Annotated in this window: 68 protein-coding genes and 1 riboswitch (2 of these 69 only partly in view); of the genes, 37 read left to right on the top strand and 31 right to left on the bottom strand. The window is 62.5% G+C overall.

Annotated features, from left to right (window positions below):
• The 5 genes in view from HY30_RS11575 to HY30_RS11555 are tightly spaced (at most 46 nt apart) and all read right to left on the bottom strand, a layout consistent with a single transcriptional unit that may run on beyond the window.
• Positions 1-153 carry the 5' portion of a GNAT family N-acetyltransferase gene (locus HY30_RS11575; protein WP_034740363.1) on the bottom strand. Its footprint begins 312 nt before the window's first position, so the window shows 153 of its 465 coding nt (coding positions 1-153); its start codon is at positions 151-153; its stop codon lies off the left edge, out of view.
• 10 nt (positions 154-163) lie between these two features.
• Positions 164-1,267 (bottom strand): DUF3667 domain-containing protein, encoded by a 1,104-nt coding sequence (locus HY30_RS11570; RefSeq protein ID WP_034740361.1) that lies wholly within the window; start codon positions 1,265-1,267, stop codon positions 164-166.
• A 15-nt stretch (positions 1,268-1,282) separates the two neighbouring features.
• On the bottom strand, positions 1,283-2,176 hold the full coding sequence (locus HY30_RS11565) for a lysophospholipid acyltransferase family protein (RefSeq protein WP_051615371.1): 894 nt from the start codon (positions 2,174-2,176) through the stop codon (positions 1,283-1,285).
• Positions 2,177-3,337, bottom strand: coding sequence for an acyl-CoA dehydrogenase family protein (locus HY30_RS11560; RefSeq protein WP_034740359.1), 1,161 nt, complete (start codon positions 3,335-3,337; stop codon positions 2,177-2,179).
• A 46-nt stretch (positions 3,338-3,383) separates the two neighbouring features.
• Positions 3,384-4,304: a homoserine O-succinyltransferase gene (locus HY30_RS11555; RefSeq protein ID WP_034740357.1), complete on the bottom strand. Its 921-nt coding sequence runs from the start codon at positions 4,302-4,304 to the stop codon at positions 3,384-3,386.
• 58 nt (positions 4,305-4,362) lie between these two features.
• A riboswitch (SAM riboswitch) is annotated at positions 4,363-4,440 on the bottom strand.
• Positions 4,441-4,545: 105 nt separating this feature from the next.
• On the opposite strand from HY30_RS11555, the gene HY30_RS11550 reads away from it, so the two are divergent.
• Positions 4,546-5,823 (top strand): Y-family DNA polymerase, encoded by a 1,278-nt coding sequence (locus tag HY30_RS11550; protein WP_051615369.1) that lies wholly within the window; start codon positions 4,546-4,548, stop codon positions 5,821-5,823.
• A gap of 19 nt (positions 5,824-5,842) precedes the next feature.
• Here the strand turns inward: HY30_RS11550 and HY30_RS11545 are convergent, their stop codons facing one another.
• The 3 genes from HY30_RS11545 to HY30_RS11535 are packed head-to-tail and all read right to left on the bottom strand — an operon-like array spanning position 5,843 to position 8,143.
• Complete coding sequence (locus HY30_RS11545; protein WP_034740353.1) at positions 5,843-6,310, bottom strand: GNAT family N-acetyltransferase; 468 nt, start codon at positions 6,308-6,310, stop codon at positions 5,843-5,845.
• Between the two features lies 1 nt (position 6,311).
• A complete protein-coding gene (locus tag HY30_RS11540) occupies positions 6,312-7,124 on the bottom strand; it encodes an enoyl-CoA hydratase/isomerase family protein (protein ID WP_034740351.1) in 813 nt (270 codons plus the stop codon).
• Complete coding sequence (locus tag HY30_RS11535) at positions 7,121-8,143, bottom strand: NADP-dependent oxidoreductase (protein ID WP_206741460.1); 1,023 nt, start codon at positions 8,141-8,143, stop codon at positions 7,121-7,123. Before HY30_RS11535 ends, HY30_RS11540 begins: the two co-directional genes overlap by 4 nt.
• 117 nt (positions 8,144-8,260) lie before the next feature.
• Between HY30_RS11535 and HY30_RS11530 the strand changes: the two genes are divergently transcribed.
• From HY30_RS11530 to HY30_RS11520, 3 genes are all read left to right on the top strand, one after another.
• Complete coding sequence (locus HY30_RS11530; RefSeq protein ID WP_034740349.1) at positions 8,261-8,608, top strand: DUF3088 family protein; 348 nt, start codon at positions 8,261-8,263, stop codon at positions 8,606-8,608.
• A 65-nt stretch (positions 8,609-8,673) separates the two neighbouring features.
• Entirely contained in the window at positions 8,674-9,612 is a 939-nt protein-coding gene (locus HY30_RS11525; protein WP_034740347.1) for an NAD(P)H-dependent flavin oxidoreductase, read from the top strand.
• Between the two features lie 70 nt (positions 9,613-9,682).
• The gene (locus HY30_RS11520) at positions 9,683-11,875 is read left to right on the top strand and encodes a M3 family metallopeptidase (protein WP_034740345.1); all 2,193 of its coding nucleotides are present in this window, start codon (positions 9,683-9,685) and stop codon (positions 11,873-11,875) included.
• Positions 11,876-11,948: 73 nt separating this feature from the next.
• Here HY30_RS11520 and HY30_RS11515 read toward each other — a convergent pair whose 3' ends face one another.
• The 3 genes from HY30_RS11515 to pspF all read right to left on the bottom strand — a co-directional run bounded on the left by HY30_RS11515 (position 11,949) and on the right by pspF (position 14,206).
• Positions 11,949-12,419, bottom strand: a complete 471-nt coding sequence (locus HY30_RS11515) for a PTS sugar transporter subunit IIA (RefSeq protein WP_034740343.1) — start codon at positions 12,417-12,419, stop codon at positions 11,949-11,951.
• Positions 12,420-12,443: 24 nt separating this feature from the next.
• Positions 12,444-13,046, bottom strand: a complete 603-nt coding sequence (gene hpf / locus HY30_RS11510) for a ribosome hibernation-promoting factor, HPF/YfiA family (RefSeq protein WP_034740341.1) — start codon at positions 13,044-13,046, stop codon at positions 12,444-12,446.
• 113 nt (positions 13,047-13,159) lie between these two features.
• Entirely contained in the window at positions 13,160-14,206 is a 1,047-nt protein-coding gene (gene pspF, locus HY30_RS11505) for a phage shock protein operon transcriptional activator (RefSeq protein WP_034740338.1), read from the bottom strand.
• Positions 14,207-14,415: 209 nt separating this feature from the next.
• On the opposite strand from pspF, the gene HY30_RS20600 reads away from it, so the two are divergent.
• The 5 genes from HY30_RS20600 (at position 14,416) to HY30_RS11485 (ending at position 16,313) form a co-directional block, all read left to right on the top strand.
• Complete coding sequence (locus HY30_RS20600; RefSeq protein WP_277812974.1) at positions 14,416-14,547, top strand: hypothetical protein; 132 nt, start codon at positions 14,416-14,418, stop codon at positions 14,545-14,547.
• Between the two features lie 31 nt (positions 14,548-14,578).
• Positions 14,579-15,265, top strand: coding sequence for a phage shock protein PspA (gene pspA / locus HY30_RS11500; protein ID WP_034740336.1), 687 nt, complete (start codon positions 14,579-14,581; stop codon positions 15,263-15,265).
• 102 nt (positions 15,266-15,367) lie between these two features.
• The gene (pspB, locus tag HY30_RS11495) at positions 15,368-15,631 is read left to right on the top strand and encodes an envelope stress response membrane protein PspB (RefSeq protein WP_034740334.1); all 264 of its coding nucleotides are present in this window, start codon (positions 15,368-15,370) and stop codon (positions 15,629-15,631) included.
• A gap of 12 nt (positions 15,632-15,643) precedes the next feature.
• Entirely contained in the window at positions 15,644-16,075 is a 432-nt protein-coding gene (gene pspC / locus HY30_RS11490; RefSeq protein ID WP_034740332.1) for an envelope stress response membrane protein PspC, read from the top strand.
• Between the two features lie 49 nt (positions 16,076-16,124).
• The gene (locus HY30_RS11485) at positions 16,125-16,313 is read left to right on the top strand and encodes a hypothetical protein (RefSeq protein WP_034740331.1); all 189 of its coding nucleotides are present in this window, start codon (positions 16,125-16,127) and stop codon (positions 16,311-16,313) included.
• Here HY30_RS11485 and mnmC read toward each other — a convergent pair.
• Positions 16,310-18,184: a bifunctional tRNA (5-methylaminomethyl-2-thiouridine)(34)-methyltransferase MnmC2/FAD-dependent 5-carboxymethylaminomethyl-2-thiouridine(34) oxidoreductase MnmC1 gene (mnmC, locus tag HY30_RS11480; protein WP_034740329.1), complete on the bottom strand. Its 1,875-nt coding sequence runs from the start codon at positions 18,182-18,184 to the stop codon at positions 16,310-16,312. The genes HY30_RS11485 and mnmC overlap by 4 nt on opposite strands.
• Before the next feature lie 77 nt (positions 18,185-18,261).
• Positions 18,262-18,654 carry a hypothetical protein gene (locus HY30_RS11475; protein WP_034740327.1) on the bottom strand — a complete coding sequence of 131 codons (393 nt, stop codon included), beginning with the start codon at positions 18,652-18,654 and terminating at the stop codon, positions 18,262-18,264.
• A 131-nt stretch (positions 18,655-18,785) separates the two neighbouring features.
• Here HY30_RS11475 and HY30_RS19740 point away from each other — a divergent pair, with 131 nt between their 5' ends.
• The 4 genes from HY30_RS19740 to HY30_RS11460 all read left to right on the top strand — a co-directional run bounded on the left by HY30_RS19740 (position 18,786) and on the right by HY30_RS11460 (position 20,084).
• Positions 18,786-18,959, top strand: coding sequence for a CsbD family protein (locus HY30_RS19740; protein ID WP_081812201.1), 174 nt, complete (start codon positions 18,786-18,788; stop codon positions 18,957-18,959).
• A 116-nt stretch (positions 18,960-19,075) separates the two neighbouring features.
• Positions 19,076-19,363 (top strand): GNAT family N-acetyltransferase, encoded by a 288-nt coding sequence (locus HY30_RS11470; RefSeq protein ID WP_034740325.1) that lies wholly within the window; start codon positions 19,076-19,078, stop codon positions 19,361-19,363.
• Positions 19,360-19,641, top strand: a complete 282-nt coding sequence (locus HY30_RS11465; RefSeq protein WP_034740323.1) for a GNAT family N-acetyltransferase — start codon at positions 19,360-19,362, stop codon at positions 19,639-19,641. The genes HY30_RS11470 and HY30_RS11465 overlap by 4 nt, the downstream gene beginning before the upstream one ends.
• Positions 19,620-20,084 (top strand): YcgN family cysteine cluster protein, encoded by a 465-nt coding sequence (locus HY30_RS11460; RefSeq protein WP_241765708.1) that lies wholly within the window; start codon positions 19,620-19,622, stop codon positions 20,082-20,084. Before HY30_RS11465 ends, HY30_RS11460 begins: the two co-directional genes overlap by 22 nt.
• A 137-nt stretch (positions 20,085-20,221) precedes the next feature.
• Here HY30_RS11460 and HY30_RS11455 read toward each other — a convergent pair whose 3' ends face one another.
• Positions 20,222-20,809, bottom strand: a complete 588-nt coding sequence (locus HY30_RS11455; RefSeq protein WP_034740322.1) for a hypothetical protein — start codon at positions 20,807-20,809, stop codon at positions 20,222-20,224.
• A 248-nt stretch (positions 20,810-21,057) separates the two neighbouring features.
• Here HY30_RS11455 and HY30_RS11450 point away from each other — a divergent pair, with 248 nt between their 5' ends.
• Complete coding sequence (locus HY30_RS11450) at positions 21,058-21,957, top strand: tyrosine recombinase XerC (RefSeq protein WP_081812200.1); 900 nt, start codon at positions 21,058-21,060, stop codon at positions 21,955-21,957.
• On the opposite strand, the gene hemW is transcribed toward HY30_RS11450, so the two are convergent.
• Positions 21,958-23,130, bottom strand: a complete 1,173-nt coding sequence (hemW, locus tag HY30_RS11445) for a radical SAM family heme chaperone HemW (protein ID WP_034740318.1) — start codon at positions 23,128-23,130, stop codon at positions 21,958-21,960. It lies immediately after the preceding gene.
• A complete protein-coding gene (gene rdgB / locus HY30_RS11440; RefSeq protein WP_241765707.1) occupies positions 23,130-23,672 on the bottom strand; it encodes an RdgB/HAM1 family non-canonical purine NTP pyrophosphatase in 543 nt (180 codons plus the stop codon). The genes hemW and rdgB overlap by 1 nt, the downstream gene beginning before the upstream one ends.
• Positions 23,673-23,870: 198 nt before the next feature.
• Between rdgB and HY30_RS11435 the strand changes: the two genes are divergently transcribed.
• The 6 genes from HY30_RS11435 to HY30_RS11410 all read left to right on the top strand — a co-directional run bounded on the left by HY30_RS11435 (position 23,871) and on the right by HY30_RS11410 (position 27,082).
• On the top strand, positions 23,871-24,392 hold the full coding sequence (locus tag HY30_RS11435) for a DUF2975 domain-containing protein (RefSeq protein ID WP_241765706.1): 522 nt from the start codon (positions 23,871-23,873) through the stop codon (positions 24,390-24,392).
• A gap of 11 nt (positions 24,393-24,403) precedes the next feature.
• A complete protein-coding gene (locus tag HY30_RS11430) occupies positions 24,404-24,643 on the top strand; it encodes a helix-turn-helix domain-containing protein (protein WP_034740314.1) in 240 nt (79 codons plus the stop codon).
• A gap of 49 nt (positions 24,644-24,692) precedes the next feature.
• Positions 24,693-25,184, top strand: coding sequence for a CreA family protein (locus HY30_RS11425; RefSeq protein WP_034740312.1), 492 nt, complete (start codon positions 24,693-24,695; stop codon positions 25,182-25,184).
• Between the two features lie 70 nt (positions 25,185-25,254).
• Positions 25,255-25,680, top strand: coding sequence for a DUF2267 domain-containing protein (locus HY30_RS11420; RefSeq protein ID WP_034740309.1), 426 nt, complete (start codon positions 25,255-25,257; stop codon positions 25,678-25,680).
• A 103-nt stretch (positions 25,681-25,783) separates the two neighbouring features.
• Positions 25,784-26,572, top strand: coding sequence for a DODA-type extradiol aromatic ring-opening family dioxygenase (locus tag HY30_RS11415; RefSeq protein ID WP_034740307.1), 789 nt, complete (start codon positions 25,784-25,786; stop codon positions 26,570-26,572).
• A gap of 66 nt (positions 26,573-26,638) precedes the next feature.
• Positions 26,639-27,082 (top strand): group III truncated hemoglobin, encoded by a 444-nt coding sequence (locus tag HY30_RS11410; RefSeq protein WP_034740304.1) that lies wholly within the window; start codon positions 26,639-26,641, stop codon positions 27,080-27,082.
• On the opposite strand, the gene rph is transcribed toward HY30_RS11410, so the two are convergent.
• Positions 27,079-27,804 carry a ribonuclease PH gene (gene rph / locus HY30_RS11405; protein ID WP_034740302.1) on the bottom strand — a complete coding sequence of 242 codons (726 nt, stop codon included), beginning with the start codon at positions 27,802-27,804 and terminating at the stop codon, positions 27,079-27,081. The genes HY30_RS11410 and rph overlap by 4 nt on opposite strands.
• A gap of 91 nt (positions 27,805-27,895) precedes the next feature.
• Between rph and HY30_RS11400 the strand changes: the two genes are divergently transcribed.
• From HY30_RS11400 to HY30_RS11380, 5 genes are all read left to right on the top strand, one after another.
• Positions 27,896-29,566 (top strand): formate--tetrahydrofolate ligase, encoded by a 1,671-nt coding sequence (locus HY30_RS11400; RefSeq protein ID WP_034740300.1) that lies wholly within the window; start codon positions 27,896-27,898, stop codon positions 29,564-29,566.
• Positions 29,567-29,657: 91 nt separating this feature from the next.
• Entirely contained in the window at positions 29,658-29,942 is a 285-nt protein-coding gene (locus HY30_RS11395) for an autorepressor SdpR family transcription factor (RefSeq protein ID WP_241765705.1), read from the top strand.
• Positions 29,939-30,652 carry an SdpI family protein gene (locus HY30_RS11390; protein ID WP_034740297.1) on the top strand — a complete coding sequence of 238 codons (714 nt, stop codon included), beginning with the start codon at positions 29,939-29,941 and terminating at the stop codon, positions 30,650-30,652. Before HY30_RS11395 ends, HY30_RS11390 begins: the two co-directional genes overlap by 4 nt.
• Before the next feature lie 72 nt (positions 30,653-30,724).
• Positions 30,725-31,783, top strand: a complete 1,059-nt coding sequence (gene hrcA, locus HY30_RS11385; protein WP_241765704.1) for a heat-inducible transcriptional repressor HrcA — start codon at positions 30,725-30,727, stop codon at positions 31,781-31,783.
• A complete protein-coding gene (locus HY30_RS11380; RefSeq protein WP_034740295.1) occupies positions 31,783-32,415 on the top strand; it encodes a nucleotide exchange factor GrpE in 633 nt (210 codons plus the stop codon). Before hrcA ends, HY30_RS11380 begins: the two co-directional genes overlap by 1 nt.
• 6 nt (positions 32,416-32,421) lie before the next feature.
• Here the strand turns inward: HY30_RS11380 and HY30_RS11375 are convergent, their stop codons facing one another.
• The 3 genes from HY30_RS11375 to HY30_RS11365 all read right to left on the bottom strand — a co-directional run bounded on the left by HY30_RS11375 (position 32,422) and on the right by HY30_RS11365 (position 35,279).
• Positions 32,422-33,264 (bottom strand): NHL repeat-containing protein, encoded by an 843-nt coding sequence (locus HY30_RS11375; RefSeq protein WP_034740293.1) that lies wholly within the window; start codon positions 33,262-33,264, stop codon positions 32,422-32,424.
• 94 nt (positions 33,265-33,358) lie between these two features.
• Positions 33,359-34,183 (bottom strand): protein phosphatase 2C domain-containing protein, encoded by an 825-nt coding sequence (locus HY30_RS11370; protein ID WP_034740290.1) that lies wholly within the window; start codon positions 34,181-34,183, stop codon positions 33,359-33,361.
• Positions 34,184-34,187: 4 nt separating this feature from the next.
• Positions 34,188-35,279, bottom strand: coding sequence for an aldo/keto reductase (locus HY30_RS11365; protein WP_034740289.1), 1,092 nt, complete (start codon positions 35,277-35,279; stop codon positions 34,188-34,190).
• 346 nt (positions 35,280-35,625) lie between these two features.
• Between HY30_RS11365 and dnaK the strand changes: the two genes are divergently transcribed.
• Positions 35,626-37,530: a molecular chaperone DnaK gene (gene dnaK, locus HY30_RS11360; RefSeq protein ID WP_034740286.1), complete on the top strand. Its 1,905-nt coding sequence runs from the start codon at positions 35,626-35,628 to the stop codon at positions 37,528-37,530.
• A 78-nt stretch (positions 37,531-37,608) separates the two neighbouring features.
• Here the strand turns inward: dnaK and HY30_RS11355 are convergent, their stop codons facing one another.
• The 4 genes from HY30_RS11355 to HY30_RS11340 are packed head-to-tail and all read right to left on the bottom strand — an operon-like array spanning position 37,609 to position 39,702.
• Positions 37,609-37,908, bottom strand: coding sequence for a PilZ domain-containing protein (locus HY30_RS11355; RefSeq protein ID WP_034740283.1), 300 nt, complete (start codon positions 37,906-37,908; stop codon positions 37,609-37,611).
• 49 nt (positions 37,909-37,957) lie between these two features.
• A complete protein-coding gene (locus HY30_RS11350) occupies positions 37,958-38,251 on the bottom strand; it encodes a PilZ domain-containing protein (RefSeq protein WP_051615366.1) in 294 nt (97 codons plus the stop codon).
• A gap of 56 nt (positions 38,252-38,307) precedes the next feature.
• Complete coding sequence (locus HY30_RS11345) at positions 38,308-38,709, bottom strand: DUF1801 domain-containing protein (RefSeq protein WP_051615365.1); 402 nt, start codon at positions 38,707-38,709, stop codon at positions 38,308-38,310.
• Positions 38,710-39,702 (bottom strand): NADPH:quinone oxidoreductase family protein, encoded by a 993-nt coding sequence (locus HY30_RS11340; RefSeq protein ID WP_034740281.1) that lies wholly within the window; start codon positions 39,700-39,702, stop codon positions 38,710-38,712.
• 90 nt (positions 39,703-39,792) lie between these two features.
• On the opposite strand from HY30_RS11340, the gene HY30_RS11335 reads away from it, so the two are divergent.
• The 3 genes from HY30_RS11335 to HY30_RS11325 are packed head-to-tail and all read left to right on the top strand — an operon-like array spanning position 39,793 to position 41,496.
• Complete coding sequence (locus HY30_RS11335) at positions 39,793-40,665, top strand: isoaspartyl peptidase/L-asparaginase family protein (RefSeq protein ID WP_034740278.1); 873 nt, start codon at positions 39,793-39,795, stop codon at positions 40,663-40,665.
• On the top strand, positions 40,662-40,982 hold the full coding sequence (locus HY30_RS11330) for a hypothetical protein (protein WP_162176938.1): 321 nt from the start codon (positions 40,662-40,664) through the stop codon (positions 40,980-40,982). The genes HY30_RS11335 and HY30_RS11330 overlap by 4 nt, the downstream gene beginning before the upstream one ends.
• Before the next feature lies 1 nt (position 40,983).
• Complete coding sequence (locus HY30_RS11325; protein WP_034740273.1) at positions 40,984-41,496, top strand: RNA methyltransferase; 513 nt, start codon at positions 40,984-40,986, stop codon at positions 41,494-41,496.
• Here HY30_RS11325 and HY30_RS19340 read toward each other — a convergent pair whose 3' ends face one another.
• Positions 41,497-42,153 carry a cupin domain-containing protein gene (locus tag HY30_RS19340; RefSeq protein WP_051615364.1) on the bottom strand — a complete coding sequence of 219 codons (657 nt, stop codon included), beginning with the start codon at positions 42,151-42,153 and terminating at the stop codon, positions 41,497-41,499.
• A 30-nt stretch (positions 42,154-42,183) separates the two neighbouring features.
• Positions 42,184-42,705 carry a sigma-70 family RNA polymerase sigma factor gene (locus HY30_RS11315; protein WP_051615392.1) on the bottom strand — a complete coding sequence of 174 codons (522 nt, stop codon included), beginning with the start codon at positions 42,703-42,705 and terminating at the stop codon, positions 42,184-42,186.
• 234 nt (positions 42,706-42,939) lie between these two features.
• On the opposite strand from HY30_RS11315, the gene HY30_RS11310 reads away from it, so the two are divergent.
• Positions 42,940-43,455 (top strand): invasion associated locus B family protein, encoded by a 516-nt coding sequence (locus HY30_RS11310; RefSeq protein WP_051615363.1) that lies wholly within the window; start codon positions 42,940-42,942, stop codon positions 43,453-43,455.
• Here the strand turns inward: HY30_RS11310 and HY30_RS11305 are convergent, their stop codons facing one another.
• Positions 43,456-44,100: a 1-acyl-sn-glycerol-3-phosphate acyltransferase gene (locus tag HY30_RS11305; protein WP_155839311.1), complete on the bottom strand. Its 645-nt coding sequence runs from the start codon at positions 44,098-44,100 to the stop codon at positions 43,456-43,458.
• A gap of 112 nt (positions 44,101-44,212) precedes the next feature.
• Complete coding sequence (locus HY30_RS20595) at positions 44,213-44,848, bottom strand: YiaD family glycine zipper/OmpA-like lipoprotein (protein ID WP_164473929.1); 636 nt, start codon at positions 44,846-44,848, stop codon at positions 44,213-44,215.
• A 183-nt stretch (positions 44,849-45,031) separates the two neighbouring features.
• On the opposite strand from HY30_RS20595, the gene rlmN reads away from it, so the two are divergent.
• Positions 45,032-46,201, top strand: coding sequence for a dual-specificity RNA methyltransferase RlmN (gene rlmN / locus HY30_RS11295; protein WP_034740266.1), 1,170 nt, complete (start codon positions 45,032-45,034; stop codon positions 46,199-46,201).
• On the opposite strand, the gene HY30_RS11290 is transcribed toward rlmN, so the two are convergent.
• On the bottom strand, positions 46,202-47,473 hold the full coding sequence (locus HY30_RS11290; protein ID WP_034740519.1) for a serine hydrolase domain-containing protein: 1,272 nt from the start codon (positions 47,471-47,473) through the stop codon (positions 46,202-46,204).
• Positions 47,474-47,520: 47 nt separating this feature from the next.
• The gene (locus HY30_RS11285) at positions 47,521-47,700 is read right to left on the bottom strand and encodes a hypothetical protein (protein ID WP_034740517.1); all 180 of its coding nucleotides are present in this window, start codon (positions 47,698-47,700) and stop codon (positions 47,521-47,523) included.
• Positions 47,701-47,859: 159 nt separating this feature from the next.
• On the opposite strand from HY30_RS11285, the gene HY30_RS11280 reads away from it, so the two are divergent.
• The 6 genes from HY30_RS11280 to HY30_RS11255 all read left to right on the top strand — a co-directional run bounded on the left by HY30_RS11280 (position 47,860) and on the right by HY30_RS11255 (position 51,918).
• Positions 47,860-48,636 (top strand): phosphodiester glycosidase family protein, encoded by a 777-nt coding sequence (locus tag HY30_RS11280; protein WP_051615357.1) that lies wholly within the window; start codon positions 47,860-47,862, stop codon positions 48,634-48,636.
• Between the two features lie 59 nt (positions 48,637-48,695).
• Positions 48,696-49,076 carry a DUF2065 family protein gene (locus HY30_RS11275; protein WP_034740265.1) on the top strand — a complete coding sequence of 127 codons (381 nt, stop codon included), beginning with the start codon at positions 48,696-48,698 and terminating at the stop codon, positions 49,074-49,076.
• A gap of 6 nt (positions 49,077-49,082) precedes the next feature.
• Positions 49,083-49,484, top strand: coding sequence for a hypothetical protein (locus HY30_RS11270; protein ID WP_034740264.1), 402 nt, complete (start codon positions 49,083-49,085; stop codon positions 49,482-49,484).
• Between the two features lie 100 nt (positions 49,485-49,584).
• Positions 49,585-49,941: an ArsC/Spx/MgsR family protein gene (locus HY30_RS11265; RefSeq protein ID WP_034740513.1), complete on the top strand. Its 357-nt coding sequence runs from the start codon at positions 49,585-49,587 to the stop codon at positions 49,939-49,941.
• An 86-nt stretch (positions 49,942-50,027) separates the two neighbouring features.
• Positions 50,028-50,888, top strand: a complete 861-nt coding sequence (locus tag HY30_RS11260; protein WP_034740263.1) for a hypothetical protein — start codon at positions 50,028-50,030, stop codon at positions 50,886-50,888.
• Positions 50,878-51,918 carry a hypothetical protein gene (locus tag HY30_RS11255; protein ID WP_034740262.1) on the top strand — a complete coding sequence of 347 codons (1,041 nt, stop codon included), beginning with the start codon at positions 50,878-50,880 and terminating at the stop codon, positions 51,916-51,918. Before HY30_RS11260 ends, HY30_RS11255 begins: the two co-directional genes overlap by 11 nt.
• Positions 51,919-51,927: 9 nt before the next feature.
• Here the strand turns inward: HY30_RS11255 and HY30_RS11250 are convergent, their stop codons facing one another.
• Positions 51,928-51,954 carry the 3' portion of a winged helix-turn-helix transcriptional regulator gene (locus HY30_RS11250; RefSeq protein WP_034740261.1) on the bottom strand. 399 nt of this gene lie beyond the right edge of the window, so only the last 27 of its 426 coding nucleotides appear in the window; its start codon lies off the right edge, out of view; it ends in the stop codon at positions 51,928-51,930.

Here is a 51,954-nt window from a genome sequence, read left to right as displayed (position 1 = left end):
AATAACGTCTTGCCGGAAATACTGAAAAACTTCGTTAGGCGTATGCACCACGGCAAGCCATGGCATCGCTGCCGCCCGTGCCTCCATGTGTATTTCCGCCAATGCCGCCGCATCGTCTATCGTCGCCCGGCGCATGACCAGATCCCGGATCATGCGGGCTGCCTCATAATGACAGCGCGCCCAGAATGACGGCCATCAGCAGGGCAGACAGCAGGACAAAAATGTAAAGGTTGTCGAGCATCAGCGTTCTCAAAATCGAACTGAACGGGCCCCGTCCGTACACCACCCGGTTCAGGCGGTAGAGGTAGAAGTTAGAATAGACAATCAGCGCGAGGCTGACCCAGCCAAGCCCGATGAATGGCACAAGGAGAAGACCGATTGCCATGGCGAAGAAGAGCGCCGAATGGAAGTGAAGCGAGACGATGAGGTGGTCGAAGAACAGGAACTGGCGCCGCCAGAAATAGACCAGGGCGAGCAGGCAGGCATAGACCGGAAGCAGCACGAACATCATCCGCGGTATCCAGCGCTGTGTCTGCTCGGCCAACCGTCCCGGATCGTCCATGACTTCGGCAAAACGGGCCGCATCCGTGTCACCGTTCGCGCCAGCCTCCCGCACCGCGTCAAGCGCCTCACGGGGCATGAATCCGGCCCATTCCGTGTCCGGCGCGTCCGGCGCCGCGACCTCGCCTTCGGGGGCAGGCGCCGCTGGCGTCACGAGTCCGGGAATGCCGCCCCGCCAGACTTGTTCAGCCTGGTCCAGGCTGCGGATCGTCGCTTGATATTCCTCGTCACTCATTTCGCCGTCGGCATGCGACTGTTCAATTTCGGCGCGGGCGTCCTCGAAATTCTGGGCGCCCTTCGGCATGAACGCGAAGCCCTGGCCCATGACCAGCGGCATGAGAACGAAGAAGATCAGCGAGGCGAGCACATAGAGACGGAAAGGCGGAAGGAAGCGGGCGCGCTGGCCATCAAGATAGCGGCGCGTCATGCGTCCCGGACGCATGATCAGGTCGGGAACTGTTTGCGCAAAGCGGCTGTCGATGGAGAAGAGCGTTTCCACGCTCTCGCCGAGAAGCGACCAGAACGGGCGGCGCAGGCTATGTGCGCCCTGCCCGCATTCCGGACAGTAATTGGCCTTGAGCGGTTCGCCGCAATTGAGGCAACGCGTGTCATTCGCCTCGCGCCGACCCCCGGCAAGGCCTGCGACCGCATCGGCACCCGCATGCTCAATCGCCGAATCGACGGCACCTCCCAGCGGATCACTCATCTGATTCCTCCACCCCTAGCGGAATACCAACGGCTTTTTCGCCATGAAACGGCGGGTCGCGGCATCATATCGCAAGGTCTGGTTCACTGGGGCAAGCCCATATGTTTGCGCGCGCAGGAATTCCATCAGGCCCTTGCGCTTGCCGGCATCCTTCAGAGCATCTGGCGTCAGCGTTTCGCCGATGACGACCGGCAGGGCCGTTCCCATGCGGCGTTTCACTTCGCGGAAGACGAGGGCGAGGCGCAACTCCAGCGAAAAGTGGCTTGCGAGCTGGAAGAGGCGCGAATTCTGGCCCTCGAAATAAACCGGCGTCACATGGGCGCCTGAATGCGAGATGAGCTTGGCCGTGAAGGGTTTCCATTCGTCATCCACGGCCGTGCGGTCGAACGGGCGCGGCGTCGTGGCAACGCCGCCGCCGGGGAAGACGATGACACAGCCGCCGGCCTTCACATGGTCCAGCGCTTCCCTGCGCATGGCGACATTGGCTGCGAGGGCTTCCTTCGTGCCGGAGAAGTCGACAGGCAGGATATAGGGCCGCGCCTCAGGCACACCATCGAGGGCGGAATTGGTGAGAACCTTGAAATCCATGCGGCGGAGGCTGACCAGCCAGCAGATGACGAGGCCATCAAGCACGCCGAAGGGATGGTTCGCGACGATGACCAGCGGGCCCGTGCGCGGGATTTCTGCCAGGCGCGACGCCGAGAACTGCACGTCGAGATCAAGGAGGCGCATCGCGGCCTCGAAGAAGGGCACGTCATGGGCGAGATGGTCGCGGTAATGCTCGTAGAGCTGCTTGATCTTCGGCTGGCCGGACATGCGCTCGACCGTGCGGATGAGGCGCCGCTTCAGCGGATCGTCGAAATAGGACGCGTAGGAAAGCTCGGGGGACTCCAGCGTCTCGGTTGTCATCTAAAGCCTCAACATCCGCGCCAGATTGTTCTTCTGGATGTCCGATGAACCGCCGACAATGGGCATGCCGAGCAGGTCGCGGACATTGCGTTCGATGTCATACGCATCCGAGAGGCCATAGGCGCCGATGACCTGCTGGCAGGCGAGGCCGATCTCGACGCCGGTGTCGGCGACATAGAGCTTGGCCATGGCGGTCTCGACGCTGCAGGGCATGTGCTCGCTGGCGAGCCAGGCGGCGTGGTAGAGCATGTGGCGGCAGGCGGCGAGCTTTGTACGCGCGGTGACGAGCTTGTGCGCGATGGCCTGATGCCTGGAGATCGGCTTGCCGAACTGGGTGCGCTCCTGCGCATAGGTCCAGGCCTCTTCCAGCGCGGCGCGGGCGATGCCGTAGGCGACAGCGGTAATCTCGATCTTCTCGACATCGAGCGCGCGCCCGGCAAGCGCTTCCCAGCCCTTGTTCCATTTCTCGGGGCCGCCAACGATGGCACTAGCCGGCAGGCGGACGTCATCAAGGAAGACGTCCATCGAGTCCGTGTAGCGCAGGTTGGCATGTTCGAGCGGCTGCATCGAGACGCCGGGCGCATCGGTCGGCACAAGGACGAAGGTGAGGTTGCCGTGGCGGTCTTCCGGCCCGCCGGAGCGGCAGAGGCAGTAGATATAATCCGACCAGTCCGCGCCCGTGCACCAGCGCTTGGCGCCATTGATGACGATCTCGTCGCCGTCGCGGGTGACACGCGTCTCGACGCTAGGCAGGTCGCCGCCCACATTGGGTTCGGACAGGCCATAGCAGAGGAACATTTCGCCGCGTGCCAGTTTGGGGAGCAGGGCTTCCTTCTGCTCCTTCGAGCCGTTCTCGGAAATATTGAGGCCGCCATAGAAGGCCGCATGGATGAAGGGCCCGGCCATGCTGGGGCCGCCCTGACAGAGTTCCTCGATCACGGCGGCGGCGGCGTAGATATCCTCGCCCTGCCCGCCATATTCTTCCGGGATGGTGAGGCCGATCAGGCCCATCTCTGCGAGTTCCTTGAACAGCGCGCGGTCCCACGTATGGGCCTTGTCCCACTCGCGGCGTTTCTCGCGGGGCATCCTGTCAGCCACCCAGCGCGACAGCTGGCGGCGGAGTTCGGTGACATGGGCGGGTTCGGGGGCAAAACTGGTCATGTGCGATACCTAGTGCGATTGCCCCAAACGGGAAAGCGGGATGTCGCTAGTCCTCCCCTATCCGCGCCGCATCGAACGGCGTCGTCTGGTAAACCTGGTTTATCCAGTTGCCGAAGAGAAGGTGCGCGTGGCTGCGCCAGCGGTTGAGCGGCTGGGCGGTCGTGTCGTCCTTCGGGAAATAGCCATAGGGCGGCTTGATGGCCTTTCCGGCGGCCACATCGCGCTCATACTCTTCCTTCAGCGATGTCGAATCATATTCGATATGGTTGAAACAGTAGAGATTGCGCTGGGCCGGCTCCGACAGAAGGCATGGACCGGTCACGTCTGATTCCATGAGGATCTGCAGGCCGGGCGCCTTGGCAATGTCATCAGCGCGCACTTCGGTCCAGCGGCTGACCGGGATCTGGAAATCATCGGAAAAGCCGGAGAGGAAGGGCGATGTCGGCACCAGATTGCGGTGACGGTAAACGCCGAACGCCTTCTCCGCCAGCGTATGCTTGGGCACGCCGTGCAGGTGCCAGGCGGCGGCCATGGCGCCCCAGCAGATGAAGAAGCTGGAATGGACGTTGGTGCGTGTCCAGTCGAGAATTTCGGTGAGTTCCTGCCAGTAGCCGACGTCTTCGTATTCCAGCGTCTCGACCGGCGCACCGGTAATGATGAAGCCATCGAACTTGCGGTCCCGCACATCCGCCCAGTTCTGGTAGAAACTGATCAGGTGCTCCTCCGGCGTATTCTTGGGCGTATGCCCACCCACCATGATCAGCGTCAGCTCGACCTGCAGGGGCGAAGCACCGATCAGGCGCGCGATCTGCGCCTCGGTGCGGATTTTGTTGGGCATCAGGTTCAGGAGGCCGATCTGCAGCGGGCGGATATCCTGACGGATCGCGTCCGTCTCGCTCATCACGGAAACGCCTTCGCGCACGAGCACATCGCGGGCGGGCAGCGTATCTGGGATCCTGATTGGCATAGCCATGACTCCAATTCTTCAGCATCGCGAGAAAGGGAGGCGGATTGCAGGCGTCTGCTGGCAGTTCCGCGCGGCCTTTTAGCGACTTGTTTAACGTGGCTGCAAGCCGACCGGCCAAATCACCACGAAAACGCAGATAGCGCCGACACGCCCCGGCGTCAAATTCCTGTTGCTGTTTACCCCGCTGAAACCGCTCGACTCGGATAAAATGTTCTGCTTATGTTCTTTTACAGGAGCCCCCATGCGCCAGCCGACAGAGATCGAGTCCCTCTATATCGACTTCGACGCGTTCTTTGCCAACGCGGAGAAGCAATTGCGCCCGGAACTACGCGATCGCCCGGTCGGGGTCATCCCGCTCCAGTCGGACCATACGAGCCTGATAGCCCGCTGTTATCTCGCCAAAGAGGCGGGCATCAAGCGGGGCACATCCGTGCGAGAGGCGCTGGCCCTCTGCCCGGATATCGCCCTGCCCGTGGCGCGCCATGATGTCTATGTGAAGCTGCATCATGAGATCCTGGCGGAAATCGACCGCCACACGCCCGTGCACCGGGTCTGGTCGGTGGACGAAATGGAGTGCGCCCTGAGCGGCTCGGAGCGCCAGCGCTGCGAGACCCTCGCTGCGGACATCCGCGAAGGCCTGCGCCAGAATATCGGGCCCTGGCTGACACCCTCCATCGGCCTTGCCCCCAACCAGTTCCTCGCCAAGGTCGCCGCCGAAATGGACAAGCCGAACGGCTTCGTCATCCTGCGCCCGGAAGACCTGCCGGGACGCCTGTTCGATCTGGAGCTGAAGGACCTGCCCGGCATTTCGAGCGGCATGTATGCGCGCCTTGGACGGGCCGGTGTCTACACGGTCGAGGCGCTGTGGAATCTCTCGCCGAAACAGGCACGCCAGATCTGGAACAGTGTCGAGGGGGAACGCATGTGGGCGCAGCTGCATGGCTATGCGGTCTCTCGCCCTGAAACCGTGCGGCGCATGTTCGGGCATGGCCGCATCCTGTCGAATGACTGGCGCCAGCCTGAAAAGGCCCGCGAATGCCTGCGTCTGCTGACTGCCAAGGCGGCGCGGCGCCTGCGCCGGGAGAATTATACGGCCAGCATGCTCGCCGTTTCCATGTCATGCACGGACGGGCGGCGCTGGAGCGGGGAGCGCAGCTTTTTCCCGGCGCGCGACGATCACACATTCCTGCACGAGGCCAGCCTGCTCTATGATATGGGGATGGCCGCCCTGCGAAGCGGCCGGCTGAAGAAGGTCTCTGTCATCCTGCACGGGCTGAACCAGACCGGCGAGGCCAGCGCGGACCTGTTCGACCATGAGGACAGCCGCTCGGAGCGCCACCGCTGGGAGCGGGTGACGGACGCGATGGATGCCTTGAACGCCCGCCATGGCACCTGCGTTGTGTCGCTCGGCACCCATAATGAGCCGCCCGGCGGCTATGCCGGGGCAAAGATCGCCTTTGGCCGCGTGCCCGACCTCAATGATTTCGATACGGTGCCTGACAAGTCCAGAACCGCCTGACGCGCATCTTGCGCAAGATTCAGCGTGATCGCATCGGATGAAGCCGGTGCACAAGGCGCGGCAGCATGCGGCCGGAGATGGACGGAGACTCCGCCTCGCCATCCCGCTCGGCCCCCATACGCAGGTAGAACTTCATCGCATCAGGATCGCAGTCGATCACAAGGTCCCTCGCTCCGGAATCCTGCGCCACGCGGCAGGCCCAGACATACATCATCTGGCCGGTGCCCTCGCCGAGGCGCGTGGGTTCGACAAAGAGTTTCTCGAGCCATGCCGTGTCACCGTCCAGCGCAACCTGCGCGACGCCGGCAATGCCGCGAATATCGTCGGCCACGATAACGATGCTGGATTCCACATCTTCTTCGGCGATGGTCAGTTCCGCGCGGAACTCCTCCAGTATGTCATCCGGATAGCCCCAAACCGCCTTCGACCGCATACAGAGGTCTGTCAGGGTGGCGTACTCGTAGTGGCTGGGTGAGCGAAGGCGCATCCTATTCGCCCGTCAGCTTGGGTGCGCGTTTTTCCTTGAAGGCCGCGACAGCTTCGCGGCGATCCCCCAGATAGTTCGACACGCTCTCCCAGCCGATACTGGCATCCATGAGCTGCGCCGCCAATGCACGCAGTGGAATGTTCGCCGTGGTCTTGGTCCAGCGCACGGCCCATTTCGGATTGGCCTGCAGTTTGGCCACGAGTTCGGCAACCTTGGCATCCAGCTCTGCGGCAGGTACGGCATAGTTGATCAAGCCGATGCGTTCAGCCTCCTTCGCAGTCAAGAGATCACCGGTCATCAGCAATTCCTTGGCCTTGGCAAAGCCGATCAGCTGGGGCCAGATCAGCGCGCCGCCATCACCGGCAACCAGGCCGACCTTCACATGCGGGTCGCCGATCTTGGCGGTCTCGTCGGCAATGATGATGTCGCAGAGCAGCGCGATGGTCGCCCCGAGACCGGCGGCTGCACCGTTCATGCGGCAGAGGATCGGCTTTTCCATGTTGAGCAGGGTCGTGACGATCTGCTTGGCGTCCCAGCCAATGGCGCGGAAGCGTTCGGGATGATTGATCTGCTCCTCGAACCAGTCGAAATCCCCGCCTGCACAAAAGGCGCGGCCCTTGGCGGTAAGGATGATGATGTCGCTCTCGCTGTCGCGCTGCAGGCAGTTGAACACGAGCGCGAGTTCAGTGTGCATCTGCTCGTCGACGCCATTGACCGGATGGTCTGACGTGATCGCGGCGGTGAGGACACGCCCCTCACGGGAGAAGGTGAAGCGCTCCCATTTGTCCTGCGTGATGTCGTAACTGGTGCTCATGCCTCTTCTCCCACTTTCACGACACGCCGCCCGAAATTCTCGCCACGGAACAGGCCGCAGAAGGCTTTGGGCATGGCTGCGATGCCGTCGAAGCGTTCTTCATTGCTCTTCAGCTTTCCGCTCGCCAGGAGGCTGGCCATGGTCTGCAGGGCCTCAGGAAACTCGCGGGCGAAATCGAACACGACGAGGCCCTGTATGTTCACGCGGTGCGTGATGAAGGGTTTTGTGTTGATGATGCCGGGCGTCTCTTCAGGCGTGAGATTATAGTCGGCCACCTGTCCTGAAATGCAGATGCGCCCGTTGAGCGCCATCAGTGGCAGGACGCGGTTGACCATCTCGTTGCCGACATTGTCGAAGAGGACATCGACGCCCTTCGGAAAGTGTTCGGCGATGTCGGCTGTCAGGTCAGACGCTGTCTTGTAATTGATGGCCGCATCGAAGCCTGCCTCGCCCGTCAGAAATTCGCACTTGGAATCCGCGCCGGCAATGCCGACCACTTTTGATGCGCCCCAGGCTTTCGCGAGTTGGCCCGCCGTCGCGCCGACCGGACCGGCGGCGGACGTGACCAGCACGGCGTCGCCTTCCTTGAACTTCGCGACTGTCTTCATCCCGAACCAGGCCGTCAGGCCCGGCACGCCGAGCACACCGATCCAGGCGCTGAGCGGCACGGGCGCTTCAGGCACCTTGCCGATAAAGCCCCTGCCCGACTGGATCGAATGCGTCTTCCAGCCACCGGCGCAGAATACTTTGGTGCCGACCGGAAAAGCCTCGTTCTGGCTGGCATCCACGACGCCGACGCTAAAGCCGTCAATCGGCTTGCCGAGCGGAAGGGCCATCGCATAGGAATCGCCGCCTGACAGGCGGGAGCGCGTACCGGGATCGACCGAGCACCAGACATGGGCCACCCGGAACTGCCCCTCTTTCGGCTCAGGCAGGGCCGCAGTCTCCAGCGCAAAGTCTTCCGGCACGGGCGGTCCCTCGCAATAGCGCTTGAGCACGATCTGCTGCATCTCGGCCATCAATGATATCTCCCGGAGCTTTTCAGACAGCATAGGGGGCAAGTGGTTCGTGTCACGCCATGACTTCGGGGCACGCTCATACTATGAACGCCGGATCATAGACGTGAGGAGTTATCGATGCCGAAGGATGTCCTGTTCCTGTTGCCCCCGGGATTTGAGGATAAGGGCCGCCGCGAGTTCTGCCCGGAATGCGCCGAGATCTGGGGCGTGCTCAGCTATTTTCCCGCCATACGGGATGCGCTCGACATCGTGCATGTGGGCCTTGAGCATCCCCGTGCCGAAATCGTCGCGCTGATTGGCGAGGGGCGTCACAATGCGCCGACGCTGGTCCTGCATCCCGACACGCAGGTGCATCCGGACCTTGATGTGCAGGAGGCCAATGGCCTGCGCTACCTGCCAAGTGCCCGCAGCATCGCGCGCCATTTTGCCCATCGCTACGGCACGCCGGTGCCGCGCGGCAGCTAAGCGACTTGCGCTGCCCTTGGGGCAGCACCGCACCAAACAGGAAAACACAAAGGCAGGAGACGTTCATGACAGCCAAACCCGTAAAGACGCGCATCACCGAAATGCTGGGCATCGAAAAGCCGATCATCCAGGCCGCCATGGGCTGGATCGCCCGCTCACATCTCTCCTCAGCCGTCTCCAATGCGGGCGGCATGGGCATTATCGAAACCTCGTCCGGCGAACTGGATGCCGTGCGCGAGGAAATCCTCAAGATGCGCGACCTGACGGACAAGCCCTTCGGCGTGAACGTGGCGCAGGCCTTTGTGCGCGACCCGAACATTGTCGACTTCATCATCAATCAGGGCATCAAGTTCGTCACGACATCGGCCGGGGATCCGATGAAATATACGAGCATGCTCAAAGAGGCCGGGCTGACCGTATTTCACGTCGTGCCGAGTCTCCAGGGCGCGCTGCGCGCCATCGAGGCGGGCGTTGACGGGCTGATCGTCGAGGGCGGCGAAGGCGGCGGTTTCAAGAACCCGAAGGATGTGGCCTCCATGGTGCTGATCCCGCTCGTCTGCGAACATGTGAATGTGCCGGTTGTTGCAGCGGGCGGCATTACGGACGGCCGCACAATGGCAGCAGCCTTTGCGCTCGGCGCCGAAGGCGTGCTGATGGGCACGCGCATTCTTTCGTCTGCCGAGAGCCCTGTGCACCAGAACTGGAAGGACGCGATCGTGAACGCGGAGGCGACCGATACGGTCTTCCTCAACCGCGCCGGCCCCGGCCCTGCCCTGCGCGCGCTACGCACCGAGCGGACAACACGGCTCGAAACCGAAGGCAGCCCGAACATCTTCGGCGAATTCGCAGATACGCAGGCCGTCTATTTCGGCGGCGATCTCGAAGCAGGGATCGCGCTGACCGGGCAAGTGGCGGGGCGGATCCGGGACATCAAACCTGTTGCCCAGCTGTTTGAGGAGACCATCGCGGAATATCACGCGACAATCGCGCGCCTTGCTGGCTGAACCGTTCCAGACAGCTGGTTTTTGCCATGGTTTGACGATAGACCAGACCTAACCAGTCTGAGGACACTTGATGACCCCAAAGCATATCATGCTCGGCACAGCGGCCGCGTTGACCCTGACCGTGCCCGCCTGCGAGAAGACATCCAGCGACGAGCGCGAGGCTGCAACAGCGCCTGCGCCTGCCGCCGCCGCCCTGCCGGAAATCACCGTCACGGAAGCCGAATTGCGTGACAATCCGTTCCGGCGCGAATGGACCGCCGATTTCGGCGTGCCGCCTTTCAACGACATCCGCGACACGCATTACCTGCCAGCCGTGAAGAAGGGCATTCTGGAACAGCGCGCGGAAATTGCCGCCATCGTCGACAATCCGGATGCGCCAACTTTTGAGAACACGATCGTGGCGCTGGACCAGACCGGCGCGTCCCTCGACAAGGTGATGAAGACATTCGGCAACATCACGAATACGGACACGAACGATACGCTAAGCGCGCTTGAATCGGAAATCTACCCGATGCTGACGCGCGAATCCGATGCGATCAGTTTCAACCCTGCCCTCTTCGAAAGGGTGCAGGCCGTTTACGCAAAGCGCGACCGTCTCGGGCTGGATGAACAGGACGCCCGCCTGCTGGAACTGACCCATCGCAGTTTCGTGCGCCAGGGCGCCGCGCTCAGCCCGGAGGCGAAGGCAGAAGTCGCCGCGATAAATGCAGCACTCTCCAGCCTGACGACCGAATTCGGCAAGAATCTGCTGCTCGCAACGAAATCCTTCCAGATCGAGGTGACCGACGAGGCAGACCTTGCTGGCCTCTCGGACGATTTCAAGAAAGCCATCAAGGTCGAGGGCGAAGACAAATGGATCCTCACGGTCGACCGGTCCGTCTACGAGACCTTCATGACCGAAGGCGAGAACCGTGACCTGCGCAAGCAGATGTTCGACGGCTACCGGCTGCGCGCCTCATCCGGCGCGCATGACAATGGCCCCATCCTGATACGGATTGCGCAGCTGCGCGCCAAGCGGGCCGAGCTGATGGGGTATCCGTCCCACGCCGCCTACCAGCTGGCGCCGCGTATGGCGAAAACGCCCGAACAGGCCGAGGCCTTCCTCGTGCGCGTTCTGGAACCCGCCCTTGCCCGCGCGAAGGAAGAACGCGCCGACATGCAGGCCCTGATCGGCGATGACTTCCAGCTGGAAGGCCAGGACTGGTGGTTCTACGCCGACAAGGTGCGCCAGGCGAAATACGCCTTCGACGGCAATGCGCTGAAGCCCTATTTCGAGATCGGCGCCGTGCGGCAGGGCGTTTTCGATGTTGCCAGCCATCTGTTCAATATCAGCTTCACGCCCGTTGCCACCGATACATGGAACCCGCAGGTCCAGTCATGGGACGTGAAGGATAATGCCACCGGCGCGCATCTCGGCCTGTTCATGGCCGACATGTATTCACGCGGCTCCAAGCGCGGCGGCGCGTGGATGAGCTCGTTCCGCAACGCCTCGGACGTGGACGAGAACATCCGCCCCATCGTGGTCAACAATTTGAACATCACGCCCCCGGCCAAGGGGGAGCCGACCTTGCTGTCCTATGATGAGGTGGAGACCGTATTCCACGAATTCGGCCACGGCCTGCACGGCCTGCTGACCCAGGTGAAGTATTCGACCTTTTCAGGTGTCGACGGTCCGAAGGACTATACCGAATTTCCGTCCCAGCTCCTCGAGCACTGGGCCGACGATCCGGAAGTGCTGGCCAAATATGCGAAGCATTACAAGACCGGCGAGGTCATCCCGCTTGAACTTGTCGACAAGATGAATGCCGCCGCGGCCTTCAATCAGGGTTTCAAGACGACCGAGTATATTGCGGCCTCCCTGCTGGACCTGCGCTGGCATTCGCTGTCCTCTGAAGAGGCCGCAAAGATCACCGACGCGCGCGCCTTCGAGAAACAGGTGCTGGATGACTATGGTATCCCGCCGGAAATCGAGCCGCGCTACCGCTCGCAATATTTCAGCCATATCTTTTCCGGCGGCTATTCGGCCGGATACTATGGTTATCTCTGGGCGGAAATTCTCGATGCCGACGGGTTCGCCGCCTTCAAGGAGACAGGCGACATCTACAATCCTGAACTGGCAGGCAAATTGAAGAAGTGGATCTACGAGGCGGGCGGCATGCGTGAGGCCGATGAGCTCTATCGCAATTTCCGCGGGTCGGACCCGACGATTGAGCCCCTGCTCAGGAATCGCGGTTTTGTCGACGACAAGCCGAGCGAAGGCTGAAGCGCCGAGACTGAGACAAACAAAAAGCCCGCCGGCATGAACCAGCGGGCTTTTTTATTGAATGGAGCTGCAATCAGATCGAGGTCTCGACCGCTTCCTTGCAGATGATGGCTTTGACATCATCCACCGTGTTGGCCTCACGCAGCGCATCGCGCACCGCTGGCTGACGGAAAACCCGGCTGACCTGCGCGAGCGCCCGCAAGTGGTCCGCGCCGGCCGACAAAGGCGCCAGCAGCATGAAGATCAGGTCGCAGGGCCGGTCGTCGATGGCTTCAAAGTCGACGCCTGTCGCAAGACGCATGAAACCGCCAATCGGCGCATCGATGCCGTCCACACGCGCATGGGGAATGGCAACGCCCTCGCCGACCCCTGTCGAGCCGAGACGCTCCCGCTCCATGACGGAATCCTCGATTTCCCGCGCGGAAATCCCGGTCACACGCCCAAGCTCTTCAGACAGGGCATGCAAGGCCTGTTTCCGGCTTGACGCCTCGAAACAAGGAAGAATGATCCCGCCTTTTAGCAGGGAGCTCAGATCGGTTGCCATAAACGCTGCTTCCGTGTGCGGGCTTCAGTTCCTGGGAGTGTTAGCCGGGTCAACCCAGCCGATATGTCCATCCGGGCGGCGGTAGACCATATTCAGGCCGTCATGGCCAGCATTCCTGAACATGAGCGCTGGAACCTCCTGCAGTTCCAGCTGCATGACGGCTTCGGAAACGCTCATTTTGCGAATGCTGACTGAGGTTTCAGCCACGGTCAGCGGCACATCGGAAATGTCCTCGATCTCATCGTCGAGATCCTCGGTATCGGCTCCGTTTCCATTGACCTTGAACACGGCGCCTGTTGCCATTTCAGCCGGAAGTGGCGCGGACGGGTTGGCATGATGGTCCTTCAGGCGGCGCTTGTAGCGGCGCACCCGCTTTTCCATTTTTCCGAGGCTGTCTTCCAGGGCGGCGTAGGGATCGCCTGCCTTGCCGGTCGATTGCAGCACGATGCCCGAGGGTAGGTGAACGTTGCAATCCACCTCGACGAGATGGCCTTGCTGCGAGACGTAAACGCTCGCCTCTCCCGTGCGATTGAAATACTTACTGACTGCCGCCTCCAGGCCGTCTTCGATGCGGCTCCTGAGAGCCTCGCCGAGATCCATATGCTTGCCAGTAATCTGTATCTGCATGGGCGGTCTCCTTTGCTATTCGAGACTTGGAAGTATGGCGCAGATTTGAGTCCGACGCGAATCGATTTGGCGAAAACCCTTGCTTATCCAAGGTTAATCTTTCTCCAGCCCGTCTAAACGCCCCCGGACGTGCTCGTTTTCTTGCCATATCCATGCTTCTTCAGAAGGCCGCGAAACTGGTGATAGGTGAGGCCCAGTGCGTCGGCCGCCCTGCCCTGATGGCCTTGTGCACCTGCCATCGCTTCATCAATCAGGCGAAGTTCCACCTGGGCAATCTCTGCATTGAAATCGACCGGCCCATGCCGCGCGCTGAGCGCCGGTTCAGCCGGGGAGGCAGCACGCACGGGTTCCGCTTTGGATACCGCGCCCGGGCGCCAGGGAGAGGCAAAAGGGTCCAGCGCCGCCGGATCAAACCGCACGGGCTCGTCCGGCGCCTGAAGCATGGAGCGATGGGCCAGGCGTTGGGCGAAGTTGCGCAATTCACGCACATTGCCCGGCCAGTCATGATTTTCGATGGCAGCCACGGCTGAGGGGGCGAATCCCGGGAAATCCTGCGCCATCTCGATGGCCATGCGGCGGGCGAAGAAATCCGCCAGCAGGCTTGCATCGCCCGGCCTAGCGCGCAGCGGCGGCAGCGTGATGACATCAAAGGCGAGGCGATCCAGCAGGTCGGCGCGAAATTCATTGCGCTCGGCCATGGCCGGCAAGTCTGCATTTGTCGCCGCCACGATGCGCACATTGGTGCTGAGCACGCGCGAGCCACCGAGGCGCTGGAATTCGCCATATTCCACGATGCGCAGCAATTTTTCCTGCACCTGCTGGCTGGCCGTCGCGATCTCGTCGAGGAAGATCGTGCCGCCATCGGCCAGTTCAAACCGTCCCTTGCGCTGTTCGGTGGCGCCGGTGAAAGCCCCGCGCTCATGCCCGAACAATTCGGAATCCAGCAATTGCTCAGACAGGGCGGCGCAATTGACCTTGATGAACGGCCCTTCCCAGCGTTTTGACAGGAAGTGGAGCCGCTCCCCGATAAGCTCCTTGCCGGTGCCACGCTCGCCAATGACGAGGATGGGCCGTTCCAGCGGAGCAACGCGGGAAACATGTTCCTGTGCGCTGAGCCAGGCCGGAGCTTCGCCAATAAGCTGGGTCGTATCGCCAATCATGAGGCCTATTTAGCCACTAAGATATGTAAATACGACCAATTTTTTAGCTTATTTAGCCAAATAAACCTTAACGATATCGTGCCTAAATCTTTTTTTCATATATATTTCAATGTATTATGAAATTAATTCTCACTTGGCACGGTCCTTGAAATGAGATTGGCACTCAGAGCGACGGGGCGTCGCATTCAACAAGAAGGACCAAGCCCAAGATGGACGACCGCAATTACCGAACAGAAGCTCGCAGCGACGCTGGCCGATTTGGCCGCTGGCTGTCGACCCGCCCTGCCGAAAGCTGGATGTTTTTCGGCATCGGCGTCTTCCTCGGCGGCCTCTTCTTCTAATCCCCCCAGTCAAATACGAAAGGATACCCACATGGGTCTGTTCTCCCGCCTCGGTGACATCATCAACTCCAACATCAACGCGATGCTGGACGGTGCTGAAAACCCCGAAAAAATCGCCCGCCTCATCATCCAGGAAATGGAAGACACGCTGGTCGAAGTCCGCACGGCGGCTGCCCGCGCCATGGCCGACAAGAAGGAAATGGAACGCGAAATCGTCCACTTCACATCGGCCCGCGACGAATGGGCCGCCAAGGCCGAACTCGCCATCGACAAGGGTCGCGAAGACCTTGCCCGCGGCGCCCTGATCGCCAAGCAAAAGGCTGAAGGCGAAATTGCCCAACGCAAGGCGGCCATGAATGCTGCCGAAGAAGCTTTCGAAAAGCGTCAGGACGATCTCGCCAAACTGCAGGCCAAGCTTGATGAAGCCAAGGCCAAGCATCGCTCGCTGATGATGCGCCGCGAAGCCGCCGAGCAACGCATCCGCGTCCGCAGCCAGGTCTATGACGGCCGGGTTGACGATGCCCTGGCCCGCTACAGCACGATCGAGCGCAAGGTCGACGAAATGGAAGCCTATGCCGACACGATCAAGGGCCGCGAGCCGAGCCTCGAAGCCGAGTTCGCAGCCCTCGAGCAGAACGAGAGCGTCGAGAAGGAACTCGAAGCCCTTAAAGCCAAGCGCTCGAAGGCTTCGTCGAAGTCCTCGAAATCGGAGGCCTGATCCATGGTATTCTCACTTGTCTGCCTTTTCGGCTTCCTGACGGTGGTCTGCACGCCGGGCCTTGTGGCCCAATACCGTGCCGAACGCCGGGAGGGCTAAGCCATGGATGAAGGCCTGATAGCCCTCGTTGCCATCCTCAGCATCTTCGTCTTCCTGCCTGGAATGGTGCTCCACTATGTTTCCCAGTGGCGCCGGCAGAAGACACTGCAGCCGGACGACGAGCGGATGCTGGAAGATCTCTGGCGCTCGGCCAAGGCGATGGAACGCCGACTCGAGACGCTGGAAGCCCTTCTGGCCAATGATGATGACGACACAAGGGAGCGCGGCCGCCCCGTGCGCCGCCCCCGCTCAACCCTCGACGACTAAAGGAACACGCCCATGACCCGCCCCTATTCCGACCCCGACTCCGCTTCGGAGTACCGGTCGCCCAACCCGAAGCGCTTCTATCGCTCGCGCAATGACAAGGTGATTGCCGGTGTCTGCGGCGGCCTGGCCGAACGGTTCGGCTGGGAACCCATCCTGATCCGCGTCCTCTTCGTGCTGGCCACGCTCTTCATGTTCGGCCCGCTCTCGATCATCATCTACATGACGATCTGGATCATCACGCCGCGCACACCGCTTGGCCGCATGATCACGCCTGAGGAAGATGCCTTCTGGCGGGGCGTGTCAGACCGCCCGCGGGCCACGTTCGGTCACCTGAAGTATACCTTCATGGACCTCGACGAGCGCCTGCAGTCCATGGAGCGCAAGGTGACGTCCGACGAATGGCGCCTGCGCAAGGAATTCCGCGACCTTGAACGCGGCAACTAGAAACCACCCCAACCCGACTTAACCCCAAACCCGACAAAGGACCGGAACAATGAGCAAGGGGACACTGCTTTACAATAATTGGCTGCTCGGAGGCGTAGCCGTACTGATCGTCCTGGCCATCGCGGCCGTGGCCAGCCTGCATGGCGGCGTGGCGGTCGAGATGGGCGGACTGGAGATGACGCTGGCGCCGCACGAGAATGGCGGATTGCTGCACCTCTCCTTCGTTCGCGCGGCCTAGGCCTCGCCCCGCTTCAGGGCGCGCAGGATGAGGCGCACCGGGCTGACCGCCGCCAGCGCGTCAGCCGGCGCCGGGGCCGGGCCACCGAGGATCATGGCGGCCAGAATGCCGCCAGCCCACGGCCCCCAGGTAAACCCACGCGCGCCGAAGCCGTTCACGATAAAAATACCCGGTAAAACAGGGGCGTCCGCATTCACCGGGCGCCCTTTTTTCATGCCGTCGAACAGGTCGAGCGTCGCCGCATGGTCCGGCACCGGGCCGACCAGAGGCAGGCGGTCGACTGTAGTGGCCCGCAGCGCCGCGCGCGAGACAGGCGTGTGATCGCGGGCATCGCGGATCCACCAGGGTGAGAGGGCTTCGAGGCCTTGCGCATTCTCGGCGCGGGCCGTTTCGGAGACTTCAATTACGCCTGCAGGCGCCGGTTCGAACGTGGCGCCCCAGAGGCGGTCGGTTCCCTCGGCGAGGGCATAGGTGCCGCTGGTGACGGCGTCGGGCGGCGCGTCGGCGGCATCGCCCACCCATTCGACCTGGCCGAGGCGGGCTGTGAGGTTCAGCCATGGTAGCTGATCTGTTGTATCCATTGCAGTTGCAAGGATGATCGCGTCGAAGGCCTCGCCGTTCACGGTGCGATTGGACATATCCAGACTGGCCTTTTCACCAAGGCGCAAGGTCGCTCCGTCGAGGAGTGCAGGGATGAGCCGGGCGGGGCGGAGGATCATGGCGCGTTTGTGCAGCAGCCCGCCATTCTGAGTGGATTCAAGGTCTTCCAGCGGCAAGGGCGGGTCGGCAAGCAGTTTGGTGAAGCGTGTACGGTCCGTCTCGTCCTTGGGAATCTGGCGCACATCGGTTTCGGTGACGCCGGGCAAGGTTTCATAGGCGCTGCGGGCGGCGAGATAGGCGTCGATCAGCAGGCGGGCCTGCACCGTATCGCCCGCATCCAGGCGTGGCATCAACAGGGCCAGCTTGTTGCCGCTGGCGCCGGTGGCGACTTCGGGGGCCTTGTCGAACACCGTGACCTCAGCGCCAGCATCAAGGAGCGCGCGGGCGGCAGATGCGCCCGCTATGCCGCCGCCGATGACGGCAATACGGGTATTTGCCTGACCATTCCCGGACCATTCCCGGACCGTTCCCGGGACAATGCGGGGATCTGGCGGGGATTGTGCGGGTGTTTCCAGGGTCGCTTCGAGCCGTTCGCGCTTGCGGCCATGGCCCGGCTGGCGCGACACCTTAAATCCGGCCCCTGCGAGCCCCCGGCGGACGGCGCCCGCGACAGTGAACGTGCCGAGGCGCGCGCCGGGCGCCGAATGGAGGGAAAGCTCGGGGTAGATCCACTCGCCCCACATGTCTTCATTCTTGGCCGGACTGAAACCATCGAGGAACCAGGCGTCGGCGCGGAAGCGGGCGGCGGGCAATGCCTCGCGGATGTCGCCGAGATGGAGCGTGAGGCTGATGCCGGCCTCGGGCCAGACCATATGGCGCACGCCCTTGACGGGGCCCGGCCATCTGGAAATCAGGAGCGCGGCCAGCTCTTCGAGTTCCGGCCAGCTGTCGAGGGCGCGGGCGGCGTCTTCGGCGTGGAGGGGGAAGGCTTCGAAACTGACAAAGTGGAGCCGGGCCGTGGGAGACGGCCGGTGCCTTTCCCAGAGCTGCCAGAGGGCGAGGAAATTGAGGCCGGTGCCGAAACCGGTCTCGGCGACGGTGTAGACTTCCCTTCCCGCCCAGGCCTCCGGCAGGCCGCACCCTTGCAGGAAAACGGCGCGCGTTTCCGCCAGCCCGTCACCGGCGGTGAAATAGACATCATCATGCGCGCGGGCGACGGGCGTGCCGTCGTCGCGCCAGTCGATCTGAGGGGGTGAGAGCAGGCGGGCCATTCAGGGTGAACTAGCGGATGCGCGACGAGTTGCACAGCCACTGCCGCACCCGCGCCCGTCCTTCGCCTTCGCTCAGGTCAGCGGTACTTGCGGGAATTCCCGATCAGGTCGCCGAGGGCCATGAGCGATGCGCGGCCGACCTGCGTGATGGTGGGTTTGCGCCGGTGAACGTGGCCGACAAAGTCGCCGCAATTGGAACCGGCCAGGCGATAGGATGCGCCGAGCGCGCGGCGGGCGCGGGCCTCGACATGGAGCGGGTCGGCGCCGCCGGCCTGGCCATGACGCCTGATGCGGCGACCGGCCGCAAAGTCTTCCAGCGACTGTTCGGTGACGCCGTCATGCTTGCGCGAATTGGAGATGACCGTGCCGCGCGCCGTGACGACGCCATAATGTGTGAGCACGCCGCCAAAGGGGATGGAGACGACGTCGCCGGGCTGGAAATGCCCGAATGTTTTCAGGTCTTTGCTCATGGGCGGACCCTAGCTGATTTGCGTGCATCTGGCCAGAACACTGCAGCTCTCCGAGATTTAATCCAACGATTTTGCAAGTCGTGCGTTGATTGAATGACCGCAATGAAGCGGCCGCAAGAAAGGACACCACAATGGACAAGGAACACATCAAAGGCGCTGCCAAGAAAGCCGAAGGTTCGGTCAAGGAAGCAGCCGGCAAAGCCACGGGCGACAAGTCGCTCGAAATGAAAGGCAAAGCCGACAAGGTTGAAGGCGAAGCCCGCAAGACGGCTGGCGACATGAAAGACGCCTTCAAGAAAAAGTAAGCCCGCACGGCGGGTTTTTAAACACCTTCCCAGGGCCGCCCTTATTGGGCGGCTTTTTCTTGCGACATGGAACGCCGGAACCCCTATATTCGCTCCATTCGCTGAACGGAGTTTGCATGACCGACATTACCATCACACTCGAAGACGGCCCCACCGGCGGGCGCTATGTGGCCGTGGTCGATGGCCATGAAGCCGAGATGACCTTTTCCAAGGCCGGCACGAGCCGCATCATCATCGACCATACCGCAGTGCCGAAGGAACTGGCCGGCAAGGGCGTCGGCATCGCCCTCGTCAAGCGCGGCGTGGAAGACGCGCGCAAGAATGGCGTCAAGATCATCCCGCTCTGCCCCTATGCCAAGGCGCAGATCGGCAAGCATCCGGAGTGGCAGGACGTGCTGGCATGAGCGAACCGGAAATCAAGCACGACACCAATGCGCACCGCTACAGTCTCGTCGTCGACGGCACCGAGGCCTACCTGACCTATGAGCGCCCGGCCAAGGGCCGCATTCACATCACGCACACGATCGTGCCGGACAAGATTGGCGGGCGCGGCCTCGGCAAGCGCCTTGTGACGCGGGCGATGGAAGACGCGATTGCGGCGGGCGACAAGGTGTCGTCTTCCTGCTGGTATGCCACCGGCCTGATCGAGAAGACGCCTGAATGGTCCGCGCAGCAGGCATGACCGCGCCGTTCTGGAAAACCAAGACGCTGCACGAGATGAACCCGCAGGAATGGGAATCGCTCTGCGACGGCTGTGGCAAATGCTGCCTGCTGAAGCTGGAAGACGAGGACACGGGCGAGATTGCCTATACGAAACTGCACTGCAAGCTGCTGGACGGCACGACCTGCCAGTGCACGAACTATGTGAACCGCAAGTCCATTGTGGAAGACTGCGTGAAGCTGACCCCGGCCGGCATCGAGGAAATCAACTGGATGCCGAAGACCTGCGCCTACCGGCTGGTCATGGACGGCAAGGATTTACCCGACTGGCACCACCTGGTCTGCGGGGACCGCGAGCGCGTGCACACGACTGGCAATTCCGTGCGTGGAAAGACGGTCTCGGAAGACACGGTCTTCGAAGACGACATGGAAGACTGGATCGTGGAGTGGGACGAGGAAGAGTGAGCCGCTGAATTCGGCGCACAACTAGACAAGCGATCAAACCCGGTCCGACGTCTGGAAATGGGTCCATGCTGGCACCTGATGACCCGCGACGAATGTCCGCCCCCCCATAACGGACGTTAATCCTCCCGAAGATGATCCTATTTACCAGCAGCTCTTTCGGAAAAGATGAGAGGCAGTCTTGCTCCGACGATAAATCCCAGCGCGACGGGCAAGGCGAACGCGAACGCTCCTGTCGCGCTTTGTTGCGTACAAAGAGCGATGTTAGCCTCGCACCAATTATTACCGGGTGAGATGTATGTGAGGAGCCCGACGAGCCCGACAAAAATCATGACAATCAGAAAGAAACCAAAAACTGAAACCAACCGCAACCGCGATAAGATGGCCAAGATCGGCAATAACAAAAACGCCATACCGGCCAACAAGAAGGGCGCGAACAGAATGAACAGATAGATTGACCACCCCAAGGCGAGTGACAATGCGCCTTGTTCGCGTAGACTTTCGTATTCTGAAACGCGTTCTACCGCCATCAAGTAGGAACTAATCGCCGAATAGACATAGAGACCGGCAAGAGCGCCTAGCGTTCCTGAAAGTACGGCACCCCATCGCAAATCAAACACATTCTCGTTTAGCCACGCTCTCTTCGCGAATATCAGAAAGAGCATGAGAACCGCGATTAGAAAAAGCACGGGGACAAATGCCGCTGAGAAAAAATAATCGGTGCCCACGGCTTCCCCTTTCCGATTGCAAGTATGTCATTCAGGTTGAATTTGCCTAGCCCCTATCGATAGGCCCATTTCGGTCGCCAGTATATCGGCAGCCTCGTGGCAAAGGCCGTGAGGTACTCGTTATATGCCTGTTGTCTCCGCTTGCAGGATGAAGTGGTCAAATCGCTTCCTTCACGATATCGTCGGCTTTTTGCAGACCCACCCGCCCGCGAAACCCATCCTTAATGCGCCGCTGCCACTCTGGGGCGATGGACACCTTACCGGCCTTTCTTTCGCATCTGGAGCATGAGCGCCGGCTGGCGGGGAATACGGTTGAGGCCTATGGCAGCGACCTTGCGGACTTCTTCAACTTCCTGCGCGTGCATCTTGGCGAGGAGCCGACGCCGAAGGCGTTAGGCCGGCTGAAGGCGAGGGATATTCGGGCGCACCTGGCGCAGCGGCGGCGCGACGGCCTGTCGGATGCCTCGATTGCGCGGCTGATGTCGTCGATCAAGGCGCTGTACCGCTGGCTCGGCCGGGCGCACGATATCGAGAATGCCGAGATCGCCTATCTGCAGGGGCCGAAACGCAAGGCCCGCCTGCCCCGCCCCGTGTCCATCGAGGCGGCCAGGGACATGATCTTCGAGGCCGAGACGGACCCGGACTCCGCCACATGGATCGGCGCGCGCGACGCCGCCGTGCTGAGCCTGCTCTATGGCGGCGGCCTGCGGATATCCGAGGCGCTGGCGCTGACGGGAGCGGACCTTCCGGCGCCGGAGCGCCTGCGCATCAGTGGCAAGGGCGGCAAGGTGCGCATCGTGCCGCTGATACCGGCGGTGCGTGAGGCGATGGATGCCTATGCAGCGGTGTGCCCCTATGCGCTGACCAAGGCGGGCCCCCTCTTCCGGGGCGCCAAGGGCGGCGCGCTGAACCCGCGCCTGATACAGGGCCTGGTGCAGAAACTGCGCGGCGTGCTGGGCCTGCCGGATACGGCGACACCACATGCCCTGCGCCATGCCTTTGCGACGCACCTGCTGGCTGCCGGGGCGGACCTGCGGGCGATCCAGACGCTGCTGGGGCATGCGTCCCTCTCGACGACGCAGGTGTATACGGGCGTGGACGCGAGCCGGCTGCGCGAAGTGCACGCGGCGGCGCATCCACGGGCTTAATCAGGGCGCGAGTTGCGCCGTGATGGCATCGGCCAGCAGCCAGCCGGAGGGCGTGAGCGACAGGATCGCGCCATCGAAACGGGCCCAGCCCTGCTCGACGAAGACGTCGATCTTCTCGCGCGGGACGCTTGTGTTCGACAGCATCTCGATGCGGTCGAGATTGATGCCGCCGGCCGGGCGCAGGCCCATGGCCATCAGTTCACGGGCAATATCGAGCGACGGCAGCGCGCCGGCCTCGCTCCAGCCGGACCCGAGGGCCTGGACATTGGCGATATAGGTATTGGGCTGGCGCTGCGCCTCGCTGGCATAGCGCTTGCCGCCAACCGTGACGCGGCCATGCGCGCCGGGGCCAACGCCGATCCAGTCGCCGCCATTCCAGTAGATCATGTTGTGGCGCGAGCGGTATTTGGGCGCGGAGGCGTGGTTGGAGACTTCATAGGCCTCAAGGCCTGCGCTGGTCGTGATGGTCTGCGTCAGGTCGTAAAGGTCTGCCTGCGCGTCCGGGTCCATGGGCACCAGCTCGCCGCGCTCGACCGATTTGCCGAAGGCGGTGCGCTGTTCGATGGTGAGCTCGTAAAGCGAGAGGTGGGGCGCGCCGAGGGCAAGGGCATCCGACAGCTCCTCACCCCATTCATCGAGCGACTGGCTGGGCCGGGCATAGATGAAATCGACCGAGACATTGCGGAAGACCTTCAGCGCGCGGTCGACAGCGGCAAGGGCGGAGGCGGCATCATGGTCGCGGCCGAGGAAGGCCAGCGCATTGTCGCGCAGGGACTGCACCCCGATGGAGAGGCGGTTGATGCCGGCGGCCTTGAGGCCGCGCAGGTCGGCCCGCATGATGTCGTTGGGGTTGGCTTCGAGTGTGATCTCGGCATCGAGCTTCACGCCGAACGTGGCATCCGCCGTGGCGAGGAGTGTCTCGACCTCTGCGGGCGTGAGCAGTGAGGGCGTGCCGCCGCCGAAATAGACCGTGTCGAGCGCGCCGTGTTCGGGCATGCGCGGGCGGTGGATGCGGATATCGTCATTGATGGCCTGCAGGAGCGGGCCATTGTCGCGGGACTTGGCTGCGTACACATTGAAGTCGCAGTAGGGGCATATCTTCGAACAGTACGGCCAGTGGACGTAGAGCCCGAATCCATAATGTGGACCGAACGGGGCGACATTGCCGGCCATTACAGTAATGCCGCCTTGAGCTTGGCCACGGCAACGGCGCGGTGGCTCATGTAATGCTTGCGGGCCGGGTCCATCTCGCCAAAGGTCAGCGTCTCGCCATCGGCAATGAAAACAGGATCATAGCCGAAACCGCGCTCGCCGCGCGGCGGCCAGACAAGCTGGCCATGCACTTCGCCCTCAAAGACTTCCTCATGTCCATCCGGCCAGACAAGGCCGAGGGCACAGACGAATTTGGCGGAACGGTCGGTGGCGCCGATCTCTTTCAGCTCCTCCTCGACCTTCTCCATGGCGCGGTAAAAATCGCGCGGTTCGCCCGCCCAGCGTGCGGAATAAATACCCGGCGCGCCGCCCAGCGCAGTGACGGCGAGCCCGGAATCGTCAGACAGGGCGGGTGAACCGGTCGCAAGCATGGCTGCCCGGGCCTTGAGCAAAGCATTGCCGGCAAAGGTGGATTCGGTTTCCTCGGGTTCCGCAAGATTCAGTTCCAGTGCAGAAACCACTGTGAATCCAAGCGGTTCGAACAGGTCTTTCAGTTCTGCCACCTTGCCCTTGTTATGGGTTGCAGCGATGAGACGACCGGGCGTGAGGGTACGAGGTATAATTTTTTCACCTGTATATGAAATGGTTCCATTCTTGCTTTACCTGCAAATACCTATATCGTTAAACGGTAAAGGTGTGCGGTTTTGCGATAAGCATGACTGAGCCATAGACCATGAGTGCAGGACGGTGAAGAGACTGGGATGAGCAAACAGGCAAGAAACTCGATGGCTGCCATCATGACGGTCCTCGTCACGATCGTGATGTGGATGACGGCGATTATCGGCCTGATCTTCCTCGCCAGCGTGGGCGCGGCCATCATTGCCCACCAGAATGGCGGATCGCTGGATGCGCTGAACATATCCGTTACCGATGGCACAGACAGCCTTCCGGCCCTGATTGCGGGCCTGATCGGCGGCTTCGTCGTCATTCCCGCCATCATCTATGTCTGCATCCAGCTGCGCCGCATCCTGGCGACGCTGGCAGAGGGCGACCCGTTCGTGCCTGAAAACGCCGTGCGCCTCACCCGTGTGGCCGCCACGATTGCTGTCACACAATTGCTGCGCATTGCCGTGGCGCTCGTTATACGTTTCAGCTTCGACCATACGAAGGTCGGCCTGAACTTTGATCTTATCGCCTGGGCCTCGGTTGCGGCCCTCTTCATCCTGTCCCAGGTCTTCCGTGAAGGCACCCGCCTTCGCGACGAAGAAAAAATGACCATATAGGAGGGTAGAAGATGTCTATTCGTGTAACCCTCGACCGCGTTTTGCTGGACCGTCGCATGTCCCTGACCGAACTGTCGGAACGGGTCGGCGTGACGCTCGCCAACCTGTCCATCCTGAAAACCGGCAAGGCCAAGGCCGTGCGCTTCTCGACGCTGGAAGCGCTGTGCCGTGAACTCGACTGCCAGCCGGGCGACCTGCTGGTGTTCGACGAGGAAGGCGAGGAAGACCGAAAACGGGTGGCCGCTGAATAGGCGGCGATCCCTTGACGGAACAAGCGGCCCTTCGCCACGTAGAGGCCACATGAAAACTGCATCCATTGCCGTCGCCGCCCTCTGCCTGCTTGCCGCCTGTGGAGGCAAGGACAATGAAGTCGGCGAATTCAAGAATGACTGGGTCGGCAACGAGATCAAGATCAAGTCGCTGACAGACCCCAAGGTGGATGGCGTGATCTGCCACCTCTCCTATTTCGACCGCGGATTCTGGGACCGGGTCGGCAAGGGCAACTGGTTTGAGAACCCGTCCAATTCCTCGATCTCCTGCCTGCAGACCGGGCCTGTCACGGTGCGCAATATCGATCTCGACAAGTCGGGCGAGGAAGTGTTCGACCAGAACCAGAGCCTGATCTTCAAGCAGCTCGCCGTGCGCCGCATCTATGATGTCGACAGCGACAGCCTGATGTATGTGTCGTTCAGCCGGAAGATCACCAATGGCTCGGCCAAGATGAGCCTCTCGACCGTGCCGCTCTATGGCCGCGAAGTGACCTGGGAACGCGGAAAGCCGACCAGCAACTAGCGGCATTTTGGCGGATTGCAGCCTGACCGGATCAAGCGCAGATTTGGGCTGTCAGCCTGCGGAGGTAAAAGTGACTGTCCCGCGCGAGTACAAGCATTCTGCGGAAGATTTCTACGCCTTCCTGAAGGATGCCCAGCAGGCCGCCATGCTGCAGACAAGCCACCAGACTTACACAATGGTTGATTCCGTGCTGCAGGTTTTCCGGCGGCGATTGACCCCCGCACAGGTTCTCGAATTTGCAGGCGTGCTGCCGCCCTGCCTGCGCGCCCTGTTCGTCGAGAACTGGCGCCCGGAACCGGTTCTTCCCTTTGGCCCGCGGGCAGACCTGACCCGTGAAGTGCAGTCGGTGCGATCGCAGCACAATCTCTCTCCCGACGATGCCATCACAGCCGTCGCGAACGCCCTGCACCTGAATGTCGACCGCACTGCCTTTGCCGATGTGCTGACGAAAATGCCCGAAGGCAGCGCCGCCTATTGGGCCGAGAGCCAGCCCTGACGGCCCCTGTTTTCACATGGCATAAGTGCTATTCACGGACCGGGGATTGTGAGGCCAGCCGGTGTCTCCCCATCTTGAGGGCTTAATCGAGAAGGCCCTTTTCATGCCCCCCTTCCCCGCTCTTTTCATATCCCATGGTGCCCCGAGCATCGGCCTGGACCCCAGCCCCGCACGGGATTTCCTCGCAGGCCTCGGCGAAGCCTATGAGCGCCCGCACGCCATTCTGGTGATTTCGGCTCACTACGATGCCAGACGCCCGACGCTGACCTCCGGTGCGCGGCCAGAGACGATCCATGATTTCGGCGGCTTTCCGGACGAACTTTACCGCATGACCTATCCGGCGCCGGGCGACCCGGTACGCGCAGCCGAGATAGCCTCCCTGCTGCGGGCTGCCGGCTTTGAGGCTGGCGGCGATCCCGCACGCGGGTTCGACCATGGCGCATGGGTGCCATTGCGGCTGATGTACCCTGAGGCAGATATCCCGGTGATCCAGCTGTCCATCAACATGGCGGAGACACCCGAATGGCACTTCAGGCTGGGCGAGGCGCTGGCGCCCTTGCGCGAGCGCGGCGTGCTGATCATAGGATCAGGCAGCCTGACGCATAACCTGCGCGCCGTCTTTTCTGGTGGTTTCCGGATCGACAGTCCGCCGCCAGCCTGGGTGACAGCCTTTGCCGACTGGATGGATGCGCATCTTGAAGCGGGCGATACAGAAAGCGTGTTAAAGGCCGTGGAGCAGGCGCCGCATGGAAGCGACAACCACCCGACAATGGATCATATCCTGCCGCTCTTCGTGGCCATGGGCGCCGGTGGCGGAACCGCGCGCCGCATCCACCACAGCTCGACCTATGGCGCGCTGATGATGGATGCCTATGCCTTCGGGGACATATAGGGCATCCCCCTTATTCCGGTGGTCGTTCACTCCGGCTATAGGCTGGCGCGCCATGGAAGAGACAGCATGAACCATATCTTGCGTACCGCCGAAGAACGCCGCCGCGAAATCCAGCGCAATGCGGATCGAATGGGTATCGATGACGCCTATATTTCAGACCTCGTTGAGACCTTCTATGCCCGCGTGCGGGCTGACGCGGATCTTGGTCCGATCTTCGAGAAGGAGATCGGCGACAATTGGGGACCGCATCTCGCCCGGATGAAAGACTTCTGGGCCTCGGTTGCCATGAATGCCGGGCGCTATACCGGCAAGCCGGTGCCCGCACATGCAAAGCTGACCGGCGTGGATGCCGCGCACTTCCAGACATGGCTTGGCCTGTTTCGGGAAACGCTGGAAGATACGGCACCCAGCCCCGAAGCAATCCCCTATTTCATGGAACGGGCAGAGCGCATCGCCAAGAGCCTTCAGCTGGCCATGTTTGGCCTGCCGAACATGGAACCACGCAACTAGGCGAGCGCCGCCTTCTGCGCTTCGAACAGGTTGTTGCAGCCCATTTCGGCAAGGCGGAGCATCTCGTCGAGCTCCTTGCGGGTCAGCGGGCGTTCCTCGCCTGTACCCTGCACTTCGATGAAGCCGCCGTCGGAGCTCATCACGACATTCATGTCGGCTTCGCCCTGGCTGTCTTCGGGATAGTCGACGTCGAGCACGGGATGGTTCTGGTAGACGCCGACGGAAATGGCGGCGGCCTGTTTCAGGATCGGGTCCATCTTGATGACGCCTTCGGACTTCAGGTAGCGGCAGGCGAGCGCCAGCGCCACGAAGCCGCCGGTGATGGAAGCGGTGCGCGTGCCGCCATCGGCCTGCAGGACGTCACAGTCGATCGTGACCTGGTTTTCGCCGAGGGCAGCGAGGTCAACGACGGAACGAAGCGAACGGCCGATCAGGCGCTGGATTTCCTGCGTGCGGCCGGACTGTTTGCCGGCAGCGGCTTCGCGGCGGCCACGTGTGTGCGTGGCGCGCGGCAGCATGCCGTATTCAGCCGTTACCCAGCCTGCCCCCTTGCCTTTCATCCAGCCCGGAACACCCTTTTCCCAGCTTGCGGTGCAGAGGACATGCGTGTTGCCGAACTTCGCAAGGCACGATCCCTCGGCATACCTTGTCACACTGGTCTCGAGCGTTATCTCGCGCAACTGATCGAAGGCGCGGCCCGAAGGGCGGATAAGGTCTGTCATGGCGAGGTCCTCTTTTCTGTGCCGCCTGATTGCGGGTTTTCCCGCGCCTGTCTACACCGGACCGGCACCAGAGATGACAAGAGGGGGCCACATGGCCAGTGATATCGAGATCGCCCGGGCGGCGACAAAGCAGCCTGTCACCGAAATCGGCGCCCGGCTCGGCATCCCGCTAGAAGACCTGATCCCGTATGGCCATGACAAGGCGAAGATCGCCGCGCATTACCTCTCGGGCCTCGGCGCAAAGCCTGACGGCAAGCTGATCCTCGTGACTGCGATCAACCCGACACCGGCCGGCGAAGGCAAGACGACGACCAGCGTCGGCCTCGCCGATGCGATGAACCGGATCGGCGCCAACACCCTCCTCTGCCTGCGCGAGCCCTCGCTTGGCCCCTGTTTCGGCATGAAGGGCGGCGCGGCGGGCGGCGGCCATGCGCAGGTCGTGCCGATGGAGGACATCAACCTCCACTTCACGGGCGATTTCCACGCCATCACGTCGGCGCACAACCTGCTGGCCGCCATGGTGGACAATCATATCCATTGGGGCGCCGCCAGCGGCCTTGAAGCCAGCCGTGTGACCTGGCGCCGCGTGCTGGACATGAATGACCGCAACCTGCGCAGTGTGGTCACCGGCCTTGGCGGCCCGGCCAATGGCGCAACCATGGAGAGCGGCTTCGACATCACCGTCGCCTCCGAGATCATGGCAATCCTCTGCCTCGCGACGGATGCCGCTGACCTGGAGCAACGCCTCGACCGCATCATCGTCGGCTATCGGCGCGACCGCACGGCCGTCACCTGCGCCGACATCAAGGCGACGGGCGCGCTGATGGCCCTGCTGAAGGATGCGATCCTGCCCAACCTCGTGCAGACGCTGGAGAACAATCCCTGCCTCATCCATGGCGGGCCGTTCGCCAATATCGCCCATGGCTGCAATTCCGTGATCGCGACGCAGACGGCGCTGAAAATGGCGGACTATGTCGTGACCGAGGCCGGCTTTGGCGCAGACCTCGGCGCCGAGAAATTCTTCGACATCAAGTGCCGCCAGGCGGGCCTGAAACCGGATGCCGCTGTGCTGGTCGCCACGGTGAAGGCGCTGAAAATGCATGGCGGACTCGCCAAGAGTGAGCTGGCCAGTGTTAGCTATGAAGCCTTGAATGACGGGCTCAGCAATCTCGGGCGGCATATCGAGAACCTGCAGCAATATGGCCTGCCAGTCGTGGTGGCGATCAACCGGTTCACCAGCGATACCGAAGGCGAGATTGATGCCGTGGAAGCCTATTGCGCCAAGGTTGGCGTGCCCGTGGCGCTCTGCACGCACTGGGCAGAGGGTGGCCGGGGCGCCGAAGCGCTCGCGCGTATCGTGACAGAGACGCTGGCGACAAAACCGGCTGAGTTCCGCACGCTCTATCCGGATGACATGCCCCTGTTCGACAAGATCGAGACCGTAGCCAAGCGCATTTACCGGGCCGACCATGTCGAAGCGCCCCGCGCGGTGCGCGACCAGCTCGCCCGCTGGGAAGCAGATGGTTTCGGCCACCTGCCGGTCTGCATCGCCAAGACGCAGTATAGTTTCTCGACCGACCCTGCACGCGTCGGCGCGCCGGAAGGCCACACGGTGCGCCTCCGCGAGGTGCGGCTTTCGGCAGGCGCTGGCTTCATTGTCGCCATTTGCGGGGACATCATGACCATGCCCGGCCTGCCCCGCCACCCGGCCGCCGAGAACATTCACCTGAACGATCAGGGGCTGATCGAGGGGCTTTTCTAGCACACTGCCTCAAAGGCGCTCAGGATGAGCGTTTTGCACGGCTATTGACTCATATTAGCAAAAAAGCTAATTAGTATTCATGCAAAACAGCGTGTTCAAAGCCCTTGCACATCCTGCCCGCCGGCAGATCCTTGCCCTGCTGCGCAAGGGCCCGCGTCTGGCGGGGGATCTTGCCGCCGAGTTCGACTCCAGTTGGCCCACCATGAGCCGCCATCTGGCCGTGCTGAAGGATGCCGACCTGATCACCGCCGAGCGTCAGGGAAACCAGATCCTCTACCGCGTGAACACGAGCGTGCTGGAAGATGCCGCGACCGCCCTGCTGGGCCTGATCGGCAGTGACAATGGCGACGACGACCTGAAGGAGGCCGCAGAATGAAACCCTACATCCGCACCGGACTGATCTGGTCTGCGCTCATGATCGCCGTCATGGTGGCGTCGACGGTCTGGACGCTGAGTGCGCTGCCAGCAGAAGGGCCCATCCCGGTTCACTTCAGTCTGGATGGCACGCCGAACCGCTACGGCACGCGGCTGGAAGTCATGCTGGTGTTCTCGTTTGTGCCTGTCATCGCCGCCATTGTTTCGGCAATTCTGGCTGTTGCGCCCTCGCTGGACCCGCGCGGTGCAAACATAGATGTCGGCAGCAAGGCCTATATTGCGGTCTGGATTGGCGTGATGATCGTGCTGACGCTAGCACATATTGGCGCCTGCATGGTTTTGATCAACGCCATCAATGGCACGCCAGCCGGGCCGGGTATTGTACGCGGGATCATTGCCGGCTGCGCGCTCCTGTTCGTCGCCATGGGCAATTACCTGCCCAAGACGCGCCCGAGCTTCATGTTCGGCGTGCGCACGCCCTGGACCCTGTCGTCGGATATGGCGTGGGAAAAGACGCATCGGCTGGCCGGGCGCCTGTTCATGATTGCGGGTGGGCTCGGCTTCATCGGCGCCTTCGTCATGAACGGCATCTGGCTCGCGCTGCAACTGTCGGCGCTTGTCTTCGCGGCGGCGATCATCAGCGTGGTCTATTCCTATTTCGCGTGGCGCGGGGCGGATGATCATGACGAAGGCACGAGCCTCACTGTCTAACCCCCTATTGTACACGGGGCCCCGGCCCCCTAATCAATAGACATGGTCCTGACCCCGGAAAGCCAATCCCTTATGCAGCGCCTTGACCAGCGCTCGCGCGACATCTTCAAGGAGATTGTCGAGGGCTACCTGTCGACCGGCGAACCGGTCGGCTCACGCACGCTTTCCAAGGGCGGCATTGCCCTTTCCCCGGCCTCGATCCGCAATGTCATGGCCGACCTGACGGACCTTGGCCTGCTCGATGCGCCTCATATTTCCGCCGGGCGCGCGCCCACCCACAGGGGCCTGCGCCTCTTCGTCGATGGCTTTCTCGAGATCGGCGAACCCTCCGGCGCCGACAAGCGCGAGATCGAGGACCGACTGCGCAGCGCAGGCAGCGACCTTGAAGCCGTTCTGGGCGAGGCCTCGGGCATTCTTTCCGGCCTCACCGGCGGGGCGGGCCTCGTCGCCTCCCCCACCCGCGATACGCCTGTGCGCCATGTTGAATTCGTGCCGCTGGCGGGCCGCGATGCGCTCTGCGTGCTGGTGACCGAGGATGGCGATGTTGAAAACCGGCTCGTGCGCGTGCCCGAAGGCCTGCCCGCGACGACGCTGATCGAGGCCGGAAACTATCTCTCGACGCGCCTCAAGGGCCGCACACTGGCCGAGGCGGCCGTGGATGTGCGCGCGGAAATCCGCTCGCACCGCGCCGCGCTCGATGCGGCTGCGTCATCGCTCGTGGAGGAAGGCCTCGCCCAATGGAGCGGGGACTCGCCGGGCCGTGGCCGGTCGCTGATCATACGCGGACGCGCCAACCTGCTGGAGGATGCCAAGGCTGCAGGGGACCTCGACCGTGTGCGCCAGCTGTTCAACGAGCTTGAACGGCAGCAGTCCCTGCTCGATATCCTCGATACGACACGCGAGGCCGACGGGGTTCGCCTGTTTATTGGCGCAGAGAACCAGCTTTTTCCGCTTTCGGGTTCAAGTGTCATCGTTGCCCCCTATATGGGAGGCGCAAAACATGTCATCGGCGCGCTGGGCGTCATCGGCCCCACAAGGCTGAATTATGCCCGCGTGATACCGATGGTGGATTATACCGCGAAGGTGATCGGCGAAATCCTCGCCGCCCGGCGCACGAAGGATGGGAAGTGATGAGCGACGAGACCAAGAACGGCGAGACCGCCGACATCGATCCAAACGCATCAAAGGCTGACCTCAAGGCGGCCGCCGATGCGATGCTGAAAAATGCGCGCGCGCAGGCCGCCGAGACAATGGAAGCCGAAGCCGATTCCGAAATGTCCCCGGAACAGGAAGCCATGCGCCTGAAAATCGAGAAGGACGAGCTGCGCGAACAGCTGCTGCGCACGCTCGCCGACCTCGACAATACGCGCAAGCGCGCCGAGCGCCAGATTTCTGAAGCCCGCGTCTATGCCATCGAGCGTTTCGCCGGTGACCTGCTCAGCGTGTCGGACAATCTCGCGCGTGCCCTTGCCGCCCTGCCCGATGAAGACCGCGCGAACCTTTCCGATGCCGGCAATAACCTGCTCAGCGGCATCGAGATGACCGCCAAGGAACTGGAGACCGCGCTCGGCCGCCATGGCGTGAAGCCCATCGACGCCGCCCCCGGCGCCGTGTTCGACCCGAACCTGCACCAGGCCGTGGCGCAAATCCCGTCAGACCAGCCGTCCGGCACGATCGCGTCGGTCTTCCAGCCCGGCTGGAAAATCGGTGAGCGCACTCTGCGGGCTGCGATGGTGGCCGTCAGCGCCGGCGGGGCTAACTAGGCCCTACTAGCGCACCACTTTCCACGCAGTCACCGTACCCGGCGTCCAGTTCGGGACGATGACCACGTCACCGAATTCGGTGAGGTCGCTCTGCTGGATGCCTTCTTCGCTCGTGTCGAGCAGCTTGGAGACGGCACCGTCCTCACCGACATAGTGGATCTGTCCGCTCCATGATGAGACGAGATAGCCGCCGCCCGGCACGATGCCGATGCCGTCGCCATTGATCATGCCACTGGCGATCTCGGTGATTGCGCCTTCAGGCGTCACGCTTAGCAGCGACCCCGTTTTCATGGTCGATACAAGCATCCGGTCGCCATCGCCCAGCACGCCATTGACGCCGGCCAGGCGCTCATCTTCCAGCCAGAGCGAGGCGGCGCCATCGCTAATGCGATAGATGCGGGCCGTACCGGAATCGGAAACATAGATGTCGCCCTGCCATGACGTGATGTCGTTCAGGAAAGCGGCGCCTTCGACCCGTATCTTTTCGCCAAGCCCGCCCTTGTCCACGTCGAACACCATCACCGCGTCAATGTCAGAGACGTACAGCTTGCCATCCGCGATCACGATCCCTTTGGGCCCGTTGAGCTTTGCGCCCCAGTAGCGCTCGATCAATTGACCATCGGGCGAGATTTTCGAAATGAACCCGTCACCATCCTTGGCGCCGCCTTCACCCATGCCGACATTCGACACGAGATAATTGCCATCCGGCGCGAGCGCGACGCTCTCGGGCGCCGCGAAATTCTCGGCGACCCAGAGTTTTTCCAGCGTCGGCACGGCGGCGACTTCGGCGGTCGGCGTGGCGCAAGCAGCGAGAAGCGCGAAAGCGGGCAATGTCAGATAGCGCATCATGTGGAATGTCCCCCGGGGTTTTATGGCCTGCCATCTTGCGGACAGTCAGCTCACTATGCCGGTGTCATGCGCTGGAGACCAGCCCCGTCGGGTCTTACGCCTTGATCTCAACATAGACACCGCTGGAATCATCGCGCGCCTTCAGGCGGGGCATGTCGCGGTCCGGCGTGCTCTCGAATGCCCGAAGGGTCGTGATCGCCGCGCCGAGCCCATCCTCTGCGACAAGCGCCATGAATGTGTCCGGCGTATGCGTGGCGTAAGGCGAGACAAGCCGGTAGAGGCCATCACTCATCAGGCAAATCCGGTCGCCCGCCTGCAGCGTCATCACCTGCGTCTGCAGGTTCGCCGCCGCGCGCGGATCAAGGCCGAAGCCCGTGGCCTGTTCATTCGATTGGCGCCGGGCCGCCTGCAAATGGGCCATCTTCGCCTCAGGCGTGCCCGCCAGCAGCGTTCGCGCCACATCCGTCTCGTCATCTGCCTTGTCCGGCGAGCCGATCACGGTGACCACAGCGCCCCGCTGATGGAAGCCCATGCAGTCACCCAGCCAGGCGAACGTGGCTGTGTCGCCCTCAAGGCGCATCCACATGCCGGAAGCGATGGGCAGTGCCTCGCCCGGCAGGCTGTCGAGCGGCAGGCGCGTTTCCTTCACGGCGCGTTGGCGCACATCCGACAGGACATGTTCGAAATAGGCCTCAACCGTCTCGCCGTCGTGCGGCGCGATGATCAGCCGGTCACTCAGGGCTTGCGCGACCCAGGCGGCGCCGCTTTCGGCCCGGTTGAACGGCCGGAGATCCGTCACATCGGTGGCCCCGTCCAATACCCAGGCGGTGCCAGCCGATGCATCGAACCCGACCCGGTCGTCACCGGTCTTGCCCGACGTGCCGGGGTCGTTGACGGTGTCGAGGATTGTAAGCTGCATACCGCTAAGAAACCTGGCTGCGGCGGTCATTGCCCTGCCGGTCGACCATCCAGCCCGGATATTCCGGTGTCAGGGCCGATATCTCGTCGAGCTTCGCCAGTTCTTCTGCCGTAAATTTCACATCGATACTCGCAAGATTGTCTGTCAGCTGCTCGGCCGTGCGTGCGCCGATGATGACACTGGTAACGTGTTTCTGGTGCAAGAGCCATGCGAGCGAGACCTGCGCCACGCTGACGCCGCGCGACTCCGCCATGGGGCGCATCACGTCGATAATGTCAAAGCCCTTGTCCTTGTCGACGGGCGGGAAGTCGAACACCGTGCGGCGGGCATCGTTCGGACCGCCGCCATCGCGGCTGAACTTGCCGGAGAGAAAACCACCGGCCAGCGGGCTCCACGGCAGAATGGCGAGATCCTGATCCTTCGCCAGCGGCACGACTTCGCGCTCCAGGTCGCGCCCGGCGATGGAATAATACATCTGGCAGCTCTCGAACCGGTGCAGCCCCTTCTCGCGGGCATAGGCAATCGCCTTCATGATCAGCCAGGCTGGCATGTTGCAGAGGCCGACATAGCGCACCTTGTTGTGGCGCACGAGCAGGTCCAGCGCTTCGACCGTCTCTTCGATGGGTGTCAGCGGATCGGTGCCGTGGACCTGATAGAGATCGATATAGTCGAGCCCGAGCCGCTCAAGGCTCGCATCCACGCTGTCCATGATATGCTTGCGCGACAGGCCGGAAATATTGCGCGCCTTGTTTTCGCGGCGCTCGGCCTCGGCCTTTTCAGCCTCCGAGGCGTCTTCCGGCACCACCATGGACACCCGGCCGAACACTTTCGTGGCGACGACAATCTCGTCGCGCGGCAGGTTATTGTTGCGGATCGCCTGGCCGAGCATGCGTTCGGAGACGCCGGCGGAATAGACATTCGCCGTATCGAAGAAATTCACACCGGCATCAAACGCCGTGCGCACCAGCGCGTCGGCCTCGTCCTGCTGCTGCTTGCCAATGAACTTCCAGATGCCGCCTTCGCCGCCGAATGTCATTGTGCCGAGGCAAATGCGCGAGACGACAAGTCCCGTACGTCCGAGTTTCGAATAGATCATGGCGGCGTCTTTCCTGCTGATTTTACATGCAGGAGATGGGTTCCCCGGACCATTCAGACAACCATATAGGCCCTCAGAGTTTCCTACCCGCGCGTGTCAAATCGGTAATCCCCGCCCACGGCGCCTGCCCGGGGGTGTTGATACAGGTTAAACCGCGTGTAAAAGCGCCGCATTACCCCTTGAGCGTGGATCGTTGCTCACCATATCGCACCTGAACAGGCGAACGGCTTTAAACTCCGCGCTCGCCACCTCATATGAACCCTTGAGAGCCACTGGCTTCCGGGGCTGCTGAGCAGACCGAACCCAAACACGGCCCGTGGCGGCTAACTGAAGAGAGACCTGAACTATGAGCAAGATTATCGGTATTGACCTTGGGACCACGAACTCCTGCGTCGCCGTCATGGAAGGTGGCACCGCGAAAGTCATCGAAAACGCTGAAGGCGCGCGTACCACGCCCTCCGTTGTCGCCTTTACGGAAAGCGGCGAGCGCCTGATCGGCCAGCCCGCCAAACGCCAGGCCGTCACCAACCCCGACTTCACCTATTACGCCATCAAGCGCCTGATCGGCCGCACCTATAACGACCCGACCGCCCAGAAGGACAAGGCCATGTCCCCCTTCGGCATCGTCGAGGGCAAGGCAGGTGACGCGTGGGTCAAAGGCCGCGACCAGGACTATTCCCCGCAAGAAATCTCTGCCTTCATTCTCACCAAGATGAAGGAAACGGCTGAGGACTATCTCGGCACGCCTGTCACGCAGGCCGTGATCACGGTGCCTGCCTACTTCAACGACGCCCAGCGCCAGGCCACGAAAGACGCAGGCAAGATTGCCGGCCTCGAAGTGCTGCGCATCATCAACGAGCCAACCGCTGCTGCGCTGGCCTACGGCCTCGACAAGGGCGACAACAAGACCATCGCCGTCTACGACCTTGGTGGTGGTACGTTCGACGTCTCGATCCTCGAAATCGGTGATGGCGTGTTTGAAGTGCTGTCGACCAATGGCGACACGTTCCTTGGCGGTGAAGACTTCGACCTTCGCATCGTCGACTTCCTCGCCACCGAGTTCAAGAAAGAGCAGGGCATCGACCTCAAGGCCGACAAGCTGGCCCTTCAGCGTCTCAAGGAAGAAGCCGAGAAGGCCAAGAAGGAACTTTCGTCTGCCAGCCAGTACGAAGTGAACCTTCCCTTCATCACGGCCGATGCCACAGGCCCGAAACACCTCAACATCAAGCTGACACGCGCCAAGCTCGAAAGCCTTGTCGAAGACCTCGTCAAGCGCACGATCGACCCGTGCCAGAAAGCCCTGAAAGACGCTGGCAAGACTGCAGCCGACATTGACGAAGTCGTTCTCGTTGGCGGCATGACGCGTATGCCGGCCGTGCAGGAAGCGGTGAAGAAGTTCTTCAACCGCGAGCCGCACAAGGGCGTGAACCCGGATGAAGTCGTGGCGCTCGGCGCGGCGATCCAGGGCGGCGTGCTGCAAGGCGACGTGAAAGACGTGGTCCTGCTCGACGTGACCCCGCTTTCGCTCGGCATCGAAACGCTGGGCGGCGTGTTCACCCGTCTTATCGACCGCAACACGACGATCCCGACCAAGAAAAGCCAGGTCTTCTCGACCGCTGACGACAACCAGTCGGCCGTGACCATCAAGGTTGCCCAGGGTGAACGCGAAATGGCCGCTGACAACAAGCAGCTCGGCCAGTTCAACCTCGAAGGCATCCCGCCTGCCCCGCGCGGCCTGCCGCAGATCGAGGTGACGTTCGACATCGACGCCAACGGCATCGTGTCCGTGTCCGCCAAGGACAAGGCCACCGGCAAGGAACAGCAGATCACCATCCAGGCGGATGGCGGCCTGACGGACGAGGACATCAAGAAAATGATGGCCGACGCCGAAGCCAATGCCGGCGCTGACAAGGCCCGCCGCGAACTGGTCGAAGCCAAGAACAATTCCGAAGCCCTGATCCACCAGACTGAAAAGCAGGTGGCCGAGCATGCGGACAAGGTCTCGGCTGACGTCAAAGCCGAGATCGAGAAAGCTGTCGAAGAGCTGAAAACCGCCCGTGAAGGCGACAATGTCGGCGATATCCAGGCCAAGCATCAGGCCCTGATGACGGCAGCCATGAAGCTCGGCGAAGCGATCTATGCCAACCAGCAGGAAAGCGAAGCTCACGCCGATGCGGCTGCTGACTCGGCTGGCGATAGCGACGACGTGGTCGATGCCGACTTCGAAGAAGTTGACGGCAAGAACAGCTAAACCAGACATTCCTCCCAGAATGACGAAACCCGCCGGAGCGATCCGGCGGGTTTTTTATGTGGGCTCGTCAGGCTCGGTTCAGGCCGCTACCTCACCGCGGACGAATTTCACGCCAACGATCAGGGCCTTCTGCCAAACCAGCTCACACGGCGTATGCGATGGTCGCCCCGTATTCGGGTTGAGGACGATAAGCTCGAAATGTTTCGGCAAAAGGTAGACATCCGACATGACCAGCCGCGCGCCAGTGTCCGACATATCGCGGATCAGCACTTCGAACGTGCTGGTCATCTCGTTGATGGCAATACGTCCGGATTTCAGCGTCCTCTGACGAGGTGCGCGCGGTTTCACATCATCGTTGGAGACGCTTTTTTGTATCATAATTAATATACGACACTAAATTCGAACCGGATCAAGCGCGATACGCACCTCAGTCCGTAAAGCGGACTCCGATAAGTGTGCCCTTCTGCCAGGCCCTCCGACAAGCATGGCGGTCACTCTTGCCCGTGTTCGGGTTCAGCACCAGCAGGTCGAATTGTTCAGGCGCAATCCAGACAGCCTTTAGAATGAGGCGTGCGCCTTTCTCTGACATGTCGCGGATGGTGACATCGAACGTGCTTGCGTGTCCATTCACCTCGATGCGGCCCGCTTTTAGCGTCCGCTGGCGGTCTGTGGCACGCTTGTTGTCGTTTGTATCTGGCGGAGGTGGTGAGGACTGAATCATATATGGACTATGCGGGCCACACCCATCCGTTCCAAATCTCCAGCAGTCGCCAGGTTCTAGCCCGCCCGTGAGGCCGTGATCCACTCGCCGATAAGGCCGGGCAGCAGGGGCCCGGCATGCACCAGGTCGTCCGCATTGCGGAAAGTGGCTATGGCGCGAATGTCAGACGCCCATTCCAGAAGGTCTGTCGTATCCTCCATGAAGGGCGGCGCGCCGACGGTCTCCTTGCGGCGCGTGCCGCAATGGAAGATCAGCCGCACGCTTTTCTTGTCGGCGAAATTGAAGGTCAGGAGATGGTCAGCGCCGAGTGCATAGCTCGGCGCATTCCATTTCAGCGATTCGACGAGGTGGGGGCCTGAAGCCCTGACGATATCGCGCAAAGCCTGCGCCTCCGCCTTCCGTGGGTGGTCCAATGCTTCCATGAACCCGTCAGGCGTCTGCGCAGGAGATTTGGCCATTTACATGGTTACCACGACCTTGCCCATCGCCTTGCGGTCCATCAGCTCGCGGATCGCGTCAGCCGATTTTTCGAGCGGATAGGTGTTCGAGACGTGCGGGCGGATCTTGCCGTCGGCATAAAGCTTGAACATCTCGGCGCAGTTCTGCGCATGGGCTTTCGGATCGCGGGCCACGGCAGCACCCCAGAACACGCCGCGAATGTCGCAGCTTTTCAGCAGGGTCAGGTTCAGCGGGATTTTCGGGATACCGGCCGGGAAGCCGATCACGAGATAACGCCCTTCCCAGTTCATCGCCCGCACGCTTGGCTCGGCATAGTCGCCGCCGACCGCGTCATAGATGATGTCCACGCCGCCGCCGCCCGCTTCCTTGATATCGTCGGAGAGCTGTTTCTGCTGCGCGCGGTCAAGATCGCCGGTGGGATAGACGATGCCCTTGTCGGCGCCCTTGGAGAGGCAGAAATCCACCTTTTCCTGCGTCGAGCAGGCGGCGATCACGGTCAGGCCCATGGCCTTGCCAAGCTCGACCGCTGCAATGCCGACGCCGCCAGCCGCGCCCAGCACAAGCAGGCTCTCGCCCTTTTTCGGGTCGGCCCGGTCCTTCAGGGCATAATAGCTGGTGCCATAGGTCATCAGGAAAGCAGCCGCTTCCTCGAACGGCATGCCGTCCGGAATGGCCATCGTACCGTGCGCCGAGGCGACGACATATTCGGCCATGCCGCCATTTCCGCATGAAGCCAGCACGCGGTCACCCGCTTTCACATGGGTCACGCCCTCGCCGACCGCCTTGACCACGCCGGCAATCTCGCCGCCGGGGCTGAACGGGCGCGGTGGCTTGAACTGGTACATGTCCTGGATGATCAGCACATCGGGAAAGTTCACGCCGCAGGCCTTCACCTCGATCAGGACCTGGTTCTTGCCAGCTTCCGGCATTGCCACATCCTCGATCACGAGTTTTTCGGGGCCACCCACTTCTTTCGACAGTACAGCCTTCATGTTCTGGCTTCCTTACCTTGTTGTTTCTGTTGCCAGACGGTAGCGGTGTGGCTGGCATAATCCAAGTGTGACGTAAGGGAGATGTCCGACATGACGACCAAATGGGCGCTCGTCCTGCATGGCGGTGCCGGGCCGATTTTCGGCCAGGATTACTCTGCGCAGGAAAAACACCTTGCCTCCCTGCTGAAGGATGGCGGCAAGCGTCTCGCCGATGGCGAGGCCGCCGTGGACGTGGTTGAGGCCATGGTCGCTGCGATGGAGGCCTCCGGCCTCTACCTTGCCGGCAAGGGCGCCGCGCCAAACCTGAACGGCGATTATGAACTCGACGCCGCCATCATGGACGGCCGCACGCGCAATGCCGGCGCTGTCGGCGCGCTGCAGGGCGTGCGCAGCCCCATCGCTGCCGCCCGCATGGTCATGGACCGGACACCGAATGTCCTCATCGTGGGCGAAAGTGCCCGCCACCTTGCCGATGCCGCCGGTCTTGCCGCGGTCAAGGATCCCGGCGCCTATTATGCCCCCGTGGATGAGCGCACCCGTCAGGTCGGTGCCCCTGAAATCGGCACCGTCGGCGCCGTCGCGCTTGATAGCTACGGCGACATGGCCGCCGCCACATCCACCGCCGGTGTCATGAACAAGACGCCCGGCCGCCTCGGCGATACGCCGGTCATCGGCGCCGGCACCTGGGCCGACGAGCGCTGCGCAATTTCCTGCACGGGCCTCGGCGAATATTTCATCCGCGCCAATGCCGCCGCAGACGTCTCGGCCCGCATCCGCTATGGCGGCGACACGCTTGTGCCTGCCGTGCAGGGCGCGCTGGACGACGTCAAACGCCTCGGCGGCGAAGGCGGCATGATCGGCGTCTCGGCCGATGGCGAGATGGCGGCCTTCTTCAATTCCGGCGGCATGAAGCGCGCCATGGCCGATTCCAATGGCCGGTTCGAGGTCGCGACTTTCCTGTGATGATTGTTTTCTGGATATTGTTGGGACTGGCCGTTTTCGCCTTTGCCCTGGCCGCACAGATGCGGATGATCATTTCGGTCGCGCTGCGCCGCGCACTCGCCGCAAAGTTTGGTGGCCTGCCAACGGCCGTCGAATACCGCCTCGCCGTGGTCGAGGCGGCGAGCCCTGCCCAGGCCAGCGAGGCCGCCATCCACCTGGCCAAGACCTACCCCAATCCCCTCTCCCACCTGCGCCTTGCCCGGCGCGCATCCCTCATTGCCCCCGTCCTGATCCTGCTGCTCCTGATCATCGGACGGGTTGCCCTTGGAGTGATCTGACATGCGCGGTTATTTCTCGATCGGCTCGGAACGCATCTCGAAACCGATGAATCTCGGCGCCCTGATGCGCACGGCCAATGCCTTCGGCGCGAGCTACGTGTTCTCGATCGATGCCGAGCATCGCCTGCGCGACGCCTATCAGGCCGACACATCGAAATCGGCGGGCCAGATCCCCTATTACCAATGGGACTCGGTCGACGAGATGCAGATGCCCCGCGGCTGCCAGCTCGTCGGCATTGAACTGACCGATGACGCCGTCATGCTGCCGACCTTCCGCCACCCGCCGCAGGCCGCCTACATTCTCGGCCCCGAAAAGGGCAACCTGTCGGACGAAATCCTCGCCCGCTGCGCCCATGTCGTGAAAATCCCGACCAAGTTCTGCATCAATGTCAGCCTGGCAGGCGCGCTTGTCATGTATGACCGCCACCTCTCGATGGGCGGTTACGCACCCCGGCCGATTATGCCGGGAGGCCTTGGCGGCGACGGCAGGCCCGCCGATCACGGGCGCGGCTGATCAGAGCCCCAGCAGGCGCTGCACGATTCCCATTGCACCCGTCAGGCGCAGGCCGCCATGGATGATCAGCGCATAGCAGACCTCTCCCTCGTCGCCGACGGGCAGGTGCGTGTCCTCGGGGCCCTTCACGGCGAGGTCGCCAGGCCCATAGCTGCCCGTGGCATCGCTGTAGCCGCCAGCCAGGACAAGCGTGTATTCCTTCGCGCCATGCGTGTGCCGGGGCACAGCGGCGCCGGGCTGGATGCGGTAGAGTTCCACCTGCGCGTCGCTGCCAATATTTAGGTCCAGCCGGCTGATGCCCCGCGCCGGCCGTTTCCAGCCGCTCCGCGCATGGGCCTCGCGCGCAAGCTTCGCCACCGGCTCCGGCAAGCGCTCTATTTCATTGATCTCTGTTGTCGCAGCGTCGGCGCGCGAAATGTCGGCCGTCCCGGCCGCATCAATGGCCGCAAAGACACGGTCCAGCGCGCCCGCCGCCATCGGCACGCCCTCTTCCGCTTCCAGAAATACACCAGCGGCCGCTTCGCTGATCGCCACGGCATCGCGCACATCCCGGCGCAACGCGCCTTGCGTCTCGACCAGCAGCGCGAAGCCTGGATCAAGCGTGCCGGCCGCATAGGCCGCATAGAGTTCGCTATAGTGGGACCCTGTCTCGGTCATCAGGCAGCTCCGTGCGCCAGGAGGGACAATCTATTCGGCGTCATCAAGGCCCCCCCGCATCTTGGCAAAGGCAAGACGTATACGGCTTTTGACTGTGCCCAGTGGAATGCCATAGGCCTCTGCGATCTCTGAATGTGAGAGACCATCATAAAAGGCTGCCTGCAACAAGACCAGCTGTTCCTCGGGCAGGTTGGCCATGGCGGCACGCACCTTTTCCTCCATCTGGCCACGGGCCACGGCGGCATCGGGCTGTTCGGCGGCAGCGGGCTGAAGCATCGGCTCGTCCGGCTCCAGCTCCGGCCGGGTCGTGCGGCGTTGCGCGTCGATGCGGCGATTGCGGGCCACGCGAAAGATCCATGTCGAGACGGAGGCCTGCTGGCGATCATACAGGCCTGCCTTGCGCCAGACAGTGACCATCACTTCCTGCACCAGTTCCTCGGCTTCCGATTCCGCGGCCCCGAGGCGCTGCATGTAGCTTTTCAGGCGGGGCGCATAGAAGGCAAACAGCTCGGCAAATGACTCCCGGCATTGGTCAGACGCAATCTTGACCATGCAATCAGCATGACGCTCGCGCTGCTCCAGGTCGACCTTTCGGTCAGAGGCATCATTCACTTTGAGTCTCTTTGTTCCAACAGCCGGATAGTATCGACTCGTGCCCGATTGCACGCAACCTTGCAAACCCGAAACAGGCCCTGTGGGAAGCAGCTCGAAACCGTCGTAGTTTGGCCTTAACTCTGATGCCATAAGAATAAACCTTAAGTGTGCCAGAAGGGTTATGTATACAACATGCAATATTTTATTAGGCGACGCAAACTGATTGCGATTTTCACGCTCCTGGCAGGTACAATGATCCCGAACGCCTGGGCCCAGCCGACGGCCATCGGCCGGTACAATGACTGGTCCGTTTTCAGCGACACAAATGGTGGCGAAACAGTGTGTTATGCCGCGACGCCCGCCACGGACAAGGCGCCCGCCTCGGCCGATCATGGTGAAGTCTGGTACTATGTCACGAACTGGAAGTCCGGCCGTGCGCGCAACCAGCCAAGCCTCAAGGTCGGCTTCAAACTGCGCGAAAGTTCCGGCGGGAAAGCCAGCGTGGGACGTTCCTCATGGTCGCTTTTCTCTGTCGGGCAGGAGGCTTTCGCCAGCGATGCCGACGACAAGCGCATCGTCGACGCCCTCAAGAAGGGCTCCGAATTGCGAGTCGAAGCCGTGTCCGAGCGCAATACGCAGGTCGCCTATCACTTCTCGCTGAAGGGCTCGGCTGCCGCCATCGACAAGGCCGCCGCCATGTGCCGCTAGTCACGCATCCGGCAGGGCGAACTGGTCGGCATTGAGGCCCTTTGCAGTGCTGTAGGGCGCGAGGATAGCCGGCAGGTCTGCCGCAAAGTCGCCGCTCGTCTGCAGCGGCCCGGCCAGGCGTACCGTGCGCGTGCCATAATCCAGCACCGACATCAGCAGCGGAACGCCGGCCGAATGCGCGATATGGTAATAGCCGCTCTTCCATTCGGTATTGCGCTTGCGCGTGCCTTCCGGCGCGACGGCCAGGAACAGGCTGTCGGCTGAGGCAAAGGCCGCCCGCATCTGGCCGACAATGTCGGTCGACTGGCCCCGCTCGATGGGAATGCAACCCGTCCGCTTCACCAGCCAGCCAAACGGCCCCGTCGTCAGCGATTTCTTGCCCATATAGCTGAGCTTCACGCGATACCAGCCCGCCACCGCCAGCATGTTGACGCCATCCCAGTTGGATGTGTGCGGCGCGGCCAGGATCACCATTTTCGGGTCCACAGGCCAGTCATCCAGCAATCGCCAGCCCGCAAGGCGCAGGTAGAGCCCGCACAAATGATGGACGATTTCGGAGCCGAAACCGCGATAGGCCGAGGGCCGCCCCAGCCGAGGGCCGGGTTCCGGAGGGGTGGCAGGTGCCAGCATCGCGCCACGTTTCATGTTTCGCCCTGCCTTGGCCAGCGCGAATTTGGGCTCATGGGCCAAAAAAGAAAACGCCCGCCAGCGCGAAGCTGACGGGCGTTCTGCATGGCTGGCCTGTTCAGGCCGCCAATCAGCTTTCGGTGATCGGCGTCAGGATGATCTCGACGCGACGGTTGGCACGGCGGCCAGCTTCGGTCGAGTTGTCGGCGATCGGCTGGGTTTCACCCATGCCATAGGCCTGAAGGCGAACCGGGGTCACGCCCTTGTTGATCAGGTAGGATTTCACCGAATTGGCGCGGCGCTCGGACAGGGCCTGGTTATAGGCATCGTCACCATCGGAGCTGGCATGGCCAACAATGTCGACAGCCGTCGAAGGATAGTTGACGATCGTGTTCGAAACGTCGTTGAGCGACTGGTAGAAGCCCGGCAGGATTTCTGCGCTGTTCACGTTGAACGTCACGTTCGATGGCATGGTCAGGGCAATCTGGTCGCCATTACGGGCCACTTCGATGCCGGTACCGGCCGTTGCAGCGCGCAGTTCGCGCTCCTGCTTGTCCATGTACGCGCCAGCTGCGCCGCCAGCGATCGCGCCGACAACAGCGCCGATGGCGGCGTTGCGGCCGTCATCACCGCCTGCCAGCGTGCCAAGGCCTGCACCTGCAATGGCGCCAGCGCCGGAACCTATAAGCACGCGGTTGCTTGGGCCGGTTTCACAGGCTGTAGGGATAAGGGCGAGCGCGACTGCGCCAAGAATGAGATGTCTCATGGAGATCCTCCAAATTGCGGGCAGGGTTTTTTAACTCAGCCCCGTTGATAAGCGTTCAATACGCGTGGACCGGGCTTTCGGTTGCGCGTGTGGCAAATTAAAGGCTGCCACATTAACTTCCGTCCATAATGCCCTGCCGCCGACGGTTTCTGCGCCGGTCAGCCCATGCTATAGCGCGATTTCATGACAATCACACTCGATCTCTCTCGCAAGCCTGACCAACCTCAGGGTTCCCGTTCCCTGGCCGGAATGCCCCTGCCTGCGCTGAAGGCAGAGCTTGAGGCCATGGGGCTCGACCCCAAGAAGGCCTCCATGCGGGCCAAGCAGATCTCCCGCTGGAGCCAGTATTTCGGCGCCACCAGCTTCGAGGGCATGACCGATATCGGCAAGGAGCTGCGCGCTGAACTCGCCGCGCGCTTCACGCTGGACCGGCCCGAGATCGCCGATCATCAGGTCTCGAAGGATGGCACCCAAAAATGGCTGGCGCGCTTTGCCCCGGGCGTCGAAGGCGAGAGCGTCTACATTCCCAGCGTCGGCATGGATGGCGGAGCGCTCTGCGTCTCCTCACAGGTCGGGTGCACGCTGAACTGCACCTTCTGCCATACCGGCACGCAAGCCCTCGTGCGCAATCTCACCGCGCAGGAAATCACCGCGCAGGTCATGATTGCCCGCGACGCCCTCAATGAATGGCCCTCCTCCATCGAGGCGCGCAACCTGACCAATATCGTCTTCATGGGCATGGGCGAGCCGCTCTATAATCTGGATAACGTCGCTGCCGCCATCGACACGATCTCTGACGGCGACGGCATTTCCATCGGCCGGCGCCGCATTACGGTCTCCACCGCCGGCGTTGCCCCGAAGATTCCCGAGCTGGGCGAACGCACCAATGCCATGCTCGCCATCTCGCTGCACGCCACCAATGACGCCCTGCGCAACGAGCTCGTGCCGATCAACCGCAAGTACGACCTGCAAATGCTGTTCGAGGCGATCCGCGCCTATCCGGGCAGCGGCAACTCGCGCCGCGTCACGTTCGAATATGTCATGCTGAAAGGCATCAACGACACGCAGGCCGAAGCGCGCGACCTTGTCCGTCTGCTGAAGGGCGTGCCCGCCAAGATCAACCTGATCCCGTTCAACCCCTGGCCGGGCAGCCCCTATGAATGCTCCGACTGGGAAACCATCGAGGCCTTCGCCGAGATCGTGAACCGGGCCGGCTACGCCTCCCCCATCCGCACCCCGCGCGGCCGCGACATCGACGCCGCCTGCGGCCAGCTCCGCTCCGAAAGCGTCAAGAAATCCGCCGCCGAAAAACGCCGCGAAGCCCTGGAAGCCGCCGCCTCGCCAGAGGCTTGATCACGCCCTCACGCGCCGCCGCCCGAACCATACGAACGCAACACCGCCCGCGATAATCACCAGCGCCCCTGACGCAAACACGATCAGGATACGGCGCAGGTCAAACAGCACGATCGTATCAAGCCCCACCTTGCCCGTCTGCCAGTGAAGCCATTCGCCGCCGATCTCGCTGGCCAGCGTGGCATTGCCCGACGACAGCACGATCAGGCCATTGCCCGTTGCCGGGACGAGGCGCGCGGTCGTGTTGATGGCCGGGAAGTTGCTGCCATCATGGCCGATGACAAAGCCCCCCGCCCCGTTCGGCGCATAGAGGGATTCGCCAAGGCCCCAGACGGGCAGGCCATAGACATAGGCTTCAGGCGCACGCATCGCTTCGAGCGTCTCCGCGCTCAGCACGCCGCGCCCCGGCGCCGCGCCGGGCGCGGCCACCTGCGCCTCCAGAAAGCGCGTCATGTCTGCCGCCGATGTATAGAGCGACGCCGCCCCCGTGGCGGTGAACCTGTAATGCACCGCCTCTGATCCATCCGCCGCAAATATCTCCGCAAGATGCTCCGTATCGGGATCAACAAATGTTGACGCACTCATCCCCAGCGGCGCAAACACGGCGCGGCGCATGTAATCATTGAACGCCTCGCCCGACACCTCTTCGATGACCAGCTGCAGGATGAGATACCCGCCGCCCGAATAGCGCCATGTCCCGTCCGCGCGCGCCCCGACGCGCACCACCCCGCTCCGGCCGGGATAGGCGTCCAGCGGGTCGCTCAGTTCATCCACAATCGACGGCAAGTCCGCCTCCGGCCCGAAGCCGAGAAAGCCGAGCCCGTCCGTCAGGCCCGCGCTGTGGCTGAGCAGGCGCCGCACCGTCACCTGATCATTGTCGAACGCGCCCTCCGGCAATTGCCAGCGTGTCAGATAGCGCGAGACCGGCGCATCAAGGTCAACGCGCCCGTCCTCAACCAGCGTCATCACGCCCCACGCCGTCAGCCATTTGCTCAGCGACGCGACCTGAAACAGGGACTCCGCGTCCACCGGCCGCCCATGCGAGGCAAACCAGCTGTCCGACGCCTGCCCGCCCTCAAGCAAGGCGATAGCGATATTTCCCTCGGACTCCGCCGCATACCGGCCCTCGGCCCAAGCGAGGAAGGCAACCGCATCTCCCCGCGCCGCCACACTCGGCCGCCACCAGCCCTCCCGCGCCCCCACAGCCACCAGTGCGGCCCAAAGCCCTAGCGCAACCACGACAGCAACAATGACTCCGAGGATCCGTCTCATGCGATCATTGCGACCATTTCCGAAGGTCGCCGTCAATCCGCCCCCGCCTAGCGCAGTTTCGCAATCTTCAGCTTGTCGAGCTTCGCCCGCGTGTGGATCGATTCCTCGCTGCGCGTCATCGCCTTGCTGATGGCTTTGAGCCCCATGCCCTTCTTGGCCAGCGTGTGCAGTTTCTGCACCTCGTCCGGTGTCCATGGCTGGCGGTGGCGTTCGAATTTCTCGGTCATGGCGGCCTCCTTCTGGCAGGGCCGCACCATTGGGGCGGGGCTGGCCGCAGCCTAGCCCACCCCGCCCGCCAGCGCGACCCTTCCCCGTAACCAGGTGCCCCACAGATTCTGCGCTTTGCCTGTCTGGAATTTGCCATGAACGCCCGCTAGCGTCCCGGAATGGTCCATGAATACCCCCGCAATCCCCTCGGAATCCTCCTTGGCGCCCTCGCGCTGACCCTGCTTGCCGCCTGCAAGCCACCGCCCGCGCATGCCTGCAACCCGGTCACGTTCGATGCCGCGCCCTATACGGTCTGCGCCTATGACGTCGCCACAACCGACATCCGCCTCTTCCTCACCCATCCGGACGGCGCGCCCTATGCCCAGTTCGACCGGCTGCGCGATGCCCTCCAGTCAGATGGATACGCCCTCGCCTTCGCCATGAATGGCGGCATGTATCATGAAGACCGCCGCGCCGTCGGCCTCTATGTCGAGGACGGCGTCCAGCAGGCACCGCTGGTCAAATCCGCCGGGCCCGGCAATTTCGGCATGCTGCCGAATGGCGTCTTCTGGATCGACGACGGCGCCGCAGGCGTTACAGAAACCACTGCCTATGCCGCGCAATTCGCCGAGGCCCCGCCGCGCTATGCCTCCCAGTCCGGGCCGATGCTGGTGCTGGGTGGCAAGCTGCATCCGGACTTCAACGAGAACGGCCCCAGCCGGAAGCGCCGCAATGGCGTCGGCCTCAGCGCCGATGGAAAGACGCTCTACTTTGCCATCAGCGACACGCCCGTGAACTTCCACAGCTTCGCCCGCCTCTTCCGCGACCAGCTCGGCACGCCCAATGCGCTCTACCTCGACGGCGTCGTCTCGCGCCTCTACGCGGCCGACCTCCAGCGCGACGAACCCGGCCTCGACCTCGGCCCCATCGTCGCCGTCGTCACCGACGCGCCCTGACACAATTCGGCCCTGCGCCAGACCTATGCTACGCTGGCGCCATAGCAGGAGCCTGCGCCATGATTGCCGACACGGTTTGCGTCATCTTTGGAATCTATGCCCTCGCCGCCGGGGCCGGCATGGTGATTGAGCCTGCCCGCGCGGGCCGCCTCCTCGCCGCCTTCGAGAACAGCCCGGAAGTGGCTTACGTCACCGGCGCCTTCATGTTCTTCCTCGGCGCGGGCGTGCTCGCCTTCACCGACGGTTTCAGCACCGTGACGCAGGGCATCAGCACGTTCATCGCCGCCATCATGGTGGTGGAAAGCCTGCTCCTCCTCGCCTGGCCAAAGCTGATCTTCGCGCTGGGCCGCTGGATGATGCCGGAGGACGACCATGTGCGCGGCTTCGGCCTCGTCACCATGGCCTTTGGTTTGGTGATCACCGTCCTCGGCACCATATAGGGCCCCATGACGATCACACACTTCACGAAAAACATGGCGCTGCTGCTTGGCGTCCTTGCCATGTCGCTTCAGGCGGCGGGCGAAGCTCCATGCAGCGACCGGAACGCATCAACGATCAAAAGCGCGCTGGAATCCCGGCTTGAGGCGGAATCGAGCGCCGTCGTCTGGATGAAAAGCAACAAGCAATTCGAGCTGAACACATGTTTCGCCGCCGATGACGGCCATCAAGGCGAGGGCACGCTTTCCTTTACCGGATCGGATGGCGCCGCGTATTGGGTCAAGGGGCGCGTCAGGCTCAACCCCGACGGAAAAATCGTCTCGAACGAATTCACTGATGCCAGCAGCAGTTTCAAGACCCTGGCCATCATGAAAGCGGGCGCCATGGCTGCGGCTGCCGGCGGGCGCTGATCGCAGCGGGCGCCGCATGATGCCCCACGCCCTCACCCTTGCATTGCTTCCGGAATTCACCTCTTTTCGTCCCTCAAATATGCACAGAAAGACGCGCCACATGTCCAATCCGCCCCTGACGCTTTACGGCCTGAAGAATTGCGACACGTGCAAGAAGGCCATGCAGGCGCTGACCGCCGCTGACCATGAGGTCGCCTTCGTCGATATCCGCGCCGAGGCAGACCTGCCCGACCGCGTGCCCGCCTGGCTGAAAGCCGTGGGCGCCGAGGCCCTCGTCAACCGCCGCTCCACCACATGGCGCAGCCTTACCACCGACCAGCAGGCGCAGGCGCTCGGCGACGGCGCCGCCGCGCTCCTCATCGAGCACCCCACCCTGATCAAGCGCCCCGTCATCGACACCGGCGCCGACATCCTCGTCGGCTGGACCAGCGGCACGGAGCAGGCCCTGAAGAACTAAGGCTGCGCACGGCGCGCCATCCCCTCCAGGGGTCATGACGTAGCCCTGCCCCTTCGCTAGGAAGGCGACAAGGAGAGCCATGACCCATGCTTCGTTTCGCCCTTGCTGCCGCCCTGTTCGCACTTGTCACACATGCCCCGGCCAGCGCCGAAGAAGGCGCCGCCTGCCCGCCCCGGACCGAGCAGAACCTCTATAATCTCGGCTACCAGGTTAAGAGCGGCCTCGAACACGATACGGTCAAAGTATTTCAGTACGCCGCGGCAGCGGTCGACCGCTGCGCCGACCGGACTGACGTGAATGGCCTCGCCGTTCCGCTGCTTGATGCGGTGGCAAAAGCATTCCCGCCAGGTGAATCCCAGCTGGTTGCCCTCTCCAAGGCCTATGAAGCCGTGATCAACAATGGCCGCGCCTGGCGAGTCGAGATTCCGAGCGTGACGATTACCCTCCCCGATGGCAGCGCGAGCCAGGTCGATACCTACAGCGCGGTCACCGACTATTATTACAAGTCGATCCTGCCCCAATTGCTGACGCTAGCAGATGCCGGGACCGTCCACCCGATGTTCACGGGCGCGCCGCTCGCAGAGTGCCCTTTCCCGCCAAGTGCAGAGGATCGCGCGCTGAAAGAAGCGAAGGCCCTTCGCGATGCGGCTGAGAACCGCTGGGACGGGGAGGTCACCTTTGCGACCAATCGCCTGCGGGCCTTACGCGAAGCCTGCGATTTCTTGCGCCCCCGGCTGACTTACGAACTCGGTGAGCTTTATGCGCATGCCGCCACAGAGCAGCAAACGATGACCCATGATGAAAAGGCTGTCGAACTGGCGGGGCATGCCCTGACCGAACTCGAAGACTTCATGACCTATGCCGGGCTTGAACCGCCCCTCGCAGACTGGAAACTCACCGTGCCGGTCGACATTGCGGCCATGAAAGCTCTTGTCGATGACAACTGATCGCGCACGTCCCGCCGCCAATACGGAATCTCTCATGCCCCTCCCCTTTGCCCGCACACTCTTCTCGCTCGGCCTCGCTGCCCTTGCGACCTGCCTCCCCTCCGCGCATGCCGCGCCCGACAGCGCCTGCCCGGCCGACGCAGAGCAACGCCTCTACGACATGGAAACCGCCATCCGGCAGGGCACGCAGAGCGATCCCGTTCCGATTGTCGCCTTGGCTGAATGGGCGATCGCGACCTGCCCCGACCGGCCCGACGCCCAGGCGATTGCCGCCACGCTGATGAGCGCTGCCGTGAACACCACGCGCGATCTGGACGTGCTGGAACGCTATGTCACGCTCATGCTGACCGCGATCAGGCAGAATGATTATGCTTGGCGCTCCGACCAGGAAACCATCGTACTCAAACAGGCCGATGGCAGCGAAGCCAAGTATTACGGTTACAATACGGCCTCTGCGGTGCTGACAGGAACGGCGCTCCCCTATCTCGCCGCCATGGCCGGATCAGGCCGTATTCACCCGGCCGTATCGGGCGAGCCACTCGGCATCTGCCCCTATTCCGATCACGCCGCCTTCCGCCTCGAAAGCGAAGCGGCCCTTTGGAACATGTCGGTGAAACACAAATATGGCGAACCGCTCTTCAGCCTCGCCGAAACACGCCTCACTGCCCTGCGCGAGGCCTGCCCCGACCACAGGCGCGATCTCGATTTCTATTTCATCCGCCTCTACGGCCAGGAAATCGATTACCTGACCGGCTGGAAGCATAATTTCATGGAGAGCATGAACTCCGGCAATGGCGGCTATTACTGGTCCATCCCCGCCATTGCAGACCCGATCTTCAGCGACGCCATAAAGCAGCAGAAGAAGATCGAACTCGACGCAAAGGCCCGCCCGCTGGTCGATAAGATGCAACCTTATCTCTCAAGCTTTTTCGACACGGCCCCCGGCGTGGTCAACGCCTCTGACAAGAAATATGACGAAGCGGCGATGTGGCAAAACATGCCCAAGCGGCTGAACGGATCAATGGAATAGAGGCCGCGCCTAATCCCGCGTGTCAAAAGCCTCACG

The organism is Hyphomonas chukchiensis (genome assembly GCF_000682695.1).
Classification (GTDB): domain Bacteria; phylum Pseudomonadota; class Alphaproteobacteria; order Caulobacterales; family Hyphomonadaceae; genus Hyphomonas; species Hyphomonas chukchiensis.
This window is presented reverse-complemented; position numbering and strand designations above follow the sequence as displayed.

What these genes read in the sequence shown, in the direction of transcription:
- HY30_RS11570 (WP_034740361.1), bottom strand. Translation starts at nt 1,267, where the DNA reads ATGAGTGATCCGCTGGGAGGTGCCGTCGATTCGGCGATTGAGCATGCG.
- HY30_RS11565 (WP_051615371.1), bottom strand. Translation starts at nt 2,176, where the DNA reads ATGACAACCGAGACGCTGGAGTCCCCCGAGCTTTCCTACGCGTCCTAT.
- HY30_RS11560 (WP_034740359.1), bottom strand. Translation starts at nt 3,337, where the DNA reads ATGACCAGTTTTGCCCCCGAACCCGCCCATGTCACCGAACTCCGCCGC.
- HY30_RS11555 (WP_034740357.1), bottom strand. Translation starts at nt 4,304, where the DNA reads ATGCCAATCAGGATCCCAGATACGCTGCCCGCCCGCGATGTGCTCGTG.
- HY30_RS11550 (WP_051615369.1), top strand. Translation starts at nt 4,546, where the DNA reads ATGCGCCAGCCGACAGAGATCGAGTCCCTCTATATCGACTTCGACGCG.
- HY30_RS11545 (WP_034740353.1), bottom strand. Translation starts at nt 6,310, where the DNA reads ATGCGCCTTCGCTCACCCAGCCACTACGAGTACGCCACCCTGACAGAC.
- HY30_RS11540 (WP_034740351.1), bottom strand. Translation starts at nt 7,124, where the DNA reads ATGAGCACCAGTTACGACATCACGCAGGACAAATGGGAGCGCTTCACC.
- HY30_RS11535 (WP_206741460.1), bottom strand. Translation starts at nt 8,143, where the DNA reads ATGGCCGAGATGCAGCAGATCGTGCTCAAGCGCTATTGCGAGGGACCG.
- HY30_RS11530 (WP_034740349.1), top strand. Translation starts at nt 8,261, where the DNA reads ATGCCGAAGGATGTCCTGTTCCTGTTGCCCCCGGGATTTGAGGATAAG.
- HY30_RS11525 (WP_034740347.1), top strand. Translation starts at nt 8,674, where the DNA reads ATGACAGCCAAACCCGTAAAGACGCGCATCACCGAAATGCTGGGCATC.
- HY30_RS11520 (WP_034740345.1), top strand. Translation starts at nt 9,683, where the DNA reads ATGACCCCAAAGCATATCATGCTCGGCACAGCGGCCGCGTTGACCCTG.
- HY30_RS11515 (WP_034740343.1), bottom strand. Translation starts at nt 12,419, where the DNA reads ATGGCAACCGATCTGAGCTCCCTGCTAAAAGGCGGGATCATTCTTCCT.
- hpf (WP_034740341.1), bottom strand. Translation starts at nt 13,046, where the DNA reads ATGCAGATACAGATTACTGGCAAGCATATGGATCTCGGCGAGGCTCTC.
- pspF (WP_034740338.1), bottom strand. Translation starts at nt 14,206, where the DNA reads ATGATTGGCGATACGACCCAGCTTATTGGCGAAGCTCCGGCCTGGCTC.
- HY30_RS20600 (WP_277812974.1), top strand. Translation starts at nt 14,416, where the DNA reads ATGGACGACCGCAATTACCGAACAGAAGCTCGCAGCGACGCTGGCCGA.
- pspA (WP_034740336.1), top strand. Translation starts at nt 14,579, where the DNA reads ATGGGTCTGTTCTCCCGCCTCGGTGACATCATCAACTCCAACATCAAC.
- pspB (WP_034740334.1), top strand. Translation starts at nt 15,368, where the DNA reads ATGGATGAAGGCCTGATAGCCCTCGTTGCCATCCTCAGCATCTTCGTC.
- pspC (WP_034740332.1), top strand. Translation starts at nt 15,644, where the DNA reads ATGACCCGCCCCTATTCCGACCCCGACTCCGCTTCGGAGTACCGGTCG.
- HY30_RS11485 (WP_034740331.1), top strand. Translation starts at nt 16,125, where the DNA reads ATGAGCAAGGGGACACTGCTTTACAATAATTGGCTGCTCGGAGGCGTA.
- mnmC (WP_034740329.1), bottom strand. Translation starts at nt 18,184, where the DNA reads ATGGCCCGCCTGCTCTCACCCCCTCAGATCGACTGGCGCGACGACGGC.
- HY30_RS11475 (WP_034740327.1), bottom strand. Translation starts at nt 18,654, where the DNA reads ATGAGCAAAGACCTGAAAACATTCGGGCATTTCCAGCCCGGCGACGTC.
- HY30_RS19740 (WP_081812201.1), top strand. Translation starts at nt 18,786, where the DNA reads ATGGACAAGGAACACATCAAAGGCGCTGCCAAGAAAGCCGAAGGTTCG.
- HY30_RS11470 (WP_034740325.1), top strand. Translation starts at nt 19,076, where the DNA reads ATGACCGACATTACCATCACACTCGAAGACGGCCCCACCGGCGGGCGC.
- HY30_RS11465 (WP_034740323.1), top strand. Translation starts at nt 19,360, where the DNA reads ATGAGCGAACCGGAAATCAAGCACGACACCAATGCGCACCGCTACAGT.
- HY30_RS11460 (WP_241765708.1), top strand. Translation starts at nt 19,620, where the DNA reads ATGGTCCGCGCAGCAGGCATGACCGCGCCGTTCTGGAAAACCAAGACG.
- HY30_RS11450 (WP_081812200.1), top strand. Translation starts at nt 21,058, where the DNA reads ATGGACACCTTACCGGCCTTTCTTTCGCATCTGGAGCATGAGCGCCGG.
- hemW (WP_034740318.1), bottom strand. Translation starts at nt 23,130, where the DNA reads ATGGCCGGCAATGTCGCCCCGTTCGGTCCACATTATGGATTCGGGCTC.
- HY30_RS11435 (WP_241765706.1), top strand. Translation starts at nt 23,871, where the DNA reads ATGAGCAAACAGGCAAGAAACTCGATGGCTGCCATCATGACGGTCCTC.
- HY30_RS11430 (WP_034740314.1), top strand. Translation starts at nt 24,404, where the DNA reads ATGTCTATTCGTGTAACCCTCGACCGCGTTTTGCTGGACCGTCGCATG.
- HY30_RS11425 (WP_034740312.1), top strand. Translation starts at nt 24,693, where the DNA reads ATGAAAACTGCATCCATTGCCGTCGCCGCCCTCTGCCTGCTTGCCGCC.
- HY30_RS11415 (WP_034740307.1), top strand. Translation starts at nt 25,784, where the DNA reads ATGCCCCCCTTCCCCGCTCTTTTCATATCCCATGGTGCCCCGAGCATC.
- HY30_RS11410 (WP_034740304.1), top strand. Translation starts at nt 26,639, where the DNA reads ATGAACCATATCTTGCGTACCGCCGAAGAACGCCGCCGCGAAATCCAG.
- rph (WP_034740302.1), bottom strand. Translation starts at nt 27,804, where the DNA reads ATGACAGACCTTATCCGCCCTTCGGGCCGCGCCTTCGATCAGTTGCGC.
- HY30_RS11400 (WP_034740300.1), top strand. Translation starts at nt 27,896, where the DNA reads ATGGCCAGTGATATCGAGATCGCCCGGGCGGCGACAAAGCAGCCTGTC.
- HY30_RS11390 (WP_034740297.1), top strand. Translation starts at nt 29,939, where the DNA reads ATGAAACCCTACATCCGCACCGGACTGATCTGGTCTGCGCTCATGATC.
- hrcA (WP_241765704.1), top strand. Translation starts at nt 30,725, where the DNA reads ATGCAGCGCCTTGACCAGCGCTCGCGCGACATCTTCAAGGAGATTGTC.
- HY30_RS11380 (WP_034740295.1), top strand. Translation starts at nt 31,783, where the DNA reads ATGAGCGACGAGACCAAGAACGGCGAGACCGCCGACATCGATCCAAAC.
- HY30_RS11375 (WP_034740293.1), bottom strand. Translation starts at nt 33,264, where the DNA reads ATGATGCGCTATCTGACATTGCCCGCTTTCGCGCTTCTCGCTGCTTGC.
- HY30_RS11370 (WP_034740290.1), bottom strand. Translation starts at nt 34,183, where the DNA reads ATGCAGCTTACAATCCTCGACACCGTCAACGACCCCGGCACGTCGGGC.
- HY30_RS11365 (WP_034740289.1), bottom strand. Translation starts at nt 35,279, where the DNA reads ATGATCTATTCGAAACTCGGACGTACGGGACTTGTCGTCTCGCGCATT.
- dnaK (WP_034740286.1), top strand. Translation starts at nt 35,626, where the DNA reads ATGAGCAAGATTATCGGTATTGACCTTGGGACCACGAACTCCTGCGTC.
- HY30_RS11355 (WP_034740283.1), bottom strand. Translation starts at nt 37,908, where the DNA reads ATGATACAAAAAAGCGTCTCCAACGATGATGTGAAACCGCGCGCACCT.
- HY30_RS11350 (WP_051615366.1), bottom strand. Translation starts at nt 38,251, where the DNA reads ATGATTCAGTCCTCACCACCTCCGCCAGATACAAACGACAACAAGCGT.
- HY30_RS11345 (WP_051615365.1), bottom strand. Translation starts at nt 38,709, where the DNA reads ATGGCCAAATCTCCTGCGCAGACGCCTGACGGGTTCATGGAAGCATTG.
- HY30_RS11340 (WP_034740281.1), bottom strand. Translation starts at nt 39,702, where the DNA reads ATGAAGGCTGTACTGTCGAAAGAAGTGGGTGGCCCCGAAAAACTCGTG.
- HY30_RS11335 (WP_034740278.1), top strand. Translation starts at nt 39,793, where the DNA reads ATGACGACCAAATGGGCGCTCGTCCTGCATGGCGGTGCCGGGCCGATT.
- HY30_RS11325 (WP_034740273.1), top strand. Translation starts at nt 40,984, where the DNA reads ATGCGCGGTTATTTCTCGATCGGCTCGGAACGCATCTCGAAACCGATG.
- HY30_RS19340 (WP_051615364.1), bottom strand. Translation starts at nt 42,153, where the DNA reads ATGACCGAGACAGGGTCCCACTATAGCGAACTCTATGCGGCCTATGCG.
- HY30_RS11315 (WP_051615392.1), bottom strand. Translation starts at nt 42,705, where the DNA reads ATGGTCAAGATTGCGTCTGACCAATGCCGGGAGTCATTTGCCGAGCTG.
- HY30_RS11310 (WP_051615363.1), top strand. Translation starts at nt 42,940, where the DNA reads ATGCAATATTTTATTAGGCGACGCAAACTGATTGCGATTTTCACGCTC.
- HY30_RS11305 (WP_155839311.1), bottom strand. Translation starts at nt 44,100, where the DNA reads ATGAAACGTGGCGCGATGCTGGCACCTGCCACCCCTCCGGAACCCGGC.
- HY30_RS20595 (WP_164473929.1), bottom strand. Translation starts at nt 44,848, where the DNA reads ATGAGACATCTCATTCTTGGCGCAGTCGCGCTCGCCCTTATCCCTACA.
- rlmN (WP_034740266.1), top strand. Translation starts at nt 45,032, where the DNA reads ATGACAATCACACTCGATCTCTCTCGCAAGCCTGACCAACCTCAGGGT.
- HY30_RS11290 (WP_034740519.1), bottom strand. Translation starts at nt 47,473, where the DNA reads ATGAGACGGATCCTCGGAGTCATTGTTGCTGTCGTGGTTGCGCTAGGG.
- HY30_RS11285 (WP_034740517.1), bottom strand. Translation starts at nt 47,700, where the DNA reads ATGACCGAGAAATTCGAACGCCACCGCCAGCCATGGACACCGGACGAG.
- HY30_RS11280 (WP_051615357.1), top strand. Translation starts at nt 47,860, where the DNA reads ATGGTCCATGAATACCCCCGCAATCCCCTCGGAATCCTCCTTGGCGCC.
- HY30_RS11275 (WP_034740265.1), top strand. Translation starts at nt 48,696, where the DNA reads ATGATTGCCGACACGGTTTGCGTCATCTTTGGAATCTATGCCCTCGCC.
- HY30_RS11270 (WP_034740264.1), top strand. Translation starts at nt 49,083, where the DNA reads ATGACGATCACACACTTCACGAAAAACATGGCGCTGCTGCTTGGCGTC.
- HY30_RS11265 (WP_034740513.1), top strand. Translation starts at nt 49,585, where the DNA reads ATGTCCAATCCGCCCCTGACGCTTTACGGCCTGAAGAATTGCGACACG.
- HY30_RS11260 (WP_034740263.1), top strand. Translation starts at nt 50,028, where the DNA reads ATGCTTCGTTTCGCCCTTGCTGCCGCCCTGTTCGCACTTGTCACACAT.
- HY30_RS11255 (WP_034740262.1), top strand. Translation starts at nt 50,878, where the DNA reads ATGACAACTGATCGCGCACGTCCCGCCGCCAATACGGAATCTCTCATG.